Below are 41,383 nucleotides of genomic sequence, written 5' to 3' on the forward strand. Positions count from 1 at the left end.
TCCTCCCTTACGCAATAACTCCATAAACCCACATTCCCAAAGAAAATTTTCGCGATGAGTACGAAAGCTTTTCTATTTTTTGCTCATCTCATACAGTGCTGAAAAATTCCAAACTAAAATTCGGCAAAATATTATTCTATGATTATCCAAAATAATATTATGTATTATTATATACCTAAGTCCCCCCCAGTCAACCTAAAATCCGCATTGAGCGGATTTTATTTGAAGCGCTCCCGCGCTTCGGGGTAACGTGCGTCAGTAAGGCGTTCAGAGATTTTGGCGCAAAAAAATACTCCAAAAGCTTTTCTTCGCTTTTGGAGTATTTTAATCTCAGTCTGCTTTTTATATTTACTTTTTATCTTTTTTATTCTTCGAAGCCTTAGCCGCAGCAGCCGCATCGTTGGCATTAGCTATCTGCGCCCAATCTCTCAGCATATCGGCGCAGGCGCCGGCATAAGCCCCAGCGCTGCCGAAGGCTCCCGCATCCTGATTATATAGCGTCAGCAGCTGAATATCGTCGTAATAAATATCGGCCGTACTGCCGTTATCGTACACCACAAAATAATTGGGATTTATCATGCCGCGCTGGCGCACAGTCCACAAGCTTCCGGCCAGCATATAAGCGCGATATTTCGCCTTCGTATTGCCAATACTTTGCGTAATATTAAAGGTCCACTCGCCTTCGCTGACCGTCGCGTGATCGTCGTCCACAACGGTGACGTCGGGATGGATATCGTAAGCCTTGAGCTGCTTCACTACGCGCTTAACGCGCTCCTCCGGCTCCGGGTGGCTGCTGAACAAGCCGTAATTGGAAGCGCCGCCCTGTTTGGAAAGGTCATCCAGCTTCTGCACCGTAATCAGCATGGCATAAGGATTAAAACCCGCCTTAATGGTATTGTTCACGCCCTCCTTGTCCGCGCCGCGTTCGTCCGTGCGGCTGTACCCGGCAAAGAGCGCCTGCTGCGCCGCCGACACTAAGCCCAAGCCCTGACCGCGAGTAGCCGCCAAAAGAATCAGCGAGGTCCACATTTGCTTTTCGATGGAGTTAACCGTATGCTTTTTCGCCACGTGGCCAACCTCGTGGCCCAGTACTCCGGCCAGCTCCGTATCCGATGGCATATAATCCAGCAATCCCTTGAACACATAAATAAAACCGCCGGGACAGGCCAAAGCGTTGACCTCATTATTATTTAGCACCTTAAAGGAATAGGTGATATCCGTACGTCCGCACACCGCCGCCAAACGCTGGCCAATGCGGTCGACTCGCTCCTGCAAATATCGATCCTGTGAAAGCCCATATTTAGCTTCCAAGGCCTGAGCCGTTTCGCGCCCCATCTCTATTTCCTGCTGCTGGCTGATAAGCCCCGCTTCCGCAGGCTGCACGCTTACAAAAAAGCAGCAAGCCGTAACAAAAGCCATAAACAGCTTTACTAAACGCCGCATAAGTCCAACCTCCTCACATGATAAACGAACTAAAAATCAACAAAAATCCAAGCCTGCGTTGACGCGCAGCTAAATCGCGCCCTCCTGCCGCAGCTTGCCGACGCTCTGCTCGTCATAACCTAATTCCTGCAAAATCTCCAGCGTATGCTCGCCTAAAAACGGCGCGCGTCTTGCAATTTTGCCTGCGCCCGAAGAAAATTTTACCGGGCCGCCAACATAACGCAGTCTGCCTAAGTCGCAGTCCGCCGTCTGCAAAATATTTTCCTGCTGCGTCAGCTGGCTTTGCAGCGCTTCGTCCAGGCTGCATACCGGCGTCACGCAAAATTCTGCGCCGCCGATAAGCGCCAGCCATTCAGCCTGCGTCTTGCCGGCAATTTTGGCAGCCACTAAATCTTGCAGCTCGCCGCCATGAGCGAAATCATACTGCCGTTTTCCCAGCTCCGGGCAGCCGATAAGGTCGCAGAAGCGCTGCCAAAACTTCGGCTCGATGGTTCCCACCGTCAGGTAACGTCCGTCCTTCGTTTTATAAATATTATAGTAATGAGCTGTGCGGCCAAAGGGCTTGTCGCCCGTTTCCCGGCAGCCCCACAGGGAGCTGATACCTGTCACCTGCATGGACAGCGCCGTCGCGTACAAATTAACGTCCAGCTGCTGGCCCTCGCCGGTACGCTCCCGCGCCAGCAAGGCCATAGCGATACCGCTTAAAGCGCTGAGCCCGCTGCCGATGGCCGACACCTGCACCTCGCTGACGCAGGCGCTGCCCACATCGTCCAGGCTGTTCAGTCCCGCCAGGCCAATAACATTCAAATCATGGGCCGGCTTATGGCAATTTTGTCCAAAGCCGGTAATGGAACAATAAACCAAACGCGGATTAAGCCGCCGCACGCTGGCGTAATCCAAGCCATAGCGCGCCAAATAGCCGGGACGGAAGCCCTCCAGAAAAACGTCGGCCTCTGCCAACAGCTCCTGCAAAATTTTACGTCCGCCTTCTTTTTTGATATTCAAGGCCACGCCCCGCTTATTGCGGTTCAGCATCAAATGCCAATAGCTCATGGCCGGCGCTTTTTCCGGCCAGAAACGGCGCGTAGCGTCGCCTGCCAAATCTTCTATTTTAATAACGTCGGCGCCGTAATCGCCCAGCAGCATCCCGCAATATTGTCCCGGCAGCCATTTGGAAAAATCCACTACCTTAATGCCTTCCAGTAAATTCATTCTCTTCACTCCATTTACCATACGCTAACGCAAAATTACTAACGCTATATTATTCTACAAAAAAGCCGCTATTCCTTTTTTTAGCGTTCCTTAAATCCCATAAAGATGGTATAATATTTTTATAATTAAATTCACTCAGCCTGATAGAAAGAGGTATCCTTATGCAGCTTCGCAAATTAACTTCCGCTGCTCTGCTTGTAGCCATCGGCGCTCTCAGCGCGCACCTTATTTATATTCCGGCCGGCGTTTCCAAATGCTTTCCTGTGCAGCACGCCATCAACGTCATGGGCGCTGTACTTTTAGGCCCGGACTACGCCGTAGCCATCGCCTTTCTCATCTCCTGCCTGCGCAATATGTTCGGCACCGGTTCTCTGCTGGCCTTCCCCGGCAGTATGGTCGGAGCGCTGCTGGCAGGGCTGGCCTACAAGCGCTGGCCTAATATCGGCGCAGCCATGGCAGGCGAGATTTTTGGCACCGGTATTTTAGGCGGCTTGCTCGCCTGGGTTATTGCCGCTTCGCTGCTTAACAGCAACGCCGCAGCCTGGTTCTTCATTCCGCCCTTTTTAGTAAGTACCGTCGGCGGCAGCATCATCGCCGGACTGCTGGTGAAAAGCGGCCTTTTGAGCCAGCTGACCTCCAACAAGGCAGGTAAATAGCATGAGCTTCAGTCAAATCATTACTTATCTTTTATATGGCTTCAGCGGCCTTTGCTTCGGTATATTTGCTTCGCGTCACAGCGTATTCGCAGCCCGCCGCATCAAAGATAAATTCAGGGAAGCGGGCTTTGGCAGTCTTACCGCCTGCCTGCCCCAAATATTGCTGCTTTTTATCAGCTTTTTTCTCTTTCCTATTTTGTTTACTAATAAAACTCCTACCGGTGGCTTCTTTTATTATCTCTGCCTGATCTTCTTTTTTAATAAAGGCCTCCGCAACAGCAACAAGTAAAGCAGGTGATTTTATGCATACTCATATCCATAACCACAGCTTGCCCCTGCCGGGGCATGAGGACGAAAAATATATTCAACCCATGGCAGATATTTTTAAGGTACTCAGCGACCCTACCCGCATCAGAATTTTATCTCTGCTGGCCCACGAGGAAATGTGCGTCACCTGTATCGCCGAAGCTCTGGGTATGACCCATTCGGCAATTTCTCACCAGCTGCGCCTGCTGCGCGCCACCAATTTAGTAAAATTCACCAAGGACGGCAAAGAGGTTATCTATTCGCTGGACGATTCCCACGTGCTGAGCCTGTTCGACCAAGCGCTTGATCATGTGAAGCATAAGCTGGGATAAAAGCTGTAATACAAAAACGCCGGGGCAGCAGCCTCGGCTTGAAATTTAAGGGAGAGCGTGGTATACTTTGATAGATTTTAAGCTGGCTGTGAGCTAAAATCTATCCAGCCATTTGCAAACGTAGCGGCCAAAGTAAAGCTTGCATTTTAGCAGAATGTGCGCTATACTGTAAGTGACCAAATGGTGAGTGGTTCCAAAAAATGCGTTTTCACGCAAAAGAAATAACCGGGGTGGCAGCCCCGGTTATTTTAATTAGGCTAGCTGTGAACTATAAGTACTTGTCTAGCCACTTGCAAACATAGTGTGCAGCTATGCTTGCTCCGACAGATACTAGGAATATGGTGAGAAATTCCAATGCGCCTTCACCTCCTTCCTGCTGGAAGAAGTCACAGCAGATATATTGTATCACACCCATCCAAAAAATAAAATTTTAAATTCCACAAGTGGTACTGCACACAAGCAGCAAAATTTGCGGTATAATGGTTATAATAAAATAAGTATATCTCTTAGACGTAACGCTTAGCGTTGCGTCTTTTTGTATAAATAACAAGCGCGCGTATTATCAGCTAAAAAGAAAGTTTTGTCTGCGCTCCTCCGTAATGTTATTGTAAAAAAAGACTGTAACGGGAACTATCCCATTACAGTCCGTTTAAATTATACTAAAACACCTGCTATTTCTACACACACAGAAATATATGCAAGTGTTCGCGAAAATTCTAAAGTGGTGATTCACCCGAGACTCGAACTCGGGACACCCTGATTAAAAGTCAGGTGCTCTACCAACTGAGCTAGTGAATCACATGAGTTGCTAAATCAGCAACGATATAATTTTACAGCGTATTACCGCCGTTGTCAACAAAATTTTTCTGCTGCGGAAATATTACAGCAAATCTTTAAGCACAATGGTCTGCTCGCGGTTGGGACCAACGGAAACGATGCCCAGCTCTACGCCGGCAACCTCGCTTAAACGCTCCAGATATTTTTTAGCATTTTCCGGCAGCTTATCGTATTCGCGAATACCGCTGATATCGGTCATCCAGCCGTCGAACTCTTCATAAATAGGCTCAACCTTAGCCAGCACATTCAGACTTGCAGGAATGCGCTTCAAAACCTCGCCGCCAATCTTATAGCCTACGCACATTTTAATCCTTGGCATTTGATCCAAAATATCCAGACGGGTAATAGCCAGGTAATCCAAGCTGTTCAGACGCGCGCTGTAGCCCAGCATGAAAGCGTCCAGCCAGCCGCAGCGGCGCGGACGTCCGGTTACAGTGCCATACTCGCGGCCGGTTTCGCGAATCTGCGTGCCGGGGCCGTCGGTATCCAGCAGCTCCGTAATAAAGGGGCCTTCGCCAACGCGGGTAGTATAAGCCTTGACTACGCCAACCACATGATCGATGAAGCGCGGGCCAATGCCGCTGCCGGTGCAGGCGTTGCCTGCCGTCGGGTTGGAGCTGGTAACATAAGGATAAGTGCCGTGGTCAATATCCAGGAAGGTAGCCTGCGCACCTTCAAACAGCACATTCTTGCCTGCGGCAAAAAGTTCATCCAAAACCACGCCGGTGTCGGCTACGTAAGGACGCAGCTCCTCGGCATAAGCTAAATATTCTTGGAGAACCGTTTCGTAATCAAAGGGCTCGCCGCCATAAATTTTCGTGATAATGGCATTTTTCGCTTCCAGATTTACCTTCAGCTTTTCAGCAAAGGTTTCCGGCTCCATCAAATCGCAGACGCGAATGCCTACGCGCGCCACCTTATCCATATAGCAGGGGCCTATGCCGCCCTTAGTCGTACCAATTTTGTGACTGCCCAAGGCTTCCTCCTGCAGCTCGTCCAAACGCTGATGGTACGGCAGTACCACATGCGCGCGGTCAGAAATAACTAGATTACTGCAATCGATGCCCTTTTCCTTCATGCCGGCAATTTCAGCCAGCACTACGCCCGGGTTGATGACTACGCCGTTGCCCAGCACATTAACCTTGTCGCTAAATAATACGCCGGAGGGCAGAAGACGCAGCTTATAATGAATATCGTTGACTACTACGGTATGACCGGCATTGGAGCCGCCGCTGTAGCGAACGACAGCGTCAGCCTTCTGCGCCAAATAGTCAACAATCTTACCTTTACCTTCATCGCCCCATTGGGCGCCTAATACAATAACAGATGACATTAGCAGTCACTCCTTATTTTCTTATCCTTTATATTATAAACCGAAGCGGGAGAAAATCAGATCAACATTGCGCAGCATCGGTTTAGGATCGAAGCAATGCTCGATTTCCTCATCGGTCAAATACTTTTTAATATCAGGGTCGGCCTCCACATTGGTCTTGAAGTCTGCGCCCTGCAGCCAGCGGGCCATAGCGTTGCGCTGTACCCATTTGTAAGCGTCCTCGCGCAGCACGCCTTTGGTAACCAGCGCAATCAGCAGGTTCTGACTGAAAATCAAACCGCCGGTCTTATTCAGATTAGCGATCATAGCGTCAGGATATACCAGCAGCTTGTCGATAATATTGCTGAACTTTCTCAGCATATGATCCAAAGCGATGGTAGCGTCCGGCAGAATAACGCGCTCTACGGAAGAGTGGGAAATATCGCGCTCGTGCCACAGCGCTACGTCCTCCAAAGCAGCTACGGCATAACCGCGCAGCAGGCGGGCCATACCGCTGACCTTCTCGCAGGTGATAGGATTGCGTTTGTGAGGCATTGCGGAAGAACCCTTTTGGCCGGGAGCAAAATACTCCTCGGCTTCACGGATATCAGTGCGCTGCAAATTGCGGATTTCGGTAGCCATCTTATCCAGAGAAGAACCGATAATGGCCAGAGTCGTCATAAAATGAGCGTGACGATCACGTTGAATAACCTGAGTAGCCAGGCGCACCGGCTTCAGGCTCAGCTTTTCGCAAACATATTCTTCAACGAAAGGATCGATATTGGAATAAGTGCCTACGGCTCCGGACAGCTTACCTACCGCCATCAGCTCGCGGGCTTGCTTCAAGCGCTCCATATCGCGCTCGATTTCCGCAGACCACAGCAAAAATTTCATACCGAAGGTCATAGGCTCGGCGTGAATGCCATGGGTACGGCCAATCATCACAGTATGCTTAAATTCGGCGGCGCGGCGGCGCAGAATAGCATGGAAGTTTTCCAGATGACGCATAATCAAATCAGCGGACTGCACGGTCATATAGCACAAAGCCGTGTCCTTAACGTCGCTGGAGGTCAATCCCTTATGGATATATTTGGATGCGTCGCCCACATATTCAGCCACATTAGTCAGAAAAGCGATAACGTCATGGTTGGTTACTGCTTCAATCTCCTTAATGCGGTCCAGGCGGAAATCAGCCTTAGTCTGAATATCCTTCAGCGCATCGTCAGGCACAATACCCAGCTTGTTCATTGCCTCGCAAGCCAGTATTTCTACCTTCAGCATAGTACGGAATTCGTTTTCGAGGGTCCAGATATTACCCATTTCAGGATGAGTATAGCGATCAATCATTTTCTGTATGCCTCCCAAGCACATTTTTATTCATGAAAAAACATCTGAAAGCTGCTCTTTACTTTCAGACCCTTCACTGCAATTTTATTACATAATAATCATATCATTTTCTGCTAATGAGCGCAAGCTCCCTGCACATTTTTTGACGTTATCTAGGAAATTATGCAGTGTTTTCAGTATTGGCATACAAAAAGGACTGCCGCAGCAGCCCTTCGCCAGTCAGCCCTCGCGTTTGGAAAAGCCGACAAATTTTGTAAATTGCTTATGAAAGAACAGATTGACCGTATCAACCGGACCGTTGCGGTGCTTGGCGATAATCAATTCCGTATGCTTATTTTCAGTTTCCGGATTGTAATAATCCTCGCGATACAAAAAGGCCACGATGTCCGCATCCTGCTCCAAGGAGCCGGACTCGCGCAAATCGCTGAGCATGGGGCGCTTCACCTGCCGCGCCTCCACGCTGCGGCTCAGCTGGGACAAGGCGATAACGGGCACGTCCAGCTCGCGGGCCAAAGCTTTAAGCGAACGAGAAATTTCCGAAACCTCCTGCTGGCGGTCGCCGCTGTTATTGCGCTTACCGCTTCCCTGCATCAGCTGCAAATAGTCGACCACAATCAAATCCAGACCGTGCTCCGCCTTTAAGCGGCGGGCGCGGCTGCGCATATCCATAACCGTAATGCCAGCCGTATCGTCGATATAAATTTTCGCCTTGCTCATCACATCGCAGGCTTCCCATAAGGCATCCCAATCCTTATCCGCCATTTCGCCCACGCGCAGGCGCTGGCTGTCAATATTAGCTTCTGCGCAGAGCATACGGTTAACCAGCTGCTCCTTGCTCATTTCCAAACTGAAGAAGGCTACGCTCTTAGGGTCGCCGCCCACGCGCCGGTGAGCGCGCAGCGCTACGTTCTGCACAATATTCAGCGCCAGCGCCGTTTTGCCCATGGAGGGGCGCGCCGCCAGAATAATAAAATCCGACGGATGCAGGCCGCTAGTCAGCTTATCCAAATCGTTAAAGCCGCTGGGCAGCCCGGTTAAGCCGCCCCTGTTCTGCAGCAGCTTTTCGATGCTTTGCACCGCGTTCATCAGCACGTCGCCAATCGGCGTAAAATCTGAACGCTTCTTTTTATTGGCAATTTCCAGAATGCGGCTTTCCGCCGTATCCAAAAGCGTACTTACTTCGTCGTTAGCCTCGTAGCCCATGGCCGCAATTTCGGTAGAAACGCGCACCAGCTGGCGCAGCACTGATTTTTCCGCTACGATATCCGCATGAAATTTAACATTGGCCGCCGTCAGCACCACATTAGCTAAGGAAGTGATATAGGCGATGCCGCCGATATCCTCCAATTTATTATCACGTCGCAGAATATCCGTTACCGTAATCATATCCACGGCCTCGTTTTTATTGTACAGCTCCAGCATAGCGTTAAAAATAACTCTGTGGGCCTCGCGGTAAAAATCGTCGGCGCTGAGGATTTCCGTAGCCTTGGCAATAGCTTCCTTATCTATGAGCATAGCGCCCAAAACGGACTGTTCGGCTTCTATATTTTGCGGGGGAACTCTTTCTTCCATGATTATTCAGCTTCAACAAGCACCTTGAAGGCGGCGGTTACGTCCGTGTGCAGCTTAGCCACGGCGGTGTATTCGCCCAAGCCCTTAACGGCGCTCTTCAATTCGATTTTGCGGCGGTCGATATTCATGCCGGTTTGCTTAATTAGCGCTTCGGCTACGTCCTTGCTGGTTACGGAGCCGAACATTTTACCGTTTTCGCCTACGCGCACCTTCATCACAACGACGACCTTTTCCACCTGCGCGCCCAAAACTACGGCCTCGTCCTTAGCCTGTGCGGCACGGTGAGCGGCGGTCGCCTTATCGGCCTTCGCCTGGTTCAGGTTTGCTGCGGTAGCTTCTTTCGCCAGCTTGCGCGGCAGCAAAAAATTGCGGCCATAGCCCTCGGCAGCTTCTACGATATCGCCCTTTTTACCTAAGTTTTTAACATCTTGCAGCAGAATTACTTTCATTATTATCTCGCTCCTCTAATTGTTTTTTTGCCAACGCAATAATTTGCGGCTCTATGTCCTTAGCGCGCTTATCGGCTAACTGTACGCCGGCAACCGTCTGATGACCGCCGCCGCCCAGCTCTTCCATAATTAACTGCACATTAACGCTGCCGTCGCTGCGCGCGCTGACTCCCAAAGAACCGTCTTGATATTCAACTATCGCCACGCTTACGGCTATCCCGTCGATAGTGACTAGGGTATCAGCCGTTTGTGCGGCAATTACAGAAGAACCTGTATCATGCGGCGCGTTGCGGTAAACGGAAATAGCCAGACCATCTACAGGCTTTTTAGCTTCCGCAACCAAACGCGCCCGCTTTTGTACAATTTCCATATTATCCTTAAACAGCAGCCGTACTAACGTAGGATTAGCGCCGCAGCGGCGCAAAAGCGCAGCCGCTTCAAAAGTACGCTCGCCCGTCTGCACAGCGAAATTCTTTGTATCCAGCACAATGCCGGCATACAAAGCCGTAGCCTCCGACGGCAGAATATCCAGGCTGTCGTCAAAATAGCAAATCAGCTCCGTTACCAGCTCGCTGGTAGAAGAACTGGACGGCTCCAAATACAGAAGCGCCGTATTGCCGATAATATCCTCCGCACGCCGGTGATGGTCGATAATAATTCGCGCCTTAACAGCTTCCAATACCTTTTGGCTGGCGGACAAAACGGCGCGATGGTGATCAACGATAATAAGAAGGCTCTTCGGCGTAACTAAGCGCAGCGCTTCTTCGCTGTCAACCGCTATATTGAGGTATTCCGTTTGATTATTCGATAAAACGGCGCCTTCTTTCGCCAGCACCTCCACAATACGGTCATAATATTCGCTGTGCTCGCTATGTATGATATACGTTTCCTTTTTCAGCGACAAGGCCAGCTTAGCCATGCCTATGGTAGCGCCGATAGCGTCAAAATCTTCGTTATAATGGCCCATAACAAAAATTCTATCGGCCTGTAGCATCTGCTCGCGAATGGTCTGCGCTACGATACGGGCGCGCACGCGGGTACTCTTGGCTGCCACCGTACTGGTACCGCCGAAAAATTGCGTATTTTTATCCTTCATTACCACGGCCTGGTCGCCGCCGCGGCCCAAAGCCATGTACAAGCTTTTGTTGGCGTTCTGCACCAGCTCCTCCAGCGTTACGCCGTCGCAGGCTACTCCGATGCTAAAGGTGGGCGCAAATTTATTGCCGCTGCGGATTTCGCGTATGCGGTCCAAAATGGTGAATTTATCCTCCATCATATCCAGCACTGCCGACTGGGTGAAGCCCAACAGACTGATTTCCTTATTCATGCGGCAGATAAAGCCCTGATGCTGCGCCGCCCATTTGCTCAGCAGCTCGTTAATTTCGCCGTTCAGATTGGCGATATTGGTTTCGCTCAGTCCCCGCGTTACCTCCTCGTAATTGTCGAAGCGGGCGTAAGCTAGGCACAGCTTATCGTTGCGGTATTTTTGCCGCAGCAGCTCGAAGTCGGTAATATCCGTCAGATAAATCATCAAGCCGCTGCTGGTGCTCAAATCGTCTTTTTTCAGCGACCGCTCCTGCGTCTGCACGCTGGCGTACTTCATACGGTAATAGCGCCCCTCCATTTGAATAACCTGCTCGCCGTCGCGCACGCACAGCATTTCAAAGGCGTTTTCCTTTAAAGGAAGAATTTCCTCAGGCTTTTTGCCCTCCAGATTTCTTTTGCCCACCCATTGCTGAAACAGCTCGTTCTTCCATTGCAGCTTGCCGTCCTTGGAAAAAACCGCCATGCCGATATCCAGCTTGCGCACGGCAAAATGATTGGTGCGCTCGATATTGCGGATAATATTATCCAAATAGCTGCTGAAAAAAATTTCCTTATTGATGATATTGCGGCGGCCAAAATAATAGGTCACGCCTACGATGAGCAGCGCCGGCACTATGAGCTTGGGCTGCAGGTAGCAGACTACCAGCGCCAAAAGCACAATCAGCAGCAGATAAATATTCGTATCCACTTTGGAATTCATATTGCGGTTAAATCTGTTAAACATCCAGCGCCACATCCCATCCTAATATCTTTTGCGAATTTTGCGGAAGTCAAACACCATATCGAAAGCTCCCACATACACTATAATCTGCGAAAACAAGGGAATAACAAACAACAGTGCCGTCGCCAAATTAGCCCACCAGCGCGGCTTGCCCTTGGCCTCCACCAACCAGTACAGCAGCACGATGCCCTGCAGCACCAGCACAAAGCTGCACACCGTCTGCACATTGACGGATAAGGTATACAGCCAGCTGCTTTGGTCCGTTTGATAAAAATACGTCACGGCCAGCAGCGAAATACCGTAAGGCCACAGCACCCAGCCCGGCACCTGCAGCTTAACAAAGGGCGGAAAATCAGTAAAGCTTTCGCCCAACTTAGTCAAAATCTTTTTCGCGGCAATATAATTGACGAAAGCCATAATCGGCGCGCACAAGAGGAAAGCGCCGGGCATAATAATGCGCATCATGCGCAGCATTTCCGCATAGCCGTCCACAATCTTTTTGATTTCCTCCTCACCCATGCCGTGCTCGCGATAATAAGCCGCCAGCTGGTTCAGACTTTCATGGAAGGAGGTAAAAATCATCTCGATGGGGTCGATACCCAAAACCAAAAAGCTTAAAACGATATTGATAATCAGCGCCAGAACTGCGCCAATGCTGCCGTACAGCATCATCTGCATCGGCGGCAGATGGCGGCGCATACATTCGCCCAAAATCAAGCCCAGCAGGCCAAAAATTGCCGCCAGGAAAAAGGCGTTAATGGGGCTGATGATCATAGCGATAATAATCGTCGCTACCAAAAGCGTCATTATACTCCATTTAAAGCCGTGGCGGCAGCCGCAGATAACAATGGGCAGGGGCCACAAAAAATTAACGAACGCGCCCAACACAGGCACATACATACTTATTAAAGCCATGACGATGGCGATGGCCGCTAAAATGCCGGCCTCCACCATGGCGGACGTTTTCCGAATCACAAAGGCTCCTCCTTTATAGGTATATTACTTCAATATATTATTGTACTACACCAAGGCGGCAAAAGTAAAGGAATTGCTGCCGCTTCCCTCCACTTCTTACCGGGAAGCGACAATCTCCGCTACTTATAAATATCAGAAATTATTATAAGACCGGCGCGGCTGTAATCATTGTAGATTATTTTTGCAAGCGCTATACTAAATACAGCGACGCATTTGTGTAAGCGGCGATTAAACTTGCCAACGCCCACGAATGCTTCTTTTATTTTTTATCAGCAAAGGAGGTCTGGTAAAATGCAGAAACAATATCTGCCGCAGCGCTTCTGTATGTTTTTCGCCGGTATTTTTGCCATGACCGTCGGCATCGCTCTTTCCTGCAAAGCCGATTTAGGCACCTCGCCAATCTCCAGTGTTCCCTGGGTCACCAGCATGTTCACGCCATGGACCATGGGTGAGATAACTATTTTTATGAATTTATTTTTCATCGGCGTGCAGCCAATCCTGCTGCGCACAATTTATTGGCGCGAGCTGCTGGGACAATTTTTTACGCTGCTTATTTTCGGCTATGGTATCGATTTTTCCATGAACCTTTTAGCATGGGTCGCACCGCCCGACATTTTCTGGGAATGGTTCGACTGCATTTTAGGAACGATAGTCTTAGCTCTCGGCATCTTTTTGTGCATCAAAGCGAAGATCTGCGTAGCCGCAGGCGAAGGCATCGTACTGGTGCTGTCCTTAGTCAGCAAAACCAAATTCAGCGTCGTCAAAAATTGCTTTGATATTACGCTGGTAACTATCAGCCTGCTTATTTCCTACTCCCAGTTCGGCCGCATGCAGGGCGTAGGCGTCGGCACCATCGCCGCCGCCATTCTTGTCGGACGCTGGGTGCAGCTGTATGCCAACCATCTGCATATCTTCGACAAATGGTGTCCCAAGAATTGACGCGCGATAAACCTCGTTTCATTTTTAGAAACGCAAAACCGTCTGCGCTTAACGTTTCCTATCGCAAAACGCGATAGGAAAATAATGTTTGCAAAAAAGCTCCGGCTGTATCGCCAGAGCTTTTAATTTTCCCATCACTTCAAGCTGTCCTTAACCTTGCGCATCACGTCGCTCAGCTTATATTCCGCCGCGTCCGCTTTACGCCTTACATTATCGAAAAGCTCCTGCGAGTCCAGCGAAAAGCGTTTGCTTTCGTCGCCCAAGGGCTTATCCTTGCAATCCATGTCGCGGAACTCTTGAAAGCGCCGCATACCCTCGTCCTTAGCCTCGTCAAAAATTTCTTTAAAAGCGGCGACGTCCTCCGGCCTACCGGCCTGCAGCCAAGCGTTAGCCACCTTGCCCACGGCGTAGGTCACGGAAATGCCCACGGGAATCTGCACCGGCGCAAAGGGAATCAGCGTTACCAGCGTCTGCCCCACAAAGGTCGCGCCCAAGGAACCCAAAAGGCCCAGCACGGCGCTTTCGCTCAATTTTATTCCGCGCAGCTCCGCCAGCCGGGTAATCATATAAACCTCGTTGGCCATCAGCGCCATCGTGCCCACTACGGGCGCTACCACAATCACTCCGGCGCGGGCAGCAGCCCAGCGGCAAATTTTTTCCGCTTCCCAGGCAATATTTTCGTTATCCTTAAAGCCGTCGGTAATTCTTTCTTCCATAAGTTTCTCACCTCGTTTGTCTTTTACAATTAGGAAAAGCTTTTCACATTCTAATTCGCCGCAGGCATATGTTGTACATCAGCTCTCGCTTCGCCTTCGGCTCGCGAATCGCTGTATACAACATTATACCATACTTTTCGACTTTTTGACCTTCATCACAAATATTTTACACAAGCCGCTCCTTATATGTTAAAATATAACATACAGGCTGTAATACGCCCGTCGAATATTTCAGCGAGGATGCGCTTTAGATGACACCGTTGCCTGACGAAAATGCGACAAGAAAAAATAAAATCAACGCGCCCAGAGGCCGCTTTGCGCCGACTCCCAGCGGCTTTCTGCATTTGGGCAACGTCTTTTGCAGCCTGCTGGCCTGGCTTTATGCCAAAAGCGGCGGCGGCAAAATTATTTTGCGTATTGAAGATTTAGATGCGCAGCGCTGCCCGCGCGCCAACGCCGACGCTTTAGCCCGCGATTTGGAATGGCTGGGACTTTTTTGGGACGAAGGCGCTTACAGCGGCGTCGGCAGCGAAAATTATTTTCAAAGCCGGCGTTCCGCAATTTACGAAAAATATTTCAATAAGCTGACGCAGGAAAAGCTAATCTACCCCTGCTTTTGCAGCCGCGCCGAGCTCCACGCCGCCGAAGCGCCCCATCTCAGCGACGGACGGGTACTGTATTCCGGCGTCTGCCGTCGGCTGACGGAAGCCGAGCGCCAAAGCAAAATGCAGCAGCGGCGTCCCGCTTACCGCGTCAAAGTTCAAGACGAAACGATTAGCTTTACCGACGGGCATTACGGCGAGCAAAGCTATAATCTGGCTCACGAAAGCGGCGATTTTATCGTGCGCCGCAGCGACGGCGTTTTTGCTTACCAGCTGGCCGTAACCGTGGACGACGCTTTAATGGGAGTGACTCAGGTAGTACGCGGCAGCGATTTATTAAGCTCCACGCCCATGCAGCTTTATCTTTACCGCTTGCTGGGCTTGACGCCGCCGGACTTTTGCCACATTCCGCTTTTGACGGATCCGGACGGGCGCAGGCTGGCCAAACGCGACGGCGACTTGGAAATCGGCGTGCTGCGGCGGCAATACGGCGACCCGCGGCCCATCGTCGGCCTTTTAGCTTACTTAGCCGGACAGCTGCCTAAGCCTGAACCCATCAGCGCACAGGAACTGCTGGCTTTCTTCGACCCGGCAAAAATCCCCATGCATAATATCGTCGTACCAAGGGAATTACTGCCAGGCTCATAAAATACGTTATTCATAAAACGGCAGCCGCCCGCAGCTGCTGCCGCAGACGACATAAAATTTAGGAGGAAGATAGCTCTATGAAAAAATTACTTATGAAGTACAAGGTCAATATGCTTTTTGTGGTAATCCTCAGCCTGGCAGCCGGTATGGCCGGCAGCTACTTTTTAAATAACCGCTGGCTGGGGCTTATCATTGCCTTTCCTTTATGCGCACTGTACATTTATCAGGTGTATCAGGTGCAGGCTGACTACCGGGAGCAGCACACGCGCAAAAAGCACACCAATAAATACAGATAAAAAGTATGCTCCTGCGCACCATTTTGCAATGTGCAGGAGCATTTATATTTTCAGGAACACACTTATTCAACTTTAACATCCATATCAAGCGCCGGTTTACAATAGCGTGTGCGCTTGGTCAGCGCCGGCTCGCTTTTAAGGCAGCAAGGCGTTCCAAAAGACGTTCGCTATTAGTCTTCAAAACGCCCCTTCATGAGCAGCTCGCCGTTCAGCATAGCAGTTTTCCCTTTGGCAAAAAGGCTATTGATATTCAGCTCACCGTCTAAAATAAGAATATCTGCGTCAGCTCCGGCGGCAATGCAGCCCTTAACGCCTTCTTTAGCCAAAAGCTTGGCAGGCGTAGAAGTCAGCAAGCGAATTACGTCCTGCAGCTCCATTCCCATTTCCACCAAAAGCTTAATCGTCATATGCAGGTGCTTGGGCGAAGCGTAAGTCAGCCCGATACATTCGCCCGCTTCGTTGAATTTCGGCATACTGCCAAAGGAATCAGAAGAAAGCGTAACGTGATCCGCACTTACGCCCTCCATGTGCAGCAGCGCGTAAAGCTTTTTAGTGTTTCCCACCAGTTCCTCGGCATCGGACCCGGCAGTGCAATCCATATATCCGCCCATGCGTACCAACTCGGCTCCGTCGGCAATCAGCTCGGGACAGCGCAGCATATGCGTGGGCAAGAAATTTTTTATGGGAATATCGCTGTTTTTCAGCGCGTCGAACAGCGGGTTTAGCCTGCCCTTGCCGCTGCCCATGTGCATCGTGACAAGCCCCGCCGTATTGCTGATAAGCCCCGCGCGGCGCGCCTGCACGCCGACGGCAATCAAATCGTCGCCGCTGGGATTGGAGCTGCGGTGATCAGAAACGGCAATTTTCACGCCGATCATAGGCGTTAGCATAACTATATCCTTTTCAATACTGCCAGTCATAGTTTTAGGCGGATATTGATAGCAGCTGGTCAACGTGTAAACGGTCATGCCTTCTTCCGTAAGCGCGCGAGCCTTGGCAACCAAATCCTCTACGCTGCGGGTAATGCCATCAGTCCCCAAAAGTCCGACGCAGCTGGTAATGCCGCTTTTGAAAAAAACACTGAGCTGCGATTGCGGCACACGCGAAGCAAACCCTGCTTCACCGCCGCCGCCGCAAATATGAACGTGCATATCGATATAACCGGGCAGCAATTTTTTCCCGCTAAAATCAAAAACCTCTGCGTCAGGAAGCTCGTCGTAGCCTGTAATTTTATCGTCGATGCGGCAAATTTTTTCGCCGACCAGCAAAACATCTTTTTTTCCCAAATATGCGGGAGAGTAAACATCAGCGTTTTTTAAAAGCTTAATCATGCCCGAAACCTCTTTTCTCAAATATAATTACGAAAATTTTTTAGCGCTTGCAGTCGCTGTATCTAAAATTATATCATGCCTACGGCGTTACTGTCATCGCTTTACAGAAAAAAATCAGCGTCTTTTCCCTGCTGCAAGCTGTAAACAGTTATCAAAATATTGCGTGAACGCACGATTTATGATAAAATTAATTTTGATATAGCTCTGCTACGCGACAGCTATGCATACTATATAAACTAATATTAAGGAGGAGTTGTAATGGAAGAAAAGAAACCCTTGCAACAAGAGGAAAAGATAAAATGGTACAGCTATGTAGCTTTGATTTTTGCTATCGTATTCTTTTCCGGCATTTTCGCTACCAGCAAAGAATGGTACAGCGTATTTGATTTTACGGTATTAAACGGCAGCTTCGGCAAGATAACTGCTGCCGGCGGCAAAGCTCTGACTTTCCGCGGCGCGGGCGGCAGCGGCTGCCAGGATGGCTTTGCCTTTGCGCTTTCGCTTTTGCCTGCCGTCATTTTCGCCTTAGGCGTAGTAAACGTTATCGAAGGCTTGGGGGGGCTGAAAGCTGCCCAAAAATTACTGAGTCCGCTGCTTAAGCCGCTGCTGGGGCTTCCCGGCGCTTGCGGCTTGGGCATTATCGCCAGCTTCCAAAGCACTGATGCCGGTGCGGGCATGATTAAGGCCATGTATAACGAAGGTTTGATTGACGAGGACGAACGTACTATTTTTGCGATGTTCCAATTATCCGGCGACGGCACGATTACTAATTTCTTTTCGTCCGGCGCGGCTTTGTTCAGCATTTTGGTAACGCCGATTATCGTTCCGTTCGCTGTAATTTTAGCCTTCAAGGTTATCGGCGCAAATCTTATGCGTCTTTATGTAAAATATGATAACGCAAAAACTGCGAAGAAGGAGGCAGCATAATGTCTGAGCATCAGCAAGATAAGAAAAATATTATCGATCTTTTTATCGAAGGCTGCCGCAAGGGTTGGAATACCGGTATCAGCAACATGATGCCCAATGTTATTATGGCCTTCGTAATTATTAAAGCGCTGAATGTTACCGGTCTCTTGAAATTATTAGGTACGGTTTTTGCTCCGGTTATGGCTCTATGGGGACTGCCCGGCGAAGCAGTAACTGTACTTGTTTCCGCGCTCATGTCCATGGGCGGCGGCATTGGCGCTGCTGCCGGCCTTTTAAGCTCTAATATTTTAAACGCTAAAGACGTTACCGTAGTGATGCCTGCAATTTATCTGATGGGTTCGCTGGTGCAATACCTGGGACGCTGCCTGGGCACTGCGGAAGTAAAATCCAAATATTACGGAATTATGGTCTGCATTGCCGTGCTGAACGCTTTGTGCGCAATGTGGGTAATGAAAGTGCTTGTCGCTATGTTTTAATTGAGGCGGGAGAAAATGACTAGCTATAATATTGAAAAATATATACAGGATTTAGAATATCTGGTAAACATTGACTGCAAAGCCGAAAATTTTGCCGGTATTGACAAGGTAGCCGCTTATCTGGCAAAGGACTTTACTTCTCCCATGTGGCACGTTAGGCGTATTGACTGCGGCTCGGACTGCGCTCCGCCGCTGGTAATCGCCAATACTGACGGCGAGGATTACGACGTTATCCTGTGCTGCCATATGGACACGGTTTTCCCTGACGGAACAGTAGCCGAGCGCCCCTTTTCCATCAAGGGCGACAGAGCCTACGGTCCCGGCGTCAGCGACATGAAGTGCGGCTGCCTGCAAGGCACCCATGTGCTGAAAGCTATGGAAGCGGCAGGCAGCTTAAAACAGCTCAAAGTCTGCCTGGCCTTTAATTCCGAAGAAGAACGCGGCAGCTCCAACGTAAAATCCTGGCTCAAGGAAATCGGCTCTCACAGCAAATACTGCCTGGTACTAGAAGCAGCCCGCGCCAACGGTGCCCGCGTCTTAGAACGCAAGGGCGTACTACGCTATCAGGTCAGCATGAAAGGCCGTGCAGCCCATGCAGGCAACGCGCCTCAGGACGGACGCAGCGCAGTTAACGAAATGGCTTACTGGATTCTGCAATTAGCGGCTCTCACTAATTTTGAATCCGGCCTTACTGTTAACACGGGCATAGCCAACGGCGGTATGATTTACAACAGCGTAGCTCCTAACGCCTTCATGGATATTGATGTGCGCGTAACGGGCAAAGAGCAGATAAGCATCGTAGAAGAAGCCTTTGCCAAGCTGTCAGGGCATGCCGCAGCGACAGAAATCCAAGTCGAGGTAAAGAATCTCGTCAACATGCCGCCCATGTCCAGCACGCCCGATACTGCCGGTCTGGTTGCAATTATCGATGCGGCCAGCAAGGAATTTGGCCTGTCCACAGAATGGGTAAAAGCAGGCGGCGGCAGCGACGGCAATTACACCTCCGGCGCAGGCGCAACTACCGTCGACGGCCTTGGCCCGACCGGCGGCTGCGGTCACAGCGACGCTGAATATCTGGAGCTGGCTTCTATTGAGCCGTCTTTGCATTGCCTGGAAAAAATTCTGCTGGATTTGCAAGCGGAACTGTATAAATAAAAACTTAAAAAGCCCCGCGCACTTGCGGGGCTTTGCCGTCAATAAAATTAAGGAACCGGCGAGATTGCCCGTGCCGTTGCTGCGGAACTCGAAACCGCTGGGCTTTAATGTGCAATATTTTAACAGATGACGGCATGAAACTTTGCCGTTTTGTACAAGAACAGCACGAACGCCTGGGCTACGGCGAGCTGAAAGCACTTTATGTAGGCGGCTGCTCGGACGCAGCGTATACCACGCTTGCAGGAACGCCGACCGTTTGCAGCATGGGTCCTCAATCTGTGGGAGCGCACACCAATAACGAATACGCTTACGTTGCTTCCTATCAGCCGCGCTGCGAGCTTTTAGCTGCCTGCTTGCTGCACATTGACGAGCTGTAAATTTTTCGCAAGACTGTTTTCATCGTCTGATGAAGGCAGTCTTATTTTTTATCAAGCCTTATAAAAAATCCGGCAGATTTTTTACCATTTTTCCGGGACTTCGCCCAGCTTATCCATAACGAACATAATATAAGTAACGCTGCAAATAATATTGCCGGCGTCGTCTGTAATTTTAGCGGCGATATTGATAGTCGATTGCCCCTTATGCAGAATTTCGCTGCTCACAGTCAGAGCGCCCAGCCCGCGCATATTGCTGATATAATCAATATTCATATTCAAAGTCGTGCAGATCTTCCCCACAGAAGCGCAGGTAATACCTGCAACGCAGTCGGCCAAAGCGGCCATTGCGCCGCCGTGTACGCCCAGCCAATGATTGGTATGAATATCAAAATCAATGGGCATTTCCAAGGTTGCGCCGCCGCAATGCACTTCCTTGATCTGAATTTTGAGGACATTCATAAAAGCGTTGCTGCTCCACATTTTGCGAATAATTTTTTCAGATTCCATAAGCTACCGCCTTTCTTGAATTTATTCTGCCGTTTTAAAACCAGACATTAACGACCGTCATATAAATGGGTATTACCAATAAACCAAAGAGAATCGTGATAAAGCTCAAGGCCGCCGCATATTTACTGTCGGCTCCGTATTGCTTGGCCACAATAGCCATCTGGGTCATAGCCGGCATGGCTGCCTGCATCGTAAAAACCTTCACGGAAATAGGCGCAATATTAATTAAAGGCACTAAAGCCAGCACGCATAACGGGCAAACCAAAAAGCGTCCAAAAAGCCCGCCGACAATATCCCTTTCAAAATGAAATTCCCGCAGCTTGATTCTGCTGATTTCGATGCCAATAAAAATTAAAGACATCGGCGTAGTTAAATTACCTACATACTGGAAGCCTCTTAATAAAAACTTAGGCAGCTGAACATTCAAAACGATCAATAAAATAGCGGCCGCAAAGCCCATCAGCGGCGGCGACCACAATTTTTTCAGTACAGCGGGTGAAAACAATTCTTCCCGCACTCCCGTAGCGTCCGCTACGATATTGCGCACGCCCAAAGTCCAAAAGAAAGTTAAATTCACCATGTAATACAGCATCACCGAAGGTATGCTTTCATCCCCAAATAAAGCTAAATTTACCGGCAGCCCGATAAACATCGTATTGGCGATAAAAAAATTAGTAATAAAAACGCCCTTGCGCCCGCGCCGCACCTTCAGCAATTTAGCTAAAGCGACGCCCACTATCATAGCCAACAGCATGGAGCCCACGGGCAGCAGCATATCCGGCGCCAGCTGCACAAGCTTTTCCAACGTAAAATTTTTCGTCAGACTGGTTATCATATATAAAGGAAGGGAAACGCTCGTCACCAGCTTGGCGATAAGCGAACTGCTGCTTTCGTCGAACCAACCCTTTTTAGCCAGCGCATAACCGATACCTACGACAAAAACAATGGTAAAAATACCGTCCAGCGCTTGTATAATAAAAGTAAGCATCTGATAAATCTCTCACTTTCTTGCCAACGCATAATAAGGCCCGGTCAGCAACCGAACCTTACCATGCTAATGGAGGAGTTTTTAGCATTTCGTGCTAAGCATTTGTGTTTATATGTCAAGGAATCGCCGCTATACCATGTCCCTAAAATATAGCTGCCGGGAATTCCTTATTTTCAAGCAAATAAAAAGTTATGGTTATGGAGAGCAGGTCTGCGCTGCCTCCGGGACTGATGCGGCGGGAAACGAAAACCCTTTCCGCTGCGGCTAAAGCCTCTCGTCCTGCTGCCGTAAAAACGCTGCCCTGCTTTAAAATAGCAGCGGCGGTCTGCTGCACCTCGCGCAAAGTCGCCGCATTAGTGCGCCAAACGACATTGCTGTCCTCCACTGCCGTCATTAAAGCCAGCAAAGCGTGTACCAAAGCGTCGTTTAAAGACGCGCCTTTCGCAAAAGCCTCCCGCAAAGCAGGCAAGCCGTAATTTACAACGCTAGGAAAACCCTTTTCCACTTCACCGCGAATGCCCGTAATTCCATAATCCCGATACAGTTTTTCTCCTGCCGTCTGCTCCTGATGCTCAATATGGCGCAGCTCCCTGTCCACCAGACCCGCGGTCATCTTTTTAATTATGGACAGCAGAGACGTCCAGTCCAAACCCTGATGCATAGCATAGCCGGCAGCGCCGCTGACCAAGCCTCCGGCAAAGAGAATGCCTCTTTGAGTATTAACGCCCTTCGTCACCCGCAGCAGCTCTTTTTCTGCCGTAATGCCGTAAGCGCGTATTTTGGCAAATAATTCCTGCGGCGTACCTTGATGAGCCATGCCGATATCCTGCAAATCCTGAAAGACCTTGCTCAAAACGGCGGAACTCATCATAAAAGTCATAAGGCTCATATCCTGATGGGAGCCGTTGGATAAACGCGTTACCAAGCCTGGCTTGGGATGCGTACTTACTTCCAATAAAATTGCCTGTGTCAGGTATTGACTTGTTTTCTGCAAATCAATATCAAAGGAAGAAAGCTGGCAAGCATAAAAATTATCGATAATTTTTAGTTCATCTTTGTCTACTCGCTGAAGTAAAAATTTTTGCTCTTTCATAACGCCAACCAGCTTTCTCCTATCATATCCTTAATTGTTTATTTTATACCGAACTAATTAACCAAAAATAGCTTTGGTCAGCAGATAGAATACGGACGGGAAGGTCAGGCAGCCAGAACCGGTGTAGAAGGTTGCAGTCATTGCGCAATACGGAACCAGCTTAGGATCTACCGCAGCCATACCTGCCGCCGTGCCGGAGGTAGTGCCCATAATACCGCCGAATACCATTGCGGATTGCGGGTTGTTCAAGCCAATCATCTTAGCCACAAAAGGAGTCATAATCATAACCAATACGGATTTTACAACGCCTGCCGCGATGGAAATTGCAATAACCTCGGAAGAAGCGCCCAAAGCCGCGCCGGTAACGGGGCCAACTACAAAGGTTGCCACGCCTGCGCCGATGGTGCACAAATCAACCGGAGAACGATAGCCAAACATATAAGCGATAGCTACGCCGGCAATCCAGGAAGTTACTAAGCCAAATACCAAGGACAGCACGCCGACTACGCCAACCTTTTTAATTTCGCGCAAATCCGCGCCGAAAGCGGTGGAAACGATAGCAAAATCGCGGAACATTGCGCCGCCCATCATACCGATACCGGCGAACATGGGAATGGTCGCAATACCTTTAGCGCCGCCGCCGATATAAGCCAAAACTAAGCCGAGGAAAATAGCTACTGCGCTGCCGTGAATGCGGCCTTTGGTCAGGCCTGCCATTTTATAAGCGAATAAGTTTACGATGCCAATCAGAACGAAAGCAAAAATCAGGCCGTTCTTAACCAACACTTTGGATAACATTGCCATTAAATCCATAATTTACACCTCCTTTATTGTTTTTGTCCGCCCATTTTACTCAAAAGCGGAATGCAGATGAAGCCCAAAACGATGCCCAAGACGCCGCCCAAGACAGCTACTGCGCCGCCGGAAAGAGCAGCCGCTACGTTTTGAATGGAGCTCATCGCTACAACAATAGGAATGTACATTGCGGACCAGAAGGCAATGCCATCCTGGCTTTTTTTATCCAGCCAGCCGGCGTCGATGCCCTTGTTGGATAAAATAATCAAAAATAACATTGCGAAACCAACGCCGCCGACGTTAGCCTTAACGCCTAAAAGCGCGCCCAGAATATCGCCCAGATATACGCCAGTCAAATAACAGAACGCCAATAAAGCAACACCATAAATAACCATAATTACACCACCTTAGTACAATTTTTTATTATCACTGCCCTGCAAAGAGGGCAGCGAAACAACTAAAGGCTGAAAATATTCAGTTGAGGAAGCCTGAATTATTCAACGATAGCCACAACCTGGCCAGCGCTTACGCGGTCGCCGGGCTGTACTTTGTATTCCTTAACCACGCCTGCTACCGGAGAAGGTACCAGCTGTTTCATTTTCATTGCTTCCATAACGATCAATACGTCGCGTACTGCTACCTGATCGCCTACTTGTTTTTCAAAACGTACAATTTTACCGGGTACACGAGATTTAATTTCCATGATTTTTTTCTCCTTTTAATTTCAAATTAAATATTTCATTATATCTGCGCGATATAATAAATTTACATCATCTAAGCTTTTACCCAGGACCGTCCTGGTATCCGCAAATATTTCGGCCAGCTTTACGCCGTAGCCATTAGGAAGCTCCAGTTCAAAATCCAATTTGATATGCCCAAAATTTTCCTGCGCCGTGCGGTAGAAATCCAGCAGCTTTTCATAAGGCGCGGGCTTAATCAGCAAATCTATATCGGATTCGTCGTCCGTATAGGGCAGGTCGGTCGCCAGCTCCAGCGCCGCCGAACCGAGCGCGCCAATCTGCAAATCGTATTCCGCCGCCAAACTGTAAAGGTTGAGCAAGGTTTCCATACAAAGGTTAAGAGCGTCGAAAGCAAACGCTTTGCGCTGCATAACTTCATAAGGCGACATCACCATTACGATATCCTGCATAGTAGTGAAAGCGCCGATGCGCAAGCGGTTGCCCTGCAAGCGTTGGTAGTGGACGAAACCTATGGCAAGCATTTCCGGGCGTTCGTCGCTGCGGCGGACAAATCCAGGAATGTCGACACCGCCGAGCAGTACGTCCCTAGCCATTTGCCAGGCGTCGCCGTTATAATCAGCGGCGATATCGCGCCATATTTTTTCCTTCCCTGACGAAGATACAAAAACTAAGTCGTGTCTTTTTAGCTGCGTTTTGTCCATGTCGGGTCTGCCTTCGCTTTCTGTTGATAATCGAGCTGAGCCTGTACCATATCGTCAAAGAACTGTGTTTTCTGCGGCCCTTCGATAATTATGCCCGGCTGAACGCCGGCGCTGATATAATCGGGACGCAGCTCCAAAACCGTATGCGCGGCGCCAGTAACAACGTCCGGAATGATTTTTACAATGCGCCCTTTGATGCGCAGAATAGAACGAACCACTCTGCCCAAAGTTACCGTCGAAGTAAGCGTTGTTGCTTTGACAATCACTTCATATTCAGGATAAGTACGCTCGCGGCGATAAGTAATGATTTTACCTTCGCTGTTGCACACATGCCCGCTGGCGGATACAGGGAAACTGTCGCCCATCGGCAGGCCGCCCACTACCAGTTCAAACATTTCCTGGCCTGCGCCGCCCGGAAGCTTAACCAGTTCGATATCTTCGCGCACCGGTACGCCGTCCATGCACAGCCAGCCAAATTCCTGGCAGCCGTATAAATCGTGGACGCGCGCGTTCAGTACAGATTTCGCCGTCGGCAAAAGTTCCAAATCCAGCGGCGTGCCTGCGGTCAGCAACACGATATCTTGCGGCAATTCGTCAGCCACGCCCATATGCTTGGCGTCCTCCAAAGCCGCTCTGATAAAAGAGGATTCGCCGACCACGGCCTGCGGCTGGAATTCATACAAGGCTGCCAAGAAAGCGTCCCTGCTGGAGCGCACCAAGAAGCGCCATTCCAGACCGTACTTTTTCATAGCGTCGCCGGAAAACACGTTGACCAAAGGCGGATAAGTCACCAAAACTTTATCGCCTGCTTTAAGTCCCGCACGCTGCAAAATGTTAAAGGACGCTTGGAGCTTACGCGACATTTCGGCGAAAGTTACTCCGACAATATTTTGGAAAGCAGACGAGCCTGTGGTAAAAGTCAGATAAGCCAAATTAAGGGGAGTATGAACCTCTTCGATGGTATGGGCGGCAGTCGGTCCAGCAATCCCTTTATCAGCCAGTGTTTTACGCGGCATTTCTTCAAACGTTGGCGCGGAACCGAAGTCCTTGACCATTTTAGCAATTTCTGCCAGCATTCCTTTCATACTACCCCTTCTTTCATTTTTAAATTATGCGTTGATATATTTATCGGCAACAGCGGCGAATTCTTCGTTCATTTTAGCCATAGCTTTCAAACGAGTTACGCGGCCGCCGCGAGCGTCGCCGTCCAAACCGCGGCCCCAGGGACCCAGCTTTTCAATTTCGCCGGCAGCTTTCAAAGCCTGAACCTCTTTGATATGCTTAGCGATTACGCTGCGCATATCTTCAACCTGATTAACGATTTCTTTTACGCCGCCCAGATTGTAGAAGAAGTTGACGCCGGGAGCGAATACCGGGTTAACCTTGGACAGCTCTTCCAAGCGCTCGATATCCATTTTGGTAATACGGGAAATGGAGGTGATGGGCATTACGTGAATCATGGTGCCAAAGTCGGTGGACAGCGCCAAGATTTCGTCAGCCTGCAGGCCGTGGCACAGGAAAGCGCCGGAAATAGCGCGGCCGATTACCATAGCGATAATGGGATGGCCGGTTTTGCGGGCTTCAGCCAAGGCCAACTGATAAGAGCCGGTTGCTTTATTCATGCCGGCAATTTCTTCCATTTTGCCGGGGCCGTTGCCCGGAGTGTCAACGATCAAAACGATGGGGCGTTTTTCAGCCAAGGGTTTATCCTTGTCTGCCTCGATGGTGCGGTATACGGTGGTAGCCATTTTATAAGCTTCCTCCAAACCGATAACGCCGCCGAATACTACAGGAAAGCGCTCGTTGAAAGCGTAAGCGTCGTTAGCGATAACAGTTACGGTTTCGCCCTCCAATTGAGCGGTGCCCACAACTGCGCCGGGGCCGTATTCCGGGTCCAGCTCAGCGGAGCCTACTTTATTTTCTGCGAAGGAGCCAGCGTCAACAATCATTTCAATTGCGTCGCGACCGCGGCCAATCATAGTGTTTTCCATTTCATCCATGTTCTTTACCTCCTTCTTTTATGCACGAACTCTGCGTTTTACAACCTTCAGGAATTCCTCGGTGGTCATTTCCGGAAGAGCGGCAGGGTCTTCATTGCCAAAGTGCTTCCACAGATCCATGGAATCCTTGGGCTGCATATCGCCAACCAGTTTTACCAAGCCTTGTTGTTCCTGTACCAGCGGCAGGGAGCCGATGCGGCGCATCTTTTCGATTTCCTCCATGGAGAGGTCGGCAACCTCGGCCAAGGTTTTGTGGAAATCGCCGATAACGTCTTCTACAAGATAGTTGCAGTCCTGAATAATGTATTTATGCTTAGCGCCGGTGGTGCGGTATACCAAAGCTTTATTGGAAGCGTCAAATTCATCCTTGCCCATTTCCTGCTCGATTACCTCAGGACCGGTCAGGCCGATACGGCCTTCTTCGTTCATAACGATAACGTCGGTAGCGGCGGCCACGAAGCCCATACCGCCGAAGCAGCCTACTTTAGAGCCAACTACGGCTACGATGGGAAGAATGCGGCGGCAGTCCTGAATAGCGTCCATAACCTCGGCATGGGCCAGCAGGCCTGCGTTTGCTTCATGCAAACGAACGCCGCCGGTTTCAAAGGAAATAGCTACCAACGGACGGCGTGCTTCATACTCATCGGGATGTGCAGCCTTAATATCCTTAGCGGTTTTCAAAGCCAGGCGCAGAGTGTTAACCATTTTCGCGCCGTTAACCTCGCCGATAGCGCCGCCGATAAATTTGCCTTCCATAGATACTACGAACAGAGGATGCTTGCCAACCAGGCCGACGCCAGTTACGGTGCCGTCGTCAAATTCAACTGCGGTACCCAGTACGGGCAGATGGGGGCTTTCAAAACGGTCCAGCGGATTCAGTAATTCAGTAAAGGTGCCTTTATCGCACATGCCCACTGCACGTTCACGGGCATTAGCATCAAAGAAGCTGCTCTTTTCCAGCTCATTCCAACTTTTCATCTTATTCTGCCTCCTTTGCGGTTGCTTCTGCCAGAGCCTGGCGCAATCTCATATATACTACGATAGGAGTAGCGTTATCATCATTGATTTCAATGCTGATGTTGCCAACGCCGGTATCGTTGACAAACTTGCCCAACATTCTTTCCCAAACAGCGTCAAAGCCAACTACGGGAGTGCAAACCTTAGCCTTAACATTTCCGCCCAGATCCTCTTTAATGAACATAACCTCCAGATCGCCGCTGCCGGTTACGCCCAAATGGAACCATTCAGGGATAATGGTTTGAGTATTTTCAGATTTAAATTCAAATTCAAGATTTTGTAATGCCATTGTTCTGTCCTCCTCTTACCAGTTTCTGAATTTAGCAGGCGGATTGTAGAGGCCACCGGACCATTCAACCAAATCATGCACGTTTTTAGCGGCCAACATGGAGCGGTTAGCTCTGCTCATATCGATGCCCAGATCCTGCGGAGTCTTGATAACGCCCAGCTCGCGCAGACGTTTTGTTTCCTTAGGATCAGCCTTCAGACCAACTTCGGTGAAGCCTGCGATACCGCGGATAGCAGCGGTGCGTTCTTCCATATTGCGGCACTTCGGCAGATAAGCGATACCTTCTTCGGTAATGATATGGGTCAGGTCGTCGCCGTAAATCATTACCGGTTCGATGGACAGATTAGCGTTCTTAGCCAGCTTGAAAGCGTCCAGCTCTTCTACGAAGCCGGGAGCCAGCTTTTCGCGGAAGGTTTCTGCCAGCTGTACAACAAGGCGTTTGCCGCGGCGCACGGGTCCCCACAGCTCTTTGTTGAGCGCGTATTCTTCGCCGCATTTCAGCCATGCGCCGGAGGAATGACGGCGGCCCTTCGGGTCGCAGCCCATGTTGGGCGCGCCGCCGAAGCCTGCTACGCGGTTAGCGGTAGCGGTGGAGGAGTTGCCGTACGGGTCGATCTGCAGCGTACCGCCTATGAACATATCGATAGCGTAATGGCCTGCAGTCTGAGAGAATGCGCGGTTAGAACGCATGGAGCCGTCGGGACCAACGAAGAAGATGTCGCTGCGAGCGGCAACGTAATCTTCCATGCCCAGTTCGCCGCCGAAGCAGTGAACGGACTCTACCCAACCGGTTTCGATTGCCGGAATCAGGGACGGATGCGGATTCAGGATAAAGTTCTTGCAGATTTTGCCCTTCAAGCCCAGCTCTTCGCCGTAAGTAGGCAGCAGCAGCTCGATAGCGGCGGTGTCGAAGCCGATACCGTGGTTCATGGACTCAACCTGATATTCGCCGTAAATGCCTTTGATAGCCATCATGCCTTTTAATACCTGCGCGTCGGTAATCAAAGCCGGATCGCGGGTGAACAAAGGCTCGATGTAGAAAGGCTTCGGGGATTGGATTACGTAGTCAACCCAATCGGCGGGGATATCTACGCGAGGCAGCTTATCGACGATTTGATTTACTTGCGCGATAACGATGCCTTGACGGAATTTAGTAGCTTCAACAATGGCCGGAGTATCTTCGGTGCTGAAGCCGGTGAACAGATTGCCTTCCTTATCCGCCATAGTTGCAGCAACCAAAGCTACCCGCGGAGTCAAATCCAGGAAATAACGGCCATATAATTCCAGATAAGTGTGGATAGCGCCCAGCTCCAGTTTGCCTTCCTGCAAAAATTGCGCGATGCGTCCGGCCTGCGGTCCGGAGAAAGACATATCCAATTTTTTAGCGATACCTTTTTCAAATACATCCAGATGTTCGGGAAGAGTCAGCACGGATTGAACCATGTGCAGATCATGGATCTTAGCTGGGTCAACCTGGCACAAAGCTTTAGCCAAAAAATCGGCTTGCTTTTGGTTGTTGCCTTCGATGTTTACCTTGTCGTAAGGTTTGATTACTGCTTCCAGTAATGCTACAACATCTTTCGCATCAACAATCTTTCCCTCTTTGACTAAATGGGCAGCGTTCTTAGCGCGCTCCATCGCGTCTTTTTTGAGAGTGTCCCACTCACGAGTAACTTTTTTGAACTCCATTACGGTCTCTCCTTTCTGAATTAACAACCATATATTACGCCAAACAAAAAGAGAGAGCCTTTATAGCGGCAGTACGCCTCCGCTCTAGCTCTCTCTCATCTCCACTATTATGTTGCAGAATTTTGTCTGACTATATATGCATAACTCCCAGCCCTGCACGTTCATGATTCGTCATATAGTGCAGCGCCGATTTGCCAAACAAGGCAACTGCAATCCAATGATCATCCCTGGCAACGGCAATTTTCATGGCCAGGCTAGCGCTTGTACTTACACTCACTAAAATTCCTTTTTTCGCTTCTTCGGTCGCATGAATCACCGCGTGGATATCATTGGTGCTTTTTTGTATGATGCCCGAATTTAAGCAGGCACCAATTACAGCCCGATTTATTTTTTCATTGAAATCGTCAAAAGTTGTTTTACCGCCGACTTCTGTTACCACAGCCCTGTACCCGCTTTTAGCCACCATCTTCTTCATCAAGCCCTCGTCGTAAAGGGTCTGCGTAATAGCTAAAAGCATAGCTGCTGTACCAGCGCTTTTTACGCTGGTCACCAAGAAGTCTTGGTTGCCCGGTTCCGCCATTCTCAATCACTCCTTCTCTGCTTAACGGATACTGATTTCACCAAAATCAAAGCTTTGGCATTCTCCTCCCTCATTGCGTACAATGATTGCTCCCTTTTCATCAATGGCCATCACAGTCCCCGAAAAAATTATCTCATCGTTATCTTTGACCAAAACCGCTTGGTTCAAAGTACAATTCATTTCTTTCCAGGGTGTCAAGATTGTCTCGACGCCATGCTCAAGCCATTCCTGATATAAGCGATTGAACTCTTGCAAAATATTATCCAGAACTTCGTCGCAGGTATAATTTTTGTTTAAGCTGCTATTTAAGGAAGCAGCTGTTGCTCTTAACTCAGGAGAAAAGTCCTCCGTCTTTAAAGCCACATTAATGCCTACGCCTACAACAGCATAATCTATATCGCCTACTTCATCAAGCTGCAGCTCCGAAAGGATTCCGCAAACCTTTTTCTTATGAAGCAACAAATCATTAGGCCATTTGATCATTATGCCATCCGTAGCATAAAGCCGACGCAAAGCCTTGCCTGCCGCAACGCCCATCAATAACGTAACCTGAGCTGCAAATTGAGGATCTATTTGCGGACGCAGGATAATGCTGAACCACAGCCCGCCCTCGGGCGAGATCCAGACGCGGCGCATGCGTCCGCGTCCATTCTCCTGCCGTCTTGCAACTATGACGGTACCTTCCGCAGCGCCTTTCTTGGCCAAAGCTACGGCGGTAATATTCGTCGATTTCAATACATCAAATTGTCGAAGCTGTATATTCATAATCAAGCCTCAAATTTATAAATGATAAATGAAGTTTATTTTACAAGGCCGATGGTAGCGATAAATACGCCGCAAGCAATAGCGGATACGATTACGCCGCCGATATTAGCGCCCATGGCTACAGGCATTACTACGGCAAACGGATCCTCGTTCTCAGCTGCGTGCTGTGCAATCTTAGCGGTGGTAGGCACGCAGGATACGCCGGAAATACCAACAACGGGGTTGAAGTCGCCCTTCTTAAACCAGTAAACTACATAGCCGCCCAAAATGCCGACCATACCGGATACTGCCAAAGCCAAAACGCCAAGTACAATCAAAGGAGCAACTTTAGGATTCAGCAGCGTGGAAGCCTCGCACAAAGTACCCAGCAACAGGCCCAGCATCAAAGTACCAATGTACAGCAGGGTATTTTCAATCAAATCCTGATAAGGCACGATTTCTGCTTCTTTAATAGCCATGCCCAGGAAGAAGGACATGATCAGCGGAGCGCCCATCGGCAGCAGCAGGCAGAGCAGCGCGCAGCATACCAAGATAAAGATAAATTTCTTGTTTTTAGGAACTTCAGGAGCATAGTACATAATGTCTTTGCCGCGCAAAGCTTTGGGAACCATCAGTTTGAGCAGCCAGGGATAACCGGCATAAGTCAAAGACAGGTACAAATAAGCGATTACGGAAATCGGTACAAACAGATGCGGAGCCAGCATTAAAGAGGTAAACAGAACCATCGGGCCGTCCGCGCCGCCAATGGAAGCTACTGCCGCAGCCTCCGGAGGAGTCAGGCCAAGATGTACGCCTAAGATCAAAGTAACGAAGGTACCTGCTTCAGCAAAAATCGCAATGATAATGGAGGTCCAGGGGTTGGCCAGAATAAAGCCAATTTCGCACATTGCGCCGACACCCATGAATACTACGCAGGCCACCAGACTGTTGCTGAAGGTCAAATTGTAAATCGGCTGCAAGAAGTTAATCTGCATAATATCAACCAAAGCAGCAGGATCAGAAATCAGCGGGTCCAGGAACAGGGTACCGATTTTGCCGCCGTCCAGGAAAAGCACGCCGCAGTTAATGCAGATCATACCCACACCCATAGGAACCATAATCAACGGCTCCAAAACACGTTTAAAGCCTAAATAAGCTAAAATAAAACCAAAGATAATAAGTGCGATTCTGGCAATAGCAATCGTAGTATCCTGCACCATCAAAGACGCAATGCCAGGGAATAATTGTGCAACAATATTAGCATCCATAGTTATTCCATACCTCCTTCATCATTATTGCCGCCCATAATCTTATTGAGCAGTACAACAGCACCAATCATAACAAGAGCAATTGCTGCGGTAAATGCGTAAGAAAATAACGCATAAAGTTCAACGCTCATAATTAGATCTCCTTTCATCATTTCATTTTTTGAAGATTATTGATTTTCAAAAATTGGATACTATTATTCGTAATGGTTTCCGGACACCAGCGCAAATAAAAGTATCCCTTTCCGCCAGTGACAGAAAGGGATACAAGAATACACATAAATATCTCGTATACACTCCGTCTCTCGCAGAAATATATAACAAACTAAGGCTGCGATCTGACTTAACCCCTCATTAAAATAACAGAAGTATCACAGTGGCGTGACCGTAGCAGATTTGCACTGCTTTCCCTAATTTACCCCTCGCGGGCACCTTAGCCAGTTTTGTAATTTTCGCTTTCCTCATTGTAAAAAATTACCAAAGGAAAGCATGCACATGAAATTTAAGAGTCGTAAAATACAAAAAGAGACCGATTGAATAAAAACTCTTATTCTCTCGATCTCTTATTATGTTATGTAATTTTAAACTCTTATGGGGAACTCATACTCAAATTCTCTCGTTGTCTGAATTATATATCAGGGCCGTCTATTTGTCAATATTTTTTTACAAATTTAGTTGAAAGAAAATTTGTAGAAACCTCATCTCATTAAGAGAAATTTCTGCGGCGTTTATTTTTTAGCCAGCGAAATCAATTTAGTGTATAATACAAGCAGGAGGATATCGCTATGCATCTTACTAATATCGCTTTGGTTTTAGAAGGCGGCGGCATGCGCGGCATGTTTTCAGCTGGGGTTTTCGAAGCCTTTCTGCTCAAGGAGCTGACCTTTCCCTACATCACCGCCGTATCAGCCGGCGCCTGCAATATTTTATCATATATGTCCAGGCAGCCTTTGCGCACGCGCAAAATTATCGAAAATTACGTTACCGACAAGCGTTATTTCAGCCTGCGCAACTGGCTCAAGGAGGGCAGCATTTTCGGCTTTGATTTTATTTTTGAAGACCTGCCCAAAAAGCTGCTGCCCTTCGACTTTGCCACCTACTATCAATATCCCGGCATTTTGCAGGTTGGCGCCACCGACCTACGTACCGGCAAAGCGGCCTGGTTCGGCAAGGAGGCTATCGGCCGCAGCTTTACGCCGGTGCGCGCCTCCTCGTCCATGCCCTTTCTGGCTCCCGTGGTACACATGGGCGGCCGCGATTTGCTGGACGGCGCTTTGGTAGCGCCCATCCCTTACGAAAAAGCGCTGCAGGCAGGCTATGATAAATTAGTCGTCGTCCTCACCCGCAACGCCGGTTACCGAAAGAAAAAATCCGTACCCAAGCTGCTGCTCAAAACAGTGTACCATGAATATCCCAAGCTGTGGGATATTATGCAGCGGCGTCCCGCTTTGTATAACGAACAATTAGGCGCAGTGGAGGAAATGGAACGGCAGGGTAAAGCCGTAATTATCCGTCCGCAGATTCCGTTGGAAATCGACAAGCTGGACATCAAGCCCGATAAGCTGCTGGCTCTGCACGACCACGGCATCGGCTGCGGCCTGGAAGTCTGCGAAAAAATTCTGCGTCTAGCTAAAGAATAAATTATCCGAGGTGCGTTTATGAAAAAGATACTTCTGCTGGGAACCGGCGGTACCATAGCCTGCGTTCCCTCGGCTTACGGCCTGGTGCCGCAGCTGGACGGCGCGGCACTGCTGCAGCTTGTGCCGCAGCTGGACGGACTCTGCCGCATTGACTGCAAGCAAATTATGAATCTCGACAGCAGCAATTTAGAGCCCCGCCACTGGCAGCAAATGGCCGAAGCTGTCGCGCATAATTACGACGCTTACGACGGCATCGTTATTACTCACGGTACCGACACCATGGCCTACAGCGCTGCCGCCCTCAGCCAAATGCTGCAAAATTGCCGTAAGCCGGTTATCTTCACCGGCGCGCAGCTGCCCATGCAAGCCGCCGGCAGCGATGCGCACGCCAATGTGCTGCACGCCTTTACCGCCGCCTGCAGCGACGTACAGGGCGTTTGTCTGGCCTTCGGGCGGCTGCTTATCCACGGCAGCTGCGCCAAGAAGCTTTACACCCAAAGCTTTGACGGCTTCGGCAGCGTTAACCGCCAGCCTTTAGCGATTTTTGCCAACGACGTTCTGCTTTGGCAAACCCAGCAACGCCGCGGCGGCGGCTGGGGCAGCGGCGCTTTCAGCGTCAATACTAAGCTGGAAACTAAAGTGGCCGTCGTCAAAATCTTGCCCGGCACAACGCCTGATATTCTGGATTTTTATTTGCAGCAAGGCTATAAAGGTTTAATTATCGAAGGCTTCGGCGCTGGCGGCGTGCCCAACGGCTCTAATAACTGGCTGCCGCAGCTGCAGAAAGCTTTACAAGCGGGCGTAAAAATAATCTGCGCCACGCAATGCCTATACGACGGCGTACATTTGGACACCTATCCCATCGGCGTGCTGGCCCAACGGTTAGGCGCGCAAAGCGCCGGATATGCGACAATCGAAGCGGCGGCAGTCAAACTGATGTGGGAATTAGGCCAGGAGTAAAAATTTTGCCCGCACTGGCCTCCAGCTTTTCCGCCTTACTTATCCTCAAAAGTTATGCACACTGTGGATAACTTCTGCTGAAAAATGTGGATAACTGTGCAAAAGCTTGGGATAATTTCTCGCAGAAGAATAAAACAAAAGACAAAAAGACCTGTCGCCTCGGCTAATACGGCCAAAGCGGCAGGTCTGTTTTTTGTCCGGGCAGCGCTATTGCCTTAAGAAGCGGAAGCCTGCGTCCATTTGCGGATAATCTCGCTTTTGTAGCCGGCAGTCCAGCTCAAATCATCCACCGGCACATGCACATTGCCGATAAGCTCACGGCGGCCGTCGTTATAAGGATAGTTTTTCACGTGCCACATATAGTGATAACCATGCTTGGGCAGCAGCTGCTCGCCCGCGTCGCTCATCAGATAATCGAGAAAGCCGCGGGCCTGCTCCGCATTAGGAGCGCTCTGCATAATGGCCGCGCCGGTCAGTATCATGCGGTTGGCATCCTTCACTACGGTAGCAAACAAATGCCGGTGCCGCGCCTCCATCAGCAAAGCGTAATCCAGCGGCACAATCGCCACGGTCTTTTTGCCGATGTAAACTAAATCCACAGCCTCACCGAAACCGGCCGTATACTGCGGCTTTTGCGCGTTCAGCTTCGCGGCGAACCGCAAGGCCTCCTCCCGGCCCCGCATCTGCCAGACGGAGGTAAGCATGCCGTAGCTGACGCCGCCCAGGGAAAACTCTGCCATAGCCAGCTCGTCCTTCAGCTCCGGGGCCAGCAGCTCGTCCCAGGTTTCCGGCGCGTACAGTCCGTAAGCGTGCAGATTATTTTTATTGCTCAAAAGCGCAATATAGCTCAGGTACAGGCTGGTCCATTGCCCCGTTCTGTTGCGCAGCTCTGCCGGTACCTTATATGATTCTTTTGCCAGATACGGCTGCAAAATATTTTGCTCGTCCGCCAGAAAATATTCTTCGGACGTGCCTCCCAGCCATACGTCAAATTTATGCTGGCGCAAATAATCGAAGCGCTGCTGCTGCGTACCGCCCGGCAAATAGCTGATATGCACCTTAGCGCCGGTGGCCTTGCTGTAATCCTCGGCAATAATTTCGGTCAGCTCCTTGCCCATGCTGCTGCACAAAGCCAGCTCCTTCTGCGGCTGCGGCGCAGGCTTATCACTGCCGCAGCCCAGCGCCAGCAGCGCAAGCAGCAGGCAGATAAAAAGCGCCATCAAGCGTCTGTTGTTCAAGATTAAAATCCGCCTTTCATTTATCGTTATCGTGATTTCCACAAGATAGTTAAGCCTTCATGTAATTATACCACGCCTGCCCGAGATTACACAAAAAAAGAAGAGCCCCTTTGCGGAAGCTCTTCCTGAAATTTTATAAAGCTTTATTTTTCAAAAACCATTACGCGGTCAAAGTCCAGATATACTTTTGCTCCGTCGGGAATAGAATTCAAATCTGCGCCCTTAACGATTACGCGGATAATATGATCGCCAACCTGAACGCGATAATCGACAGCATCGCCCAGATAGAAACGGTGCGTCAGCTGGCCTTCCAGCTGGCCGCCGTTCAAGGACATAGTGATATTTTCCGGACGCACGGCGATGGTCGCTGCGCCGGTCACATTGCTGGTGTTGGCAAAGGATACGTTGGTGCCTTTTAAGAATACGCGGTCGCCCTTGGCTTCGCCGTCCATGAAATTAACCAGACCGATGAAGTCGGCAACCATCTTATTAGCGGGTTGCGTATAAATTTCGTGCGGCGCGCCAATCTGCTGCACCACGCCCATGCTCATTACGACTACGCGGTCGCTCATGGCCATCGCTTCGCCCTGGTCATGGGTTACATATACGACGGTGATGCCAGTTTTCTTTTGGATTTCCAAAATTTCAAAACGCATGGACTCGCGCAGCTTAGCGTCCAGGTTGGACAAGGGTTCGTCCAAAAGCAGCAGGCCGGGTTGAGCCACCAAAGCGCGGGCCAAAGCTACGCGCTGCTGCTGGCCGCCGGAAAGCTGATTGGGATAACGCTGGCTGTATTCGCCCAGATGCACCAGCTCCAGCATTTCCTGCACCCGACGCTCACGCTCTGCCTTTTCCACCTTTTGAATTTTCAACGGATAGCCTACGTTGTCGGCCACAGTCATATGCGGCCATACGGCGTAGGATTGGAAAACCATGCCAATATCGCGCTTTTCGGGCGGCGTAAACGAACCTTTCTGCGAAGAGCTTACGCACTGGTCGCCGATGTAAATTTCGCCCTCGGTCGCGCGTTCAAAGCCGGCGATCATACGCAGGGTCGTAGTTTTGCCGCAGCCGGACGGGCCCAGAATGGAAACGAATTCGCCATCCTTGACTACTAAATCGAAATCGTTTACCGCAGTTACGCTGCCGAAACGCTTAAATACATGCTCAATTCTTACCTCAGACATTTATTTCTTCACTCCTTGTTAAATACCTACGTTGCCCTTGGAAACTTTATTCAGGATCAGGTTGCCGATCAGGACGATCATCAAAATGATTACAGAAAGCACGGAAGCGTTCTGCGTGTCGGCGTAAGTTTGCAATTCATACAGCAAAACGCCGATGGTTTTGGTGTCGCTGCCGTAAAGCAGCAGGGACATGGTCAGCTCGTAGAACGACGGCATGAAAATCAGGAACCAGCCGGCGATTACGGAAGGCGCAATCAGCGGGATGATGATATCCTTGCAGCAGCGCAGCCAGTTAGCGCCGGAATTCAGCGCCGCTTCTTCCAAGGAAACGTGTACCTGGCTCAAAGCCGCGGCGATGGTGCGCACGGACATAGTCATATATTTTACCAGGTAGCTGACGATGATAATCCACATCGTGGAATAAAGGTTAAGGCCAAAATTACCGCTGAAGGTAATAATCAAAGCCAACGCGATAACGATGGAGGGAGTGGAGCCGCCGATAACCACTAACAAATCGGGAATGCTGCGGCCCTTGATCTGAGTTTTGACTGCCAGATAGGCTACGAACAAAGCGACCAACGTACCGATGGTAGCGGCGATAACGCCGTAAATTACGGAATTCCAGACGCTTTCCATATATTGCGCGCTGGTGATTACCGGAATCCAGGGCTCGATGCCCAAATTGCTCCAGGTGATGGGCTTGGACATGGATTTAAGGAACGAGGTCAGCACGATGGAACCCAGGGGAATGACTACGGCAATAGCGCCGTACAAGCCGACCGCGCAGAAAGCGGGCCATTTCCATTTGCCCAGCTCGACGATGTTCGGGCGGGTGGATTTACCGGAAATCGTGGTGTAATCCTTGCGGCCCATCATCCAGGTCATGCCCATGAGCAGGAAGTTGGCGATAAACATCAGGGACGCGGCCAGAGCCGTAGAATCGCGCACGCCCGCGTCGTCTCCCATGTAAATATAAGTTACGATGCGCGTCGTCATAACTTCAATATTGCCCGGCATACCAACGATGGACGGAATACCGAAGCAGGAACCTGCGGCAATGAATACCAAAAGACCGCCCGCCAAAATTGACGGAGCCATCAACGGCAGAGTCACGTCGAAAACGGTACGCAGGGGTGAAGCGCCGGATACGCGAGCCGCTTCTTCCAGCGTGGGATCCATTTTTTCCATCGCGCGGGAAATCGTAATGAAGGCGAAGGGCGAGTAGAACAAAGTCAGCACCCACGCCAGCCCCCAAAACGTATAAATATCGAAGGGCGCGGTTTCCAAACCGAAAATAAATTTAAAAACATTATTCAAGTAGCCGACGCTGGGGTTCAAAAGCTGCACCCAGGCGATAGCGCCAACGTAGGGCGGAATCATGTAGCTGGAAACCAGCAGCGTGCGGTAAGCTTTTTTGCCGGGCATATCGGTACGCCCGACCAGCCAGGCCAGCGGGAAAGTGATTATAACACTGGCGACCATAACCATCAGGGACAGCTCCACCGTATTGGTGAGCGCCCGCCAGTTTACGTCCGCGCTGTAAACATTGCGGTAGTTTTCTAAATTGATAACGCCGTCCTTCATAACGCTGTCAAAAAGCAAAATCCCCATGGGAAAAATTACAAAGTACAGCAACAGGATAACGGACAGGGAGATGACGATTGTTTTGCTGTTAATACGTGATGATAGCATGGAAAGTAATGTTTCTCCTTCCCTCTAAATTTAAAGCAACTAAAATTTTCTCCATTCGGATAAAGGCAGGAAAAACAGGGAGCGCCGCGCGTCCCTGTTTTCCTATAAAATTACCTTGTTATACTTTACAGGCGCTTATTGGATCAGGCCAGGCCCGTCCAAGCTTTTATTTATCCATAACTCTCTTACGGAATTCTTCTTTAATCTGAGCGTTGTTGTCAGCCAGTTTTCTCCAGTCAACCTTCATCTTGGTTTCGGTCAGCTGTTTGGTAGCCGGAGCGCCGGTAGGCTCTTTAACGTCGCCGCGAACAGAGTGCATCCAGCCTTTAACAACTGCTTCCTGACCTTCTTTGGACAGCCACCAGTCAACCAAAGCCTTAGCGCCTTCAGGATTCTTAGTGGTGTTGAAAATAGCGATCGGGGACGGAACCTGGATAACGCCGTCGGTCGGATAGGAAACCTTCAAGGGCTCTTTCTTGGTGTTAGCCAGTTTCAGAATGTTTTCTTCCAGAATCATAGCAGCTGCATATTCGCCGGTCAGCAGCTTGTTTTGAATAGCGGAGTTGCCTTCTTCAACGCGAATGCCGTTAGCTTTCAGTTTATCAAAATATTCCCAACCATATTTATCGGCCAAAGCGCCTACTGCTACATAAGCTGTACCGCTCAGCATCGGGTTAGGCATAGCGATTTTGCCTTTCCATTTCGGATCGGTCAGGTCTTCCCAGCTCTTGGGAGCGTCTTCTGCTTTCAGCTTATCGCCGTTGTAAGCGATAATCATGTTGCAGACGCGAACTGCATACCAAGCGCCGTCGTCAGCCTTATCGTTGATCAGATTGGGCTCTTCTTTGGATTTATACGGCAACAGCAGCTTTTGATCGTTCAGCTTCAAATAGTAGGAAGGATCTGCAACCATCAGTACGTCGGCAGCAATCTTCTTAGCTTTAATTTCGCCGGTAATCTTAGTTACAACTTTTTCAGTGCCGCCTTGGAACCAGTTAACTTTCATATCAGGGAAAGCTTTGGCAACATTAGGCTTGCACATATTGTCGATAATGTCGGGATAAATAGAGGTATAAACCATCAATTCACCCTTCACGCCGCCGCTCTTGGCGTCGTCCTTTTTATCTCCGCCGCCGCAGCCGGCCAAAGCTACGGACAAAGCCAGAATTGCAGCAGCGCCGAGTACCCATTTAGATTTTTTCATTCACATACACTCCTTTTCGCTTATCAACTTCGATATCCAATTTACTTTTTTACTTTAGTGTAAATGACCTTCTACACCTTTATTTAACAATTCGCTAAACGCGCTTGTTTACCTGCTTACACTTTACAAAATTTTAATGTAATTTTTACTTTTTGTGTCACATTAACGTTTATTGGATAGACATTCCACCGTCAAATTACATTTGACGTTTTTCGTCCTACCCGGACTTCTTACGTCCCGCGTTTTGTTGATTTTTTTAGCTCGGTGCGCGCCCACTTTTCGCAAACGCTGGACGCGCTAAGCTTTTACAAAGTGCAGATGAAATTCAATTCCCAAGCGGGCACATAAGGATGCTTGCGCAGATAAATTTTATATTCCGGTACCAGCTTCCATAAAAGCATCGGCAGCCGAAAAATATCCGCATCATAATGATACGCGGCCATAAAAATTTTGGGTTTATATCGGGCTATCGTCCCGCGCCCGCCGGCGATGGCCTGCGCTTCCGCCCCCTCGACATCCATTTTGATGTAGGAAATCGGGCGTCCCGCAGCTACTTCGTCAATAGTCGTTACCGGCACGGTACGCTTCTGCGCCCCCACAAAAGTTGACTGCCGCCCGCCGCTGTCGCTGAAGCTAAGCTCTCCCGCTTCACTCCAAATACCGCTTTCATACACCTCAACCGGCAGCCCCTGCTGCGCCAGCCGTTCTGCCAAAAGTCGCAGCTTGCGGCAGTTGCGTCTGTCTGGTTCCACGGCCAGCGCCAGCACCGGATTTGCCACATGAATCACCTCCCTGGGAGTGTGAATACAAAGGTCATCTAACACCACTGCCAGCAGCACGCCTTCCTCCCCGATTGTCTTATAGGGCAAAAAGTGCGGATGCAAGTCAGCCGGCTCTGTACCTTCCAGCTCCCCTGGGTTCTCCTTAAGGTGTTTCAGCCTGTCTGCATTTTCCTGCGGAAGCAATGCTTCCAGAACCTCCGGTTTTATAATAAATACCTCCTTCTGGCTGATGGGGTCTACAAGAAAATTTCCTGTATCCCAAAGCCCGAAAAACGGTTGTACATTTCCCCGATAGGACAGGGTGACTGGATAAATATTTTTCCATCTGGCACGGAAAGAATCGCTAAGATAGATCA

Annotated in this window: 43 protein-coding genes, 1 tRNA gene and 1 riboswitch; of the genes, 12 read left to right on the forward strand and 32 right to left on the reverse strand. The window is 49.7% G+C overall.

The window, feature by feature from the left end; translation table 11 throughout:
* Positions 1–348: 348 nt before the first annotated feature.
* Positions 349–1,443 (reverse strand): M48 family metallopeptidase, encoded by a 1,095-nt coding sequence (locus QZ105_RS03400; protein WP_293728449.1) that lies wholly within the window; start codon positions 1,441–1,443, stop codon positions 349–351.
* 69 nt (positions 1,444–1,512) lie between these two features.
* Positions 1,513–2,655 carry a CoA transferase gene (locus tag QZ105_RS03405; RefSeq protein ID WP_293728450.1) on the reverse strand — a complete coding sequence of 381 codons (1,143 nt, stop codon included), beginning with the start codon at positions 2,653–2,655 and terminating at the stop codon, positions 1,513–1,515.
* 161 nt (positions 2,656–2,816) lie between these two features.
* Here QZ105_RS03405 and thiW point away from each other — a divergent pair, with 161 nt between their 5' ends.
* Genes thiW through QZ105_RS03420 form a run of 3 tightly spaced genes read left to right on the forward strand, consistent with a single transcriptional unit; the run spans position 2,817 to position 3,949 of the window.
* Positions 2,817–3,311 carry an energy coupling factor transporter S component ThiW gene (gene thiW / locus QZ105_RS03410; RefSeq protein ID WP_293728451.1) on the forward strand — a complete coding sequence of 165 codons (495 nt, stop codon included), beginning with the start codon at positions 2,817–2,819 and terminating at the stop codon, positions 3,309–3,311.
* A 1-nt stretch (position 3,312) separates the two neighbouring features.
* Positions 3,313–3,600, forward strand: coding sequence for a hypothetical protein (locus QZ105_RS03415; protein ID WP_293728452.1), 288 nt, complete (start codon positions 3,313–3,315; stop codon positions 3,598–3,600).
* Between the two features lie 13 nt (positions 3,601–3,613).
* Positions 3,614–3,949: a metalloregulator ArsR/SmtB family transcription factor gene (locus QZ105_RS03420; RefSeq protein WP_293728453.1), complete on the forward strand. Its 336-nt coding sequence runs from the start codon at positions 3,614–3,616 to the stop codon at positions 3,947–3,949.
* 722 nt (positions 3,950–4,671) lie between these two features.
* Here the strand turns inward: QZ105_RS03420 and QZ105_RS03425 are convergent.
* The 7 genes from QZ105_RS03425 to QZ105_RS03455 all read right to left on the reverse strand — a co-directional run bounded on the left by QZ105_RS03425 (position 4,672) and on the right by QZ105_RS03455 (position 12,488).
* Positions 4,672–4,747 (reverse strand) — tRNA-Lys (locus QZ105_RS03425).
* 82 nt (positions 4,748–4,829) lie between these two features.
* On the reverse strand, positions 4,830–6,119 hold the full coding sequence (locus QZ105_RS03430; protein ID WP_293728454.1) for an adenylosuccinate synthase: 1,290 nt from the start codon (positions 6,117–6,119) through the stop codon (positions 4,830–4,832).
* 33 nt (positions 6,120–6,152) lie between these two features.
* Complete coding sequence (gene purB, locus QZ105_RS03435) at positions 6,153–7,445, reverse strand: adenylosuccinate lyase (protein WP_293728455.1); 1,293 nt, start codon at positions 7,443–7,445, stop codon at positions 6,153–6,155.
* A 219-nt stretch (positions 7,446–7,664) separates the two neighbouring features.
* Positions 7,665–9,017 carry a replicative DNA helicase gene (gene dnaB / locus QZ105_RS03440; RefSeq protein ID WP_293728456.1) on the reverse strand — a complete coding sequence of 451 codons (1,353 nt, stop codon included), beginning with the start codon at positions 9,015–9,017 and terminating at the stop codon, positions 7,665–7,667.
* A gap of 2 nt (positions 9,018–9,019) precedes the next feature.
* Complete coding sequence (gene rplI, locus QZ105_RS03445; protein WP_293728457.1) at positions 9,020–9,466, reverse strand: 50S ribosomal protein L9; 447 nt, start codon at positions 9,464–9,466, stop codon at positions 9,020–9,022.
* Positions 9,438–11,516 carry a DHH family phosphoesterase gene (locus QZ105_RS03450; RefSeq protein ID WP_293728458.1) on the reverse strand — a complete coding sequence of 693 codons (2,079 nt, stop codon included), beginning with the start codon at positions 11,514–11,516 and terminating at the stop codon, positions 9,438–9,440. Before QZ105_RS03450 ends, rplI begins: the two co-directional genes overlap by 29 nt.
* Before the next feature lie 18 nt (positions 11,517–11,534).
* Positions 11,535–12,488 carry a YybS family protein gene (locus QZ105_RS03455; protein WP_293728459.1) on the reverse strand — a complete coding sequence of 318 codons (954 nt, stop codon included), beginning with the start codon at positions 12,486–12,488 and terminating at the stop codon, positions 11,535–11,537.
* Between the two features lie 291 nt (positions 12,489–12,779).
* Here QZ105_RS03455 and QZ105_RS03460 point away from each other — a divergent pair, with 291 nt between their 5' ends.
* Positions 12,780–13,427 carry a DUF6198 family protein gene (locus QZ105_RS03460; protein WP_293728460.1) on the forward strand — a complete coding sequence of 216 codons (648 nt, stop codon included), beginning with the start codon at positions 12,780–12,782 and terminating at the stop codon, positions 13,425–13,427.
* 134 nt (positions 13,428–13,561) lie between these two features.
* On the opposite strand, the gene QZ105_RS03465 is transcribed toward QZ105_RS03460, so the two are convergent.
* Entirely contained in the window at positions 13,562–14,143 is a 582-nt protein-coding gene (locus tag QZ105_RS03465; RefSeq protein WP_293728461.1) for a hypothetical protein, read from the reverse strand.
* A gap of 251 nt (positions 14,144–14,394) precedes the next feature.
* Between QZ105_RS03465 and gluQRS the strand changes: the two genes are divergently transcribed.
* Both gluQRS and QZ105_RS03475 read left to right on the forward strand, forming a co-directional pair.
* Complete coding sequence (gluQRS, locus tag QZ105_RS03470) at positions 14,395–15,393, forward strand: tRNA glutamyl-Q(34) synthetase GluQRS (protein ID WP_293728462.1); 999 nt, start codon at positions 14,395–14,397, stop codon at positions 15,391–15,393.
* A gap of 77 nt (positions 15,394–15,470) precedes the next feature.
* On the forward strand, positions 15,471–15,689 hold the full coding sequence (locus QZ105_RS03475; protein ID WP_293728463.1) for a hypothetical protein: 219 nt from the start codon (positions 15,471–15,473) through the stop codon (positions 15,687–15,689).
* A gap of 170 nt (positions 15,690–15,859) precedes the next feature.
* Here the strand turns inward: QZ105_RS03475 and iadA are convergent, their stop codons facing one another.
* Entirely contained in the window at positions 15,860–17,020 is a 1,161-nt protein-coding gene (iadA, locus tag QZ105_RS03480; protein WP_293728464.1) for a beta-aspartyl-peptidase, read from the reverse strand.
* A gap of 258 nt (positions 17,021–17,278) precedes the next feature.
* On the opposite strand from iadA, the gene QZ105_RS03485 reads away from it, so the two are divergent.
* The 4 genes from QZ105_RS03485 (at position 17,279) to QZ105_RS03500 (ending at position 19,955) form a co-directional block, all read left to right on the forward strand.
* Complete coding sequence (locus QZ105_RS03485) at positions 17,279–17,947, forward strand: nucleoside recognition domain-containing protein (RefSeq protein ID WP_293728465.1); 669 nt, start codon at positions 17,279–17,281, stop codon at positions 17,945–17,947.
* Positions 17,947–18,423 (forward strand): YjiG family protein, encoded by a 477-nt coding sequence (locus tag QZ105_RS03490; RefSeq protein ID WP_293728466.1) that lies wholly within the window; start codon positions 17,947–17,949, stop codon positions 18,421–18,423. The genes QZ105_RS03485 and QZ105_RS03490 overlap by 1 nt, the downstream gene beginning before the upstream one ends.
* A gap of 15 nt (positions 18,424–18,438) precedes the next feature.
* Entirely contained in the window at positions 18,439–19,578 is a 1,140-nt protein-coding gene (locus tag QZ105_RS03495; protein WP_293728467.1) for a M20 family metallopeptidase, read from the forward strand.
* 134 nt (positions 19,579–19,712) lie between these two features.
* Positions 19,713–19,955 (forward strand): M20/M25/M40 family metallo-hydrolase, encoded by a 243-nt coding sequence (locus QZ105_RS03500; protein ID WP_293728468.1) that lies wholly within the window; start codon positions 19,713–19,715, stop codon positions 19,953–19,955.
* Between the two features lie 81 nt (positions 19,956–20,036).
* Here QZ105_RS03500 and QZ105_RS03505 read toward each other — a convergent pair whose 3' ends face one another.
* The 16 genes from QZ105_RS03505 to QZ105_RS03580 all read right to left on the reverse strand — a co-directional run bounded on the left by QZ105_RS03505 (position 20,037) and on the right by QZ105_RS03580 (position 32,458).
* Positions 20,037–20,462, reverse strand: coding sequence for a PaaI family thioesterase (locus QZ105_RS03505; protein WP_293728469.1), 426 nt, complete (start codon positions 20,460–20,462; stop codon positions 20,037–20,039).
* Positions 20,463–20,496: 34 nt separating this feature from the next.
* Positions 20,497–21,450 carry an AEC family transporter gene (locus QZ105_RS03510; protein WP_293728470.1) on the reverse strand — a complete coding sequence of 318 codons (954 nt, stop codon included), beginning with the start codon at positions 21,448–21,450 and terminating at the stop codon, positions 20,497–20,499.
* Positions 21,451–21,592: 142 nt separating this feature from the next.
* Entirely contained in the window at positions 21,593–22,543 is a 951-nt protein-coding gene (gene citG / locus QZ105_RS03515) for a triphosphoribosyl-dephospho-CoA synthase CitG (RefSeq protein WP_293728471.1), read from the reverse strand.
* Positions 22,544–22,600: 57 nt separating this feature from the next.
* Positions 22,601–23,356 (reverse strand): malonate transporter subunit MadM, encoded by a 756-nt coding sequence (gene madM, locus QZ105_RS03520; protein WP_293728472.1) that lies wholly within the window; start codon positions 23,354–23,356, stop codon positions 22,601–22,603.
* Positions 23,357–23,370: 14 nt separating this feature from the next.
* Positions 23,371–23,733, reverse strand: a complete 363-nt coding sequence (gene madL / locus QZ105_RS03525; protein WP_293728473.1) for a malonate transporter subunit MadL — start codon at positions 23,731–23,733, stop codon at positions 23,371–23,373.
* Positions 23,734–23,831: 98 nt separating this feature from the next.
* Positions 23,832–24,041, reverse strand: coding sequence for an acetyl-CoA carboxylase biotin carboxyl carrier protein subunit (locus tag QZ105_RS03530; RefSeq protein ID WP_293728474.1), 210 nt, complete (start codon positions 24,039–24,041; stop codon positions 23,832–23,834).
* A gap of 21 nt (positions 24,042–24,062) precedes the next feature.
* Complete coding sequence (locus QZ105_RS03535) at positions 24,063–24,740, reverse strand: phosphoribosyl-dephospho-CoA transferase MdcG domain-containing protein (protein ID WP_293728475.1); 678 nt, start codon at positions 24,738–24,740, stop codon at positions 24,063–24,065.
* Positions 24,722–25,825 carry an acyl carrier protein gene (locus QZ105_RS03540; protein ID WP_293728476.1) on the reverse strand — a complete coding sequence of 368 codons (1,104 nt, stop codon included), beginning with the start codon at positions 25,823–25,825 and terminating at the stop codon, positions 24,722–24,724. The genes QZ105_RS03535 and QZ105_RS03540 overlap by 19 nt, the downstream gene beginning before the upstream one ends.
* Positions 25,826–25,849: 24 nt before the next feature.
* Positions 25,850–26,731, reverse strand: coding sequence for a biotin-independent malonate decarboxylase subunit gamma (mdcE, locus tag QZ105_RS03545; protein ID WP_366935976.1), 882 nt, complete (start codon positions 26,729–26,731; stop codon positions 25,850–25,852).
* A gap of 27 nt (positions 26,732–26,758) precedes the next feature.
* A complete protein-coding gene (locus QZ105_RS03550) occupies positions 26,759–27,718 on the reverse strand; it encodes a biotin-independent malonate decarboxylase subunit beta (RefSeq protein WP_293728478.1) in 960 nt (319 codons plus the stop codon).
* 1 nt (position 27,719) lies between these two features.
* Positions 27,720–28,046 (reverse strand): malonate decarboxylase acyl carrier protein, encoded by a 327-nt coding sequence (gene mdcC / locus QZ105_RS03555; RefSeq protein WP_293728479.1) that lies wholly within the window; start codon positions 28,044–28,046, stop codon positions 27,720–27,722.
* A 15-nt stretch (positions 28,047–28,061) separates the two neighbouring features.
* Entirely contained in the window at positions 28,062–29,735 is a 1,674-nt protein-coding gene (mdcA, locus tag QZ105_RS03560) for a malonate decarboxylase subunit alpha (RefSeq protein WP_293728480.1), read from the reverse strand.
* Between the two features lie 130 nt (positions 29,736–29,865).
* Positions 29,866–30,315 carry a HutP family protein gene (locus QZ105_RS03565; RefSeq protein WP_293728481.1) on the reverse strand — a complete coding sequence of 150 codons (450 nt, stop codon included), beginning with the start codon at positions 30,313–30,315 and terminating at the stop codon, positions 29,866–29,868.
* Between the two features lie 21 nt (positions 30,316–30,336).
* Positions 30,337–31,080: a biotin--[acetyl-CoA-carboxylase] ligase gene (locus QZ105_RS03570; RefSeq protein ID WP_293728482.1), complete on the reverse strand. Its 744-nt coding sequence runs from the start codon at positions 31,078–31,080 to the stop codon at positions 30,337–30,339.
* 35 nt (positions 31,081–31,115) lie between these two features.
* Positions 31,116–32,327 (reverse strand): Na+-transporting malonate decarboxylase, carboxybiotin decarboxylase subunit, encoded by a 1,212-nt coding sequence (gene madB, locus QZ105_RS03575; protein ID WP_293728483.1) that lies wholly within the window; start codon positions 32,325–32,327, stop codon positions 31,116–31,118.
* Between the two features lie 2 nt (positions 32,328–32,329).
* Positions 32,330–32,458, reverse strand: coding sequence for a hypothetical protein (locus QZ105_RS03580; RefSeq protein ID WP_293728484.1), 129 nt, complete (start codon positions 32,456–32,458; stop codon positions 32,330–32,332).
* 177 nt (positions 32,459–32,635) lie between these two features.
* Positions 32,636–32,775, reverse strand: a riboswitch (cobalamin riboswitch).
* A gap of 334 nt (positions 32,776–33,109) precedes the next feature.
* On the opposite strand from QZ105_RS03580, the gene QZ105_RS03585 reads away from it, so the two are divergent.
* A complete protein-coding gene (locus QZ105_RS03585; protein ID WP_293728485.1) occupies positions 33,110–33,964 on the forward strand; it encodes a patatin family protein in 855 nt (284 codons plus the stop codon).
* 18 nt (positions 33,965–33,982) lie between these two features.
* A complete protein-coding gene (locus tag QZ105_RS03590) occupies positions 33,983–34,924 on the forward strand; it encodes an asparaginase (protein WP_293728486.1) in 942 nt (313 codons plus the stop codon).
* Positions 34,925–35,139: 215 nt separating this feature from the next.
* Here QZ105_RS03590 and QZ105_RS03595 read toward each other — a convergent pair whose 3' ends face one another.
* The 5 genes from QZ105_RS03595 to QZ105_RS03615 all read right to left on the reverse strand — a co-directional run.
* Positions 35,140–36,162, reverse strand: a complete 1,023-nt coding sequence (locus tag QZ105_RS03595; RefSeq protein WP_293728487.1) for an extracellular solute-binding protein — start codon at positions 36,160–36,162, stop codon at positions 35,140–35,142.
* A 143-nt stretch (positions 36,163–36,305) separates the two neighbouring features.
* A complete protein-coding gene (locus QZ105_RS03600; protein WP_293728488.1) occupies positions 36,306–37,349 on the reverse strand; it encodes an ABC transporter ATP-binding protein in 1,044 nt (347 codons plus the stop codon).
* An 18-nt stretch (positions 37,350–37,367) separates the two neighbouring features.
* A complete protein-coding gene (locus QZ105_RS03605) occupies positions 37,368–39,041 on the reverse strand; it encodes an iron ABC transporter permease (protein ID WP_293728489.1) in 1,674 nt (557 codons plus the stop codon).
* 166 nt (positions 39,042–39,207) lie between these two features.
* Positions 39,208–40,245: an ABC transporter substrate-binding protein gene (locus QZ105_RS03610; RefSeq protein WP_293728490.1), complete on the reverse strand. Its 1,038-nt coding sequence runs from the start codon at positions 40,243–40,245 to the stop codon at positions 39,208–39,210.
* Positions 40,246–40,550: 305 nt separating this feature from the next.
* Positions 40,551–41,383 (reverse strand): sigma-E processing peptidase SpoIIGA (locus tag QZ105_RS03615; RefSeq protein WP_293728491.1); only part of this gene is annotated, 833 nt, incomplete at its 5' end.

Source organism: uncultured Phascolarctobacterium sp. (assembly GCF_905212365.1).
Taxonomy (GTDB): Bacteria; Bacillota; Negativicutes; order Acidaminococcales; family Acidaminococcaceae; genus Phascolarctobacterium_A.

What these genes read in the sequence shown, in the direction of transcription:
- QZ105_RS03400 (WP_293728449.1), bottom strand. Translation starts at nt 1,443, where the DNA reads ATGCGGCGTTTAGTAAAGCTGTTTATGGCTTTTGTTACGGCTTGCTGC.
- QZ105_RS03405 (WP_293728450.1), bottom strand. Translation starts at nt 2,655, where the DNA reads ATGAATTTACTGGAAGGCATTAAGGTAGTGGATTTTTCCAAATGGCTG.
- thiW (WP_293728451.1), top strand. Translation starts at nt 2,817, where the DNA reads ATGCAGCTTCGCAAATTAACTTCCGCTGCTCTGCTTGTAGCCATCGGC.
- QZ105_RS03415 (WP_293728452.1), top strand. Translation starts at nt 3,313, where the DNA reads ATGAGCTTCAGTCAAATCATTACTTATCTTTTATATGGCTTCAGCGGC.
- QZ105_RS03420 (WP_293728453.1), top strand. Translation starts at nt 3,614, where the DNA reads ATGCATACTCATATCCATAACCACAGCTTGCCCCTGCCGGGGCATGAG.
- QZ105_RS03430 (WP_293728454.1), bottom strand. Translation starts at nt 6,119, where the DNA reads ATGTCATCTGTTATTGTATTAGGCGCCCAATGGGGCGATGAAGGTAAA.
- purB (WP_293728455.1), bottom strand. Translation starts at nt 7,445, where the DNA reads ATGATTGATCGCTATACTCATCCTGAAATGGGTAATATCTGGACCCTC.
- dnaB (WP_293728456.1), bottom strand. Translation starts at nt 9,017, where the DNA reads ATGGAAGAAAGAGTTCCCCCGCAAAATATAGAAGCCGAACAGTCCGTT.
- rplI (WP_293728457.1), bottom strand. Translation starts at nt 9,466, where the DNA reads ATGAAAGTAATTCTGCTGCAAGATGTTAAAAACTTAGGTAAAAAGGGC.
- QZ105_RS03450 (WP_293728458.1), bottom strand. Translation starts at nt 11,516, where the DNA reads ATGTTTAACAGATTTAACCGCAATATGAATTCCAAAGTGGATACGAAT.
- QZ105_RS03460 (WP_293728460.1), top strand. Translation starts at nt 12,780, where the DNA reads ATGCAGAAACAATATCTGCCGCAGCGCTTCTGTATGTTTTTCGCCGGT.
- QZ105_RS03465 (WP_293728461.1), bottom strand. Translation starts at nt 14,143, where the DNA reads ATGGAAGAAAGAATTACCGACGGCTTTAAGGATAACGAAAATATTGCC.
- gluQRS (WP_293728462.1), top strand. Translation starts at nt 14,395, where the DNA reads ATGACACCGTTGCCTGACGAAAATGCGACAAGAAAAAATAAAATCAAC.
- QZ105_RS03475 (WP_293728463.1), top strand. Translation starts at nt 15,471, where the DNA reads ATGAAAAAATTACTTATGAAGTACAAGGTCAATATGCTTTTTGTGGTA.
- iadA (WP_293728464.1), bottom strand. Translation starts at nt 17,020, where the DNA reads ATGATTAAGCTTTTAAAAAACGCTGATGTTTACTCTCCCGCATATTTG.
- QZ105_RS03485 (WP_293728465.1), top strand. Translation starts at nt 17,279, where the DNA reads ATGGAAGAAAAGAAACCCTTGCAACAAGAGGAAAAGATAAAATGGTAC.
- QZ105_RS03490 (WP_293728466.1), top strand. Translation starts at nt 17,947, where the DNA reads ATGTCTGAGCATCAGCAAGATAAGAAAAATATTATCGATCTTTTTATC.
- QZ105_RS03495 (WP_293728467.1), top strand. Translation starts at nt 18,439, where the DNA reads ATGACTAGCTATAATATTGAAAAATATATACAGGATTTAGAATATCTG.
- QZ105_RS03500 (WP_293728468.1), top strand. Translation starts at nt 19,713, where the DNA reads ATGAAACTTTGCCGTTTTGTACAAGAACAGCACGAACGCCTGGGCTAC.
- QZ105_RS03505 (WP_293728469.1), bottom strand. Translation starts at nt 20,462, where the DNA reads ATGGAATCTGAAAAAATTATTCGCAAAATGTGGAGCAGCAACGCTTTT.
- QZ105_RS03510 (WP_293728470.1), bottom strand. Translation starts at nt 21,450, where the DNA reads ATGCTTACTTTTATTATACAAGCGCTGGACGGTATTTTTACCATTGTT.
- citG (WP_293728471.1), bottom strand. Translation starts at nt 22,543, where the DNA reads ATGAAAGAGCAAAAATTTTTACTTCAGCGAGTAGACAAAGATGAACTA.
- madM (WP_293728472.1), bottom strand. Translation starts at nt 23,356, where the DNA reads ATGGATTTAATGGCAATGTTATCCAAAGTGTTGGTTAAGAACGGCCTG.
- madL (WP_293728473.1), bottom strand. Translation starts at nt 23,733, where the DNA reads ATGGTTATTTATGGTGTTGCTTTATTGGCGTTCTGTTATTTGACTGGC.
- QZ105_RS03530 (WP_293728474.1), bottom strand. Translation starts at nt 24,041, where the DNA reads ATGGAAATTAAATCTCGTGTACCCGGTAAAATTGTACGTTTTGAAAAA.
- QZ105_RS03535 (WP_293728475.1), bottom strand. Translation starts at nt 24,740, where the DNA reads ATGGACAAAACGCAGCTAAAAAGACACGACTTAGTTTTTGTATCTTCG.
- QZ105_RS03540 (WP_293728476.1), bottom strand. Translation starts at nt 25,825, where the DNA reads ATGAAAGGAATGCTGGCAGAAATTGCTAAAATGGTCAAGGACTTCGGT.
- mdcE (WP_366935976.1), bottom strand. Translation starts at nt 26,731, where the DNA reads ATGGAAAACACTATGATTGGCCGCGGTCGCGACGCAATTGAAATGATT.
- QZ105_RS03550 (WP_293728478.1), bottom strand. Translation starts at nt 27,718, where the DNA reads ATGAAAAGTTGGAATGAGCTGGAAAAGAGCAGCTTCTTTGATGCTAAT.
- mdcC (WP_293728479.1), bottom strand. Translation starts at nt 28,046, where the DNA reads ATGGCATTACAAAATCTTGAATTTGAATTTAAATCTGAAAATACTCAA.
- mdcA (WP_293728480.1), bottom strand. Translation starts at nt 29,735, where the DNA reads ATGGAGTTCAAAAAAGTTACTCGTGAGTGGGACACTCTCAAAAAAGAC.
- QZ105_RS03565 (WP_293728481.1), bottom strand. Translation starts at nt 30,315, where the DNA reads ATGGCGGAACCGGGCAACCAAGACTTCTTGGTGACCAGCGTAAAAAGC.
- QZ105_RS03570 (WP_293728482.1), bottom strand. Translation starts at nt 31,080, where the DNA reads ATGAATATACAGCTTCGACAATTTGATGTATTGAAATCGACGAATATT.
- madB (WP_293728483.1), bottom strand. Translation starts at nt 32,327, where the DNA reads ATGGATGCTAATATTGTTGCACAATTATTCCCTGGCATTGCGTCTTTG.
- QZ105_RS03580 (WP_293728484.1), bottom strand. Translation starts at nt 32,458, where the DNA reads ATGAGCGTTGAACTTTATGCGTTATTTTCTTACGCATTTACCGCAGCA.
- QZ105_RS03585 (WP_293728485.1), top strand. Translation starts at nt 33,110, where the DNA reads ATGCATCTTACTAATATCGCTTTGGTTTTAGAAGGCGGCGGCATGCGC.
- QZ105_RS03590 (WP_293728486.1), top strand. Translation starts at nt 33,983, where the DNA reads ATGAAAAAGATACTTCTGCTGGGAACCGGCGGTACCATAGCCTGCGTT.
- QZ105_RS03600 (WP_293728488.1), bottom strand. Translation starts at nt 37,349, where the DNA reads ATGTCTGAGGTAAGAATTGAGCATGTATTTAAGCGTTTCGGCAGCGTA.
- QZ105_RS03605 (WP_293728489.1), bottom strand. Translation starts at nt 39,041, where the DNA reads ATGCTATCATCACGTATTAACAGCAAAACAATCGTCATCTCCCTGTCC.
- QZ105_RS03610 (WP_293728490.1), bottom strand. Translation starts at nt 40,245, where the DNA reads ATGAAAAAATCTAAATGGGTACTCGGCGCTGCTGCAATTCTGGCTTTG.